This is a genomic window from Stenotrophomonas sp. CFBP 13724 (assembly GCF_014841975.1).
Taxonomy (GTDB): Bacteria; Pseudomonadota; Gammaproteobacteria; order Xanthomonadales; family Xanthomonadaceae; genus Stenotrophomonas; species Stenotrophomonas lacuserhaii.
On record NZ_JACYUW010000001.1, the window covers coordinates 973,676 to 1,030,764 of the forward strand.

The following is a 57,089-nucleotide window of genomic DNA, read 5'->3' on the forward strand; positions in this document are numbered from 1 at the left end:
CCAGCCGCCACACCAGCAGCGCGCCGGCCAGCAGGAACAGCAACGGTCCGCCCCACAACAGCCACGTACCGGGTTGCAGCGTGGGCTGGTACAGCACGAACTCGCCATAGCGCTGCACCAGGAAGCGCTTCACCTCGGCATCGTCATGGCCCTGCTGGATCAACTGCAGCACTTCGCGGCGCAGGTCCTGGGCGATCTGTGCATTGGAATCGGCCAGTGACTGGTTCTGGCATTGAACGCAGCGCAGCTGCGCGGCCAGCGCGTGGAAGCGGGCTTCTTCGGCATCGTCGGTGAACTGCAGCGGCCGCGCATCATGCACGGGCTGCTGCGCGCGGGCGACGCTGCAGAACAGCGATGCCAGCAGCAGCACGGCCATCAGCAGGCCGCCCGCCAGCTGGCTGGCCCGGTGGCGATCAGGGCGTGGCGTGCAGTGCATTGCCGGCATCGGCCTGGGACTTCTCGACCTGTTCCAGCGCCGGGATCAACTTCTGCTCGATCACCGCCTGGGTCATCGCGCCGCTGTACTTCCAGCGCACCACGCCGCTGCCATCCACCAGGAAGGTTTCCGGTGCGGCGGTGATGCCCCAGTCGATCGCGGTGCGGCCTTCGATATCACTCAACACCACCATGAAGGGATTGCCGAGCTGTTCCAGCCAGCGCAGGGCATCGGCCGGTTCATCCTTCCAGTTGTAGCCGATCACCCGCACGCGCTTGGTTTCGGCGAAGCGGGTCAGCACCGGATGTTCCTCGCGGCAGGCCGCGCACCAGCTGCCCCAGACATTGAGCAGGTACGGCGCGCCGCGCAGCTCTTCGCTGCGGACCTGGATGTGCGGATCGTGCAGCACCGGCAGTTCGAAGGCCGGCGCCTGCTTGCCGATCAGCGGCGAGGGCAGGACATCGCGCTGCGGATCGCCGCTCTTCATCACCCCATACACCATCAGCCCGAGCAGGCCGAAGAAGAACAGCACGCCGATCACGATGGCCACCGGCGGCAGCGGACGGGAAGGGCGGGGGGCGGGGGATTCGGACATGGAAAACAGAACTCCTACGGACGGCGGAAACGACGATCAACGGCAGCGACCAGGCCACCGAGCGCCATCAGCAGCGCCCCGAGCCAGATCCAACGCACGAATGGCTTGATATGCACGCGTACGGCCCATGCATTGTTGCCCAGTGGCTCGCCCATTGCCACGTAGACATCGCCGGAAAGGCGCGCGTCGATGCCGGCTTCGGTCATCACCTGGCCACCGCTGGCATACAGGCGTTTTTCCGGATGCAGCAGGGCGCGTTCGCGGCCATCGCGGAACACCCGCAGGTGGCCGCGGTCGGCGCTGAAGTTCGGGCCCTCGCGATGGTCGACGCCTTCGAAGCGGATCTCATGGCGGCCCACCACCACGGTCTGCCCGGGAGACAGGGCGACTTCGCGCTGCACGTTCAGCGCTTCCACCAGCAGCGCGCCGGCCAGGAACACCGCCATGCCCACATGGCCCAGCAGCATGCCGGTCATTTCTGCGGTGAAGCGCCCATTGCCACGCAGCCGCTGCCAGATGAAGCGTGCCGTGCCCAGTCCGATCCAGGCAGCCGCGCCGACGCCAAGGCCGACCTTCCAGCCGTTCTGCGGTGCGCGCCACCAGGCCAACGCGGCCAGCAGCACCGCCAGCAGCAGCCACGGCAGCAGCAGCGCCACTGCGCGAGAGGGCTGGTCGCGTTGCCAGTTGACCAGCGGGCCGAACGGCAGCAGCAGCACCAGCGGCGCCATCAGCAGCAGGAACAGGCTGCCGAAGTAGGGCGGCCCGACGGAGATCTTGCCCATCCCCATCGCATCAGCCAGCAACGGATACAGGGTGCCCAGCAGCACCATCGCACAGGCACTGGCGAGCAGCAGGTTGTTGGCCAGCAGCAGGGTCTCGCGCGAGGTGGCGGTGAAGCCGCGGCGCGGGTCGCTGCTGTCCACGCCCAGGCTGCCGGCGCGCAGCGCGAACAGCAGCAGTGCGCCGCCGACCAGGATCGCCAGGAACAGCAGGATGAACATGCCCCGCGAAGGATCGGCAGCGAAGGAATGCACGCTGGTCAGTACGCCCGAACGCACCAGGAAGGTGCCAAGCAGGGACAGCGCGAAGGCGGCGATCGCCAGCAGCAGGGTCCAGCTGGCGAAGGTGCCGCGCTTTTCGGTGACTGCCTGCGAGTGGATCAGCGCGGCGCCGGCCAGCCATGGCATGAAGCTCGCATTTTCCACCGGATCCCAGAACCACCAGCCGCCCCAGCCCAGTTCGTAGTAGGCCCACCAGCTGCCCAGCGCGATGCCCAGGGTGAGGAAAGCCCAGGCCACGTTGGTCCACGGCCGTGTCCAGCGCACCCAGCGCGTGTCGACCCGGCCATCCAGCAGCGCGGCGACCGCGAACGCGAATGGCACCGAGAAGCCGACGTAGCCCAGGTACAACATCGGCGGGTGGATGATCAGTCCCGGGTCCTGCAGCAGGGGATTGAGATCACGGCCTTCCAATGGCGCGGGGATCAGGCGCGCGAACGGATTGGAGGTGAAGATCAGGAACGCCAGGAAGCCGATGCTGACCAGGCCCATCACCGCCAGCACGCGCGCCTGCACGGTAGCGGGCAATTGCCGCGACCCCATCGCCACCGCGCCGGTCCAACCGGCCAAAACCAGCGCCCACAGCAGCAGCGAGCCTTCGTGCGCGCCCCACACCGCTGACCAGCGATACACCATCGGCAGCAGCGTATTGGAGTTTTCGGCAACGTAACGTACCGAGAAATCCTGCTGTACGAACGCAGCAGTGAGCACCGCGAAGGCGGCCGCCACCAGCAGCAGCTGCGCCAGCGCCGCCGGTCGTGCGACCTGCATCCAGCTGGCGATGCCGCGCTGCGCCCCGATCAGCGGCAGGCTGGCCTGCAGCAGCGCGGCCAACAACGCCAGCAGCAGCAGGATCTGTCCCAGTTCGGGCAGCACTCAGCGCACCTCCGGCGCAGGCACGGGCACATCGTGCTTGACGTGCGCCTTGCCCATCTTGTCGGCCAGTTCCTTCGGCATGTAGGTTTCATCGTGCTTGGCCAGCACTTCTTCGGCGATGAAGCGATCACCCTGCGGGCGTCCGGTCACCACTACCGCCTGGCCTTCGCGGAACAGGTCGGGCAGGATCTGGTCGCTGCGCACGGTCATGTCCGCATCGCCATCGGTGACGGTGAACAGCGCCACCAGCGAGCCGGGCTCACGCTTCAGCGAGCCCTTGGCGACCATGCCGCCCAAGCGGAAGCGTTCGGCGCTGCCGGCATCACCACGCAGCACTTCGGCCGGGGTGTACAGGTAGGCCACGTTGCGCTGCAGGGCCATCGCCACCAGCGCGGTGGCCAGCCCGGAAGCGGCCACCAGCAGCAGTACCCACAGCAGTCGACGCCGGCGCTGCGGGTTCATCGCTCCAGCTCCAGCGGCACGCCGTTGCCGGGGCTGGCCGAGCGCCGCGCCTGTTGCCGCTGCTGGCGCTGGCGGGCGTCCTGCCGTGCGCGGCGCAGGCGCAGGCGCGAGCCGATCGCATCGATGGCCAGCACCCCGACGAACACTGCGTAGGCGGCGACCACGTAGCCCAGGTAATTCATGCTTCCCCCTGCAGCTGGCGCTGCACCCAGTCCTTGCCGGCTTCACGCTGCAGGTTGTCCGCACGCGCCTTGGCCAACAGTGAGCCGACGAACCACAGCTTGGTACCGATCACCATCAGCCACAGCGGCAGCTGCATGCTGGAATCCAGCGTGGTCGGCCCGAACAGGCGGATGGTCTGGCCCTGGTGCAGGCTGCCCCACCAGTCCACCGAATAACGGATGACCGGCAGCAGCGCGACCCCGACGATGGCCAGCAGGCCCGCCGCGCGCGCGGCATTGCGCCGGTCTTCGATGGCCATGTACAGCCCGATCACCCCGAAGTACAGGAACAGCAGGATCAGTTCGGTGGTCAGGCGCGGGTCCCAGTCCCACCAGGTGCCCCACATCGGCCGGCCCCAGATGCTGCCGGTGAGCAGGGTGATGAGGGTGAAGCCTGCACCGATGGGTGCGCACGCCATCGCCAGCACCTCGCAGACCTTGATCTTCCACACCATTGCGATGGCTGCATAAAGCGCCATCAGCGCGAACACGAACAGGCTCATCCACGCGCTGGGCACGTGCACGAACAGGATGCGGAAACTGTCGCCCTGCTGGTAGTCGGCCGGCACCACGAACAACGCCTGCCACAGCCCGAAGGCCAGCACCGGCAGCGCAGCGAGGTGGAAGACACGGGACCAGCGACGGGCGAAACGGTCGAAGGTGGGCGGTGAGCCGAGTTGGTGGAACCAGCGGACGATCGGTTGCATGCGGTAGCGGCTATCCCGGGTGGTCGGTGTGGCTCAGCTCAAGGAAATGCGGATGGCGGCAGCGGTGGCCAGTGGCGCCAGCACCAGTGCCACCACCAGCCCGGCGGCGAGCATCAACAGCGCGCCATACGGATCCTGGTCGCGTGCAGCAGCGGCGACACTGCCTGCGCCGAACACCAGCACCGGTACGTACAGCGGCAAGGACAGCAACGCCACGAGGATACCAGAGCGCCGGATGCCCACCGTCAGTGCCGCCACCATGCCGCCGATCAGGCTCAACAGCGGCGTGCCCAGCAGCAACGATGCCAGCAACATCGGCAGTTGGTCATGTGGCAGATGCAGCATTTCCGCCAGCAGCGGGCTGAGCACGATCAACGGCAGGGCCGTCGTCAGCCAGTGCATCAGCACGCGCACCAGCACCAGCCAGGCCAGCGGCACCGGCGCCAGCAGCCATTGTTCCAGGGAGCCGTCTTCGGCATCGGAGCGGAACAGCGAATCCAGCGCCAGCTGTCCGGCCAGCAGCACCGCCAGCCACAGTACGGCGACGGCGTTGCGGGTCAGTTGCTGCGGATCGCGGCCTGATGCCAACGCGAACAGCACCACCACCAGCAACGCGAACAGCACCGGTTGCAGCGCATCGCCGCGGCGGCGCCAGACCAGCCGCAGGTCGCGCACGGCCAGTGCACGCGCGGTCTGCCACAGGCCGGGCTCGGTACCGGGCGCGATCATGCGGCCACCTGCGGCAGCGCCAACTGCAACTGCCGCGTGCGCACCGGCGGGGCGGCATACGCGCCGTGGGTGGTGACCAGCGCGGCGCCACCGCCGCGCAGGTGCGCGGAGATCATCCGGTTGACCAGGTTGATGCCCTCCAGGTCGAGGTTGGCATAGGGTTCGTCCAGCAGCCACAGCGGTGCCGGCGACAACCACATCCGCGCCAGCGCCAGACGGCGTTTCTGTCCGGCGGACAGATGCCGCACCAGGGTGTCTTCATGGCCGGCCAGCCCGACCACGGCCAGTGCGCTGCCGGGCATCTGGCGCGCGCGGCGGCCATGCAGCCCGCACAGGAAATGCAGGTTCTGCAGCGTATCCAGGTCCGGCTTCATGGCGGGCAGGTGACCCAGGTAGGCGACGAAGCGCGCGCGTTCGGCGGTGCTGGCGGCGCGGCCATCGATCTCCACCCGGCCGGCGGACGGCCGCAGCAGGCCTGCCAGCACGCGCAGCAGGGTGGTCTTGCCGGCGCCGTTGTCACCCTGCACCAGCAGCGCTTCGCCGGTATCGACATGGAACTCGAGCGGCCCGAACACGCGTTCGTCATCTCGTGAGAAGCAAAGGCCATGTGCGGCCAGCAGCGCAGGGGTATTCAAGGGACACGATCTCTGCACGGCGGACGGGCCATGATTCTAGCCGCCCGCGCCGGCTTGCGGAGCGCGCGGGCAGCTGCAGGTGGGCGGCGACCCCAGCACCCGGCGGCGGCGACTCCAGCACCCGGTGGGTGACGACCGTTGGTCGTCACGCTTCACCCCCCGCAGTACACTTCACGCCTGTCTTCCGCTCCCCGCACAGGCCGATGCAACCGCAGACCAAGCTGCCCAAGGTGGGCACCACCATCTTCACCGTGATGTCCCAGCTGGCCGCCGAACACGGCGCGGTCAACCTCGGCCAGGGCTTCCCCGATTTCAGCGCGCCGCAGCGCCTGATCGATGCCACCACCCGCGCGATGGCCGAAGGACTCAACCAGTATCCGCCGATGACCGGGGTGGCGCCGCTGCGCCAGGCCATCGCGCAGAAGTCGCTGGACCTGTATGGCGCGCAGGTGGACCCGGATACCGAGATCACCGTCACCAGCGGCGCCACCGAAGCGATCTTCAACGCCATCCACGCCGTCGTGCGTGCCGGCGAGGAAGTGATCGTGCTCGACCCCGCGTACGACTGCTATGAACCGGCGATCGACCTGGCAGGCGCACGTGCGGTGCACGTGCCACTGGACCCGCAGACCTTCGCGGTGGACTGGGACCGCGTGCGCGCGGCGATCACCCCGCGCACCCGCCTGCTGATGGTCAACACCCCGCACAACCCGTCCGGTGCGATGCTGGACGAGGCCGACCTTCAGGCGCTGGCCGACCTGCTGCGTGGGACGGACATCTACCTGATCTCCGATGAGGTGTACGAACACATCATCTACGACGGCCGTCGCCACGAGTCGGCGCTGCGACACCCGGAACTGCGCGCGCGCGCGTTTGTGATTTCCAGCTTCGGCAAGACCTACCACTGCACCGGCTGGAAGATCGGCTATGCGGTCGCGCCGCCAGCGCTGAGCGCGGAATTCCGCAAAGTGCACCAGTACAACACCTTCACCAGTTTCGGCCCCGCGCAGCATGGTTTCGCCGCGATGATCCGTGACGAACCGGAGCACCACCTTGAACTGGGGGCGTTCTACCAGGCCAAGCGCGACCGCTTCCGCGAGCAGCTGGCGCAGACCCGGCTGGTACCGCTGGCGGTGCCGGGCGGTTACTTCCAGCTGGTTGATTACTCGGCCATCAGCGACCTGCCGGACGATGAATTCGTGAAGTGGCTGACCATCGAAAAGGGCGTGGCGGCGATCCCGCTGTCGCCTTTCTACGAGACGCCGCCGGCCGGGCAGCGCATCGTGCGGCTGTGCTTTGCCAAGAACGAGGCCACGCTGGATGCGGCCATTGAACGGTTGCAGCGGCTGTGAGCGCCGCCGCGCAGGACCTGCGCATCAGCCTGGTGCAGGGCGATACGCGCTGGCACGATCCGGAGGGCAACCGCGCGCATTACGCCGCGCTGCTGGCGCCGCTGGTCGGCACGACCGACCTGGTGGTGCTGCCGGAAACCTTCACCAGCGGTTTCTCCAACGCGGCGATCAGCCAGGCCGAAGACATGCACGGCCCCACCATTGCGTGGATCGTCGAGCAGGCGGTGAAACTGGGCGCGGCGGTCACCGGCAGCGTGCAGCTGCGCGAAGGCGATGCGGTCTACAACCGGCTGCTGTTTGCCACTCCGGATGGCGTTCTGCAGCAGTACGACAAGCGCCACCTGTTCCGTTACGGGGGCGAGCACGAACGCTATGCCGCCGGGCGCGAGCGCCTGAGCGTGGAGTGGAAGGGCTGGCGGATCAATCCGCAGGTCTGCTACGACCTGCGTTTCCCGGTGTTCTGCCGCAACCGTTTCGACGTGGAGCGGGCAGGGCAGCTGGATTTCGACCTGCAGATCTTCGTCGCCAACTGGCCTTCGGCGCGGGCGTACGCTTGGAAGACGCTGCTGCGTGCACGGGCGATCGAAAACCTGTGTTTCGTGGCGGCGGTGAACCGGGTAGGCGTGGATGGCAACGACCTGCACTACGCCGGTGACAGCGCGGTCATTGATTACCTGGGCCAGCCGCAGGTTGAGGTGCGCGAGGTAGAGCAGGTGGTGACCACCACGTTGTCGGCACAGGCGTTGGCCGCCCATCGCGCGCGCTTCCCGGCGATGCTGGACGCAGACCGTTTCGAACTGGACCCGCCGCCGCGCGCAGGCTGAACCGCGCAGCGGACTGGCGCGGCCGGCCCTGTCCTGACGGGGCGGCGCGCTGCTAGATTCGGCGCATCACGCATCCGGAGTATCCCCACGATGAAGAACACTGTTTCCCTGATGGCTGTGCTGTTGGCGTCGGCGTTTGCCGCTCCCGCAGCGCAGGCGGCCGGCAACATCGAATGCAGCCTGCGCTATGACCTGTCGGGCTGGTCGGTGTTCTACAAGACCGCCTCCGGCAACGGCACGATCACATGCGACAACGGCATGCGCATGCCGGTCACGCTGAAGGTCAGGGGCGGTGGCCTTACCGTGGGCAAGTCGAAGATCGTCGATGGCACGGGCCGTTTCAGCGGGGCGTATTCCCCCGATGACCTGTTCGGCACCTATGCGGCGGTCAGCGCGCATGCCGGGGCGGTCCGCTCCAGTGGCGCGGTGGCGATGACCAAGGGCGATATCTCGCTGGCGTTGGCCGGCACCGGCAAGGGCTGGGACCTGGGGATCGACGGAACGGCGTTCACCATCGAACGGCGCTGAGCAAAGGCGTTGTAGGTGACGACCAAGGTCCTCACCCACCCGCCCGGCATGAGGGCCAGCGGCCGTCACTACCAAAAAACCCGGCCGAGGCCGGGTTTTTCTGTTGCATCACGCGAGGGGATCAGCCGCCGCGCGGACCACCGCGACCGCGGTTGCCGCCGGGACCACCCGGGCCACGGTTGCCACCCGGACCACCCGGGCCGCGATTGCCGCCGGGACCACCCGGTCCGCGGTTGCCGCCCGGGCCGCCGGCCGAGCGGTTGCCGCCCGGTCCGCGATTGCCGCTGGCCGGACGCGGGGTGCTGCCGTACGGGCTGAAGCCCGGGTTGGCGTGGTCGGACGGGAACGACGGCGCGTTACCCGGATGACCATACGGATGCTTGTTGCCCTGGCCGCCCTGACCCTGGCCACCGCGGTTGCCACCGGCACCCGGCGACTTCGGCTTGGCATAACCGCCACGACCGCCTTCACCCTGGCCTTGGCCGTAACCACCGCCCTGGCCGGGACCGCGTGCGCCGGGGCCGCGAGCGCCCGGACCACCCGGACCGCGTGCACCGGGGCCACCGGGGCCACGTGCGCCTGGGCCGCGCGCCGCGCCCGGACCGGCGTTGCGGTGGCCACTCGGGCCGGTGCTGACGCCGTCCGGCACGTACCAGCTGCGGAACGCGGCCGGATTGCCTTCCGGCAGGCCACGATCATTCTTCTGCGGGCGTGCCTTGAACGGGCGCTGCGACTGCTTGGCCGCGGCTTCGCCGCTGACCGTCAGGCCACCCTTGAAACCGCCGCCGCCCTTGCCACCGCGACCACGACCGCGCTCTTCGCGGACGTTGTCGAAGCGACGCAGCTCGCGGCCTTCATCGGCGGTGTTGTGGCCGTTGACATAGGCCGTGCCCCGGCCGCCATCGCGGCCCATGCGCACGGTGGTCTTGGCCGCCCGACGCTGGCCGATCACCGGCTGCAGGGTCAGCGCGGACGGTGCGCCTTCTTCCAGGTTCAACTTGGCGCGCAGCGCTTCGACCTGGGCAGTCGGCAGTTCCACCGAATGGCCACGGGTCAGTTCGCGCGGCAGGCTGACGGTGCCATAGCGGGTACGCTTCAGGCGGCTGACCTGGCAGCCCTGTGATTCCCACAGGCGACGGACTTCGCGGTTGCGGCCTTCCTTCACCACCACGCGGAACCAGTCATGCGAATCGGTGCCGCCAATGCGCTCGACTTCATCGAACTTGGCCGGGCCGTCTTCCAGCGCGACGCCACGCTGCAGACGCAGGATGGTGTTGTCGTCGACCTTTTCCTGGCCTTCCGGGGCGCGCACGCGCACCACGTATTCGCGCTCGACCTCGAAGGACGGGTGCATCATCGCGTTGGCGAGTTCACCGTCGGTGGTGGCCAGCAGCAGGCCGGTGGTGTTGATGTCCAGGCGGCCCACGGCGATCCAGCGCGCACCCTTCAGCGCCGGCAGCGACTCGAACACGGTCGGGCGGCCTTCGGGATCTTCTCGCGTGGTCACTTCGCCTTCCGGCTTGTTGTAGATCAGCACACGCGACGGTTCGGCCAGGGCGGTGGCGACGAAGCCACGGCCATCCAGCTCGATGCGGTCGCCGCTGCGGACCGACATGCCGGTCTGCGCGACTTCGCCGTTGACCTTGACCAGGCCTTCGGCGATGCGCTGTTCCAGCGCGCGGCGCGAACCGAGGCCGGCCTGTGCCAGCACCTTGTGCAGGCGTTCTTCCAGCTTGAACTGTTCGGAGGTGGCTTCGCGCTTCAGCGACAGCTTGTTCAACGACAGCTTGCGGGGGGTATCACTCATTAACTTTGGCTCCGGCCGGCGTTTGGTCGTCGGCCTCTGGTTCGGAATCGGCTAGGTCAACAGCCACGGTCGTCTTCGCGACGGCGTTGTCTTCGCTCTCGTTCACTGGCGCCGCGCGCGTGCCCGGCGCGGTGTCGGGGTGCCCGTTGTCGCTGGGCGAAGGTGCTTGCTCATCAGGGTCTGCCGCGACGGGCGCGGCAGGGGATACGGGTCCGGCATCGGCGCCTGCGGCGGCCGGGATGCCTTCTTCATCGGTGCCACCGGCGGCCGGGGCATCGTCATCATTGGCTGCTGCACCCGGGCTGGCGGCCGTGGCGGGCTGCGGCGCATCGGGCTGGCCATCCGGCCCCAGCGGCAGCTGCGGTTCCAGTTCGGCCAGGTCTTTGAGCTCGGACAGCGGCGGTAGTTCGTCCAGCCGCTTGAGGCCGAAATAATCCAGGAAGCCCTTGGTGGTGCCGAACAGCGCCGGCCTGCCAGGCACGTCGCGGTGGCCGATCACCCGGATCCACTCACGTTCTTCCAGGGCCTGGATGATGTTGCTGCTCACCGCCACGCCACGTACCTGCTCGATCTCGCCACGGGTGATCGGCTGCCGGTAGGCGATCAGCGCCAGGGTTTCCAGCGTGGCGCGGGTATAGCGCGTCTTGCGCTCGGTCCACAACCGGCTGATATGCCCATGCACTTCGGCGGTGACCTGGTAACGGAAGCCGGAGGCCACCTCCACCAGTTCCACGCCACGCTCGCCGCAGGCCTCGCGCAGGGTTTCCAATGCGCGTTCCACGCTGCCTGCCGGCGCCGGCTCGTCTTCCGGGAACAGCTCCTTGAGCTGCACCAGGGTCAGCGGCTGCGGCGATGCCAGCAGTGCGCCTTCGACGATTCGGTTGATCAGCGGTTGATCCATCGGCAATTCGCGCTCACTCGGTCGGGTTGGCTGCGTCGTTGTCATCGAATTCGCTGCTGAAAGACAGCGGCTCATTGGTGTTTCCCGCCGCCAGCGACTTGACGTAGATCGCCGCCAGCGGGGCTTCCTGCACGATATCCAGCAGCTGTTCCTTGGCCAGTTCCAGCATTGCCAGGAAGGTGACCAACACGCCGAGCTTTCCTTCTTCGGCGGTGAACAGCGATTCGAAACGGTAGAACACGCCTTCTTCCATGCGGCCCAGCAGGTCGCCCATGCGCTGGCGGACACTCAGGGCCTCGCGCTTGATCGCGTGCCCGGTGAACAGCTCGGCGCGCTTGAGCACGTCGTGCAGGGCCACCAGCATTTCCTTCAGTTCCACCGGCGGCGGCAGGCGGATCGCCGCGCGGTCGGGGACGAAGGCATGCACCACGGTGGTGTCGCGGTCCTGCCGGGGCAGGCTGTCGATATCCTCGGCGGCCTGTTTGAAACGTTCGTACTCCTGCAGCCGGCGGACCAGTTCGGCGCGCGGATCGGCTTCATCACCGTCCTCGCTGACCGGCCGCGGCAGCAACATCCGCGACTTCACTTCGGCCAGGATCGCGGCCATCACCAGGTATTCGGCGGCGAGCTCGAAACGCAGTTCGCGCATCACCGTGATGTATTCCACGTACTGCCGGGTGATCTCGGCGACGGGAATGTCCAGGACATCCAGGTTCTGGCGGCGGATCAGGTACAGCAACAGGTCCAGCGGTCCCTCGAAGGCGTCGAGGATGACTTCCAGTGCATCCGGTGGGATGTACAGGTCCTGCGGGATCTGCAGGACCGGTTGTCCATGCACCACGGCCAGCGGCATTTCCTGCTGCTGTGGGGTGGGCGGCCGGATTGACGGGGTCGCGTCTAGCGCGGTTTCAGAGGTCATCAAAGGACATCAGGATTGCAACGGACCGGTCGCGGCACCGGCCATTCCCTTCAGGCAACTGCCTGACAGGCCATGGCGGAAACCAGGACACGCCGGAATCGGCGCGATTCCACACATCAATAAAGCAGGACGCACCGCACTGGCGGCAGCGACGAAACTACGGGGAGGTCGTCTACGCGGTCTGGTCGGGGGCAGCGGTTCGATCATCGGTGGCCTGCGGGGCCATGGGACCGACGGGACGCTGCGTCCAGTCACGTGCAATGCAAACAGGTTACGGCTTTGCAATGCCGGTGTCCAGTCAGGCGCGGCGCAGGGCCGGGCAGCCGCTAGAATCAGCGCCAGTTCCCGCAGGACAACAGGAGACAATCGATGTGGTACGTAATTGAAGGCTACGACGGCCAGGACGTGCTCGCGGCCCGGATCGCGGCCCGCCCGACCCACCTGGCACGGCTGCAGGCCCTGCAGGAGCAGGGCAGGTTGCTGCTGGCCGGACCGTGTCCGGCGATAGACAGCGAAGATCCGGGTCCGGCGGGTTTCAGCGGCAGCGTGGTGATCGCCGGGTTCGACTCGCTGGCCGCCGCCCGCGAGTGGGCCGATGCCGACCCGTACGTGGCGGCCGGTGTCTACGTGCGCACCGAGGTACGTCCGTTCCGCAAGGTGCTGCCGTGAGCAATGCCGAGCGGATCGAGCGAATTCGTGATGCATTGCAGCATTCGCTTGCCCCCGTGCAGTTGCAGATCGAAGACGACAGCCACCGTCATGCCGGGCATGCGGGAGCGCGTGACGGGCGCGGCCATTTCAACGTCAGGGTGGTCAGCGAAGCGTTCGCCGGTCTGGGTCAGTTGGCCCGACATCGCGCCATTTACGCCGCACTTGGCGACATGATGCAGACCGATATCCATGCGTTGTCGATCCAGGCGCATACCCCGGCCGAGGCTGGCTGACCCGGTGTCCCCTCCTGTCCTGTGACGTCCCGGGGACGTCCCGCCGTGGACAGCGGGCGGACGCCCCACGACCTATAGGACTAACGAAGTGTTTACATCGGACATTGGAAACGCTTACATTCCGCGCCAAGCCGTAAGGCTGGAGTCGTGGAGGGCGACTTTGTGAACAAGGCAGCGATCACCATCAAGGATGTTGCGCGGGAAGCCAAGGTCTCCGTGGCCACGGTTTCGCGCGCGCTCAATGGACACGAAAATGTCGCCGAGCCGGTTCGCCAACTGGTGCTGGAGGTGGCTGCGCGCCTGCGCTACACCCCGCACGCCGCCGCCCGCAGCCTGAGCAGCCGGCGCACCAATACCGTCGGGGTGGTGCTGCCTGATCTGTATGGCGAGTTCTTCTCCGAACTGATGCGCGGCATCGACCAGATCGCCCGTATCCGTCGCCAGCACCTGCTGGTGTCCAGTTACCACGGTGACCAGGAGCAGCAGGGCGCTGCCCTGCGGGCCATGCGCGGCCGCGTCGACGGCCTGCTGGTGCTGTCCCCGTATGCGGAAAGCCCGGGTTTCCTGACCGACAACCTGCCGCAGTCGCTGCCTACGGTACTGATCAATACCTACCTGCCCGACCAGGACCATCCTGTGTTGAGCATCGATGACCACGCCGGCGCGGTGGCGATGACCCGCCACCTGCTCGACGTCGGCCACCGCCGCATTGCCTTCATTTCAGGCCCGGACTCCAACTACGATGCGCGCGAACGCCTGCGGGGCTTCCGCGATGCGCTGGCTGCCTTTGGCAGCGATGCGCAGGGCATCGAGCTGCCCGGCGATTTCGACGAAGCTTCCGGCCATCGCGCCGGTCAGGAGTTGCTGGCAGCCGGCACGCTGCCCGATGCGGTATTCGCGGCCAACGACATGATGGCGCTGGGCTGTCTGTACGCGTTTGCCCAGGCCGGACTGAAGGTTCCCGATGACGTGGCCCTGGCCGGTTTCGATGACATTCCGCTGGCCCGTTTCGTTCACCCGTCGTTGACGACGATGCAGGTGAGTATCGCCGAACTCGGTGACATGGCGATGACGCGCCTGATGCAGTTGATGGATTCAAAAAGCACGGAAGGCGCGGGTGACAAGCAGACGCTTGTGCCGAAGCTGATCGTGCGTGATTCAAGCAAGAGTGTTGCCCGCAGGACCCAAACCCACACGCCATCCGGCCGTTGAAGCCAGAGGCGATTCCATTTTTTGTTTGACATGAAAGGGGCGGCCATCGCGGTCGCCACCACCCCCGGAGATTTTCATGACGCAGTTCAATCACCATCGTCGGATGCCGGCTCGCCGTCTTTTGACGTGCGCCCTGGTCAGCTGCCTGGCCATCGCTGCAGCACCGGACGTGATGGCCCAGTCGGCCAACGCGAGCCTGCGCGGCAACGTCGCTTCGGCCCAGGCCGGCAGCGAAGTGGTCGCCACCAATGTCGCCACCGGTTCGGTGCGACGTTCCACCGTGCGCGCCGATGGCAGCTATTCGCTGCAGGGCCTCGACCCGGGCACCTACAACGTGGTGGCCAACGGCCAGACGCAGAAGGTCACCGTGACCGTGGCTTCGGCCGCCACGCTGAACTTCTCCGGTGAAGCTGCCGCGCCCGCCGCTGCCGGCGATGCCAAGAACCTCGACACCATCACTGTCGTCGCCCCGACCCTGCTGCAGGAAGTGCGTACCTCCGAAGTCGGCAAGACCGTCAGCCTGCAGCAGATCCAGACCACGCCGCAGGTGTCGCGCAACTTCCTGGAGTTCGCCGATGCCGTGCCGGGTCTGATCTTCACCCGCGACGCCAAGGGCAATACCTCCCTGCGCGGCGGTGCGACCAACGCCGATGGCACCAACGTCTACATCGACGGCGTGGGCCAGAAGAGCTACGTCAAGGGCGGCGGCGTGGCCGGCCAGTCCGGCAGCGCCGGCAACCCGTTCCCGCAGCTGGCGATCGGCGAATACAAGGTCATCAGCGGCAACTACAAGGCCGAGTACGGCCAGGTCTCCAGCGCCGCGGTGACTGCGGCGACCAAGTCCGGTACCAACGAGTTCAAGGGTGAAACCTTCTACCGTTATACCAACGAAGACATGCGTGCCAAGACCCCGGCGGAGCGCCAGGCCGGCCAGGACAAGATGGCCTCGGCCGAGAAGGAATACGGCTTCGCGCTCGGCGGTCCGATCGTCCAGGACAAGGCACACTTCTTCGTGACCTACGAAGCCAAGCGCTTCGACCTGCCGGTCACCATCGCGCCGGACGGCGCGGTCGGCGGTGCAGCCAGCCTGCTGCCGGCCGATGCCGCCGCCGGCCTCGGCCCGGCCAGCCAGCCGTTCGAGCAGGACCTGATCTTCGCCAAGATCGACTTCGAGCCGACCGACAACGATCGCATCGAGCTGACCTTCCAGGATCGCGACGAGACCCAGCAGCAGTTCAGCGGCCAGACCGCACCGGAAGCGGGTCGTGAAGTGGTCAACACCGACCGTCGTTACGCCCTGCGCTGGAACCACAGCGGCGAGCGTTACTACAACGAAGTGCTGCTCACCCACGAAGATTCGTTCAACAACCCGACCCCGCTGACGCTGGCCAACGGCATCACCTACACCGCACCGGACGGCACCGAAGACCGCACCGTGGTGAAGGTCGGTGGCGCCTCGGCGCTCGATTCGCAGGTGAAGGGCCAGAAAGGCTGGTCGATCGAAGACAACCTGACGCTGGACGGCCTGCAGTGGGCCGGCGACCACACCGTCAAGATGGGCGTGAAGTACAAGGAAATCGACCTGTACGCATCCGATGCGGCGCAGATCAACCCGACCTTCACCTACAGCCTGGGCGATGCGGACTTCCCCGATTCCATTCCGTACAAGGCGCAGTTCGTCAAGCCGGTGACCGGCGTGTCGGGCGTGTCCGGCGAAGTGCGCTCCAAGTCCAAGCAGATCGGCCTATTCATCCAGGACGACTGGCAGGTCAACGACCACCTGCAGCTGAACCTCGGCCTGCGTTGGGACTACGAAAAGACCCCGTCCTACCTGGACTTCGTGACGCCGCGGGAAGTGGTCGACGCCATCTATTCGCAGGATCCGCGCGCTGCCGCCGGCCAGACCTACGCCGATTCGCTGGCGCTGGGCGGGTTGGACATCAGCGATTACATCAGCACCGGCAAGAACCGCAAGGCGTTCAAGGATGCCTGGCAGCCGCGCCTGGGCTTCTCGTATGACATCAACGCCGACGAGCAGCACGTGATCCACGGTGGTGCGGGTCGTTCCTACGATCGCGACCTGTTCGACAACCTGCAGCTGGAAACCACCAAGCTGGCCCTGCCGCAGCCGACCATCTACTTCCGCAACCCGGCCACCGGCAGCTGCATCAACGGCCAGGCCGCCTGCTATGACTGGAACCCGAACCTGCTCAATGGCATCGGCAACCTGCAGACGCTGGTCGGTTCGACCAGCAATGCCGGTCTGGAAGTGGACCTGCTGAACAACAACCTCAAGGCGCCGTACTCCGATCAGTTCAGCCTGGGCATGAGCAACCAGGTCGGCGAATGGCTGACCGATGCCACCATCGCCCGCACCCTGAGCTATGACGGCTTCGCCTTCACCCTGGGCAACCGCTACCCGACCGGCCAGTTCTTCGATGACCCGCGCCTGTGCGGTGGCACCGACCCGGGCCTGAGCCAGGCCTGGAGCTGCAACGTGCCGGGCTTCGGCAGCCTGATCATCGGCCAGCAGGGCATCAAGACCCGTGCGACCCAGGTCCTGCTGTCGGCGCAGAAGCCGTTCACCAAGGAAAGCGGCTGGGGCACCTCGGTCGCCTACACCTGGACCACCGCGCGCCACAACCGCGACATCAACGAGAAGTACGCCTTCGACCGCGGCCTGATCGAGGATTACCCGACCATCCGCTCCAACGGCGCACCGCGCCACCGCCTGGTGGTCACCGGTTCGTATGCGGGCTTCTGGGGCATCACCTTCGGCGGCAAGGTCACCCTGGCCACGCCGACCGCGGTGAACGACTGGTACAACGTGCTGCAGGCCAGCGGTTACAACCTGCCGACGCCGGGAGCCGCAGTGCCCAACGGCAACGGCAAGTTCCTGCTGGGTGGCAAGATCTTCGGCTACCGTTCGGTCGACCTGCAGGCGACGAAGACGTTCAAGATGGCGCACGACACCGAGCTGTACGCTCGTATCGACATCATCAACGTGTTCAACTTCGACAACTTCTCCACCTACAACTACACCAAGCCCGATGGCAAGCTGCTGGCCAGCTACAACGAGACCGGCGAGATCATCGGTACGCCGCGCCAGGTGAAGGCGGAGGTCGGCTTCCGGTTCTGATCCGGAACGCCTGATGCACGACGCGGTACCGCCTCCGGGCGGTACCGTGGGAAGCAATGGCGGGTCTTCGGACCCGTCCATTGCCCAGCCCACTGCCCTGGAGGGGGCAGTGGGCTGGGCAATGACCGACGGCGTCGAACCACTACGGTGGTTTTTTTTCGAGACGCGTTTGTAAACGATTTCAGGTCATTGGACGTTATGCTCTCCATTCTTGAACAGCACAAAAGGAAGGGGCCGATGCGGGCTAGCCACCTGTTGACCATCGCCGCGATCACCTTGGCCGCCGCCGGCTGCAAGCCGCAGGCCGCGCCCGAGCCTGCCAAGCCGGCGCCGCAGGTGATCCTGGTCGAAGCCGACCTGCCACCGCGTCCGATGAAGCCGGATCTGCCGCCGCTGTTCGATGACATCGAACGCCGCACCTTCCAGTTTTTCTGGGACACCAGCAATGAGATCAACGGGCTGACCCCGGACCGCTATCCCTCGCGGCCGTTCGCCAGCATCGCCTCGGTCGGCTTCGCGCTGACCGCTTATCCGATCGGCATCGAGAACGGGTGGGTCAGCCGCAACCAGGCGGTGGATCGCACGCTGACCACGCTGCGCTTCCTGCGCGATGTGCCGATGGGCCCGCAGCGCACCGGCAAGGGCGGCTACAAGGGTTTCTATTACCACTTCCTGGACATGCAGGACGGCCACCGCTACGACAGCTGGGTGGAACTGTCTTCGGTGGATACCGCGCTGCTGATGATGGGCGTGCTGTTCGCGCAGTCGTACTACGACGGCGGCGATTCGCGCGAGAAGGAAATCCGCGACATCGCCGAGACGCTGTACAAGCGCGTGGACTGGCCGTGGCTGCAGGAGCGTTCGCCGCTGATCTCGATGGGCTGGTTCCCGGAAAGCGGCACCATCGAACACGACTGGATGGGCTACAACGAGGCGATGATCGTCTACATCCTGGCGCTGGGTTCGCCGACCCATCCGGTCAGCCCGGATGCCTGGACGGTGTGGACGCGCACCTACGACAACGACTGGGGTGTCTACCAGGGCCAGGAATACCTGTCCTTCGGTCCGCTGTTCGGCCATCAGTACAGCCATGTCTGGATCGACTTCCGCGATATCCAGGACGCGTACATGCGCGAACGCGGCAGCACGTATTTCCTCAACAGCCGTTCGGCTGCGCTGGCCCAGCGTGAGTATGCGATCAGCAACCCGATGAACTGGAAGGAATACGGCCAGAACGTCTGGGGCCTGACCGCCAGCGACGGCCCGCAGAACACCACCCAGGAATACCGTGGCGAGCAGCGCCAGTTCCGTCATTACTCTTCGCGCGGCGCCGGCCTTCGCGAGAATTTCGACGACGGTACCATCGCCCCGACCGCGGCCATTTCCTCCATCGTGTTCGCCCCGGAAGAAGTGATCCCGGCGACCCAGGAAATGCACAAGCGCTTCGGTGATTACATCTATTCCAGTTACGGTTTCCTGGATTCGTTCAATCCGAGTTTCAACTACGACATCCCGATCAAGACCGGGCGCATGGTGCCTGATCGCGGCTGGGTGGCGAGTGACTACATCGGCATCGACCAGGGCCCGATCCTGACGATGATCGCCAACTACCGCAATGATTTCGTGTGGGAGGTGATGAAGAAGAACCCACACATCCGCAAGGGGCTGGAGCGCGCTGGTTTCAGTGGCGGCTGGCTGACCCCGGAAGGCGAGCAGCAGCCGCTGCAGCTGGAAAAAGACGAGAAGGCCGCCGACGCACGCGCGGTCGGCATTGCAGAATCACGCGCCGCCGCGGCACAGGAACAGAAGAATGCATCGCGCAACAACAACCCGGGCAAGTAAGCCTGCGCTGGCAACGAAGAAGAAGTCCCCGGGCCGTCGCCTGCGCTGGGTCGCCGCGCTGGTGGCCGGCCTGGTGCTGGCGGGCTGCGCGCGCAAGGAAGAAGGCACCACGGTGCGCTTCTGGGCGATGGGGCGCGAGGCCGAAGTGGTGGCCGAGCTGATCCACGAGTTCGAAGCGGAAAACCCCGGTATCCGGGTGGACGTGCAGAACATCCCGTGGACCGCCGCGCATGAAAAACTGCTGACCGCGTTCGCCGCCGATGGGCTGCCCGATGTCTGCCAGCTCGGCAATACCTGGATCCCGGAGTTCGCCGAGCTCAATACACTGGAGCCGCTGCAGCCCTACATCGACCGCTCCAAGGTGGTCGAGCCGGCTGATTATTTCCCGGGCATCTGGGACACCAACGTGATCCACGGCGAGGTGGTCGGCGTGCCGTGGTACGTCGATACCCGCCTGCTGTATTACCGCAAGGACCTGCTCGCGCAGGCCGGCCACGATGCGCCGCCGCGCACCTGGGCCGAGTTCGAACAGCAGATGGCCGACATCAAGAAGATGCAGGGCCCGAACCGCTACGCGGTGCTGATGCCGATCAACGAATTCGAGCAGCAGTTGTCCTTTGCCCTGCAGCAGCCGGACCCGCTGCTGCGTGATGACGATACCCGCGGGAATTTCCGCAGCCCCGGTTTCCGCCGGACGCTGGGTTTCTACGCCAACATGTTCGAGAAGGGCTGGGCGCCGAAGATGTCCGAGACCCAGATCTCCAACGTCTGGGATGAGTTCTTCCGGGGCTTCAACGTGTTCTACATTTCCGGCCCCTGGAACATCCGCGAGTTCAAGAAGCTGGAGCCGAAGGAGTTGGCCGGCAAGTGGGGCACCGCCGCACTGCCCGGGCCAGACGGCCCCGGTGCCGGCATCGCCGGTGGCACCAGCCTGGTGATCTTCCGCAAGGCGCAGCAGAAGGAAGCGTCGTGGAAGCTGATCGAGTTCCTGTCGCGGCCGGAGATCCAGCAACGCTTCCATTCCATCATCGGCGACCTGCCGCCGCGTCGCAGCACCTGGCAGGCCCCGTCGCTGGCCGGCGATCCGCTGGCGGCTGCGTTCCGTGACCAGCTCGAGCGCGTCAAGCCGACCCCGAAGGTGCTGGAATGGGAGCGCATCGTGCAGGAAATGCGCATCGTCACCGAAAAGGTGGTGCGTGGTGGGCAGGCGCAGGATGCGGCCGTGACCGAGCTGGACGACCGCGTGGACAAGGTGCTGGCCAAGCGTCGCTGGATGCATGAGCAGGCCACCGGACAACCGGACGATGCTGCGCCCGTGGCCACGGGAGGCCAGCCATGAACCGTTCTTCGCTTGCCGGCTGGATCTTCGCTGCCCCGGCGGTGATCGTGCTGGGCGTGTTCTTCGGCCTGCCGGTGGCCTCGGCGCTGGCGCTCAGCGTGACCGACTTCGACCTGTACTCGCTGGCCGACGGCGCCAACCTGCGCTTCGTCGGATTGGGCAACTACATCGACCTGCTGCAGACCCCGATGTTCTGGAAGTCGCTGTGGAACACCACCTACTTCGTGGTGATCGGCGTGCCGCTGTCCATCGCGGTATCGCTGGGTGCGGCGATCCTGCTCAATGCGCCGGCGGCCCGCTTCAAGGCCCTGTTCCGTACCGCGCTGTTCGCCCCGGTGGTGACCACGCTGGTGGCGGTGGCGGTGATCTGGCGCTACCTGTTCCACACCAGCTATGGCCTGGTCAACTACGGGCTGGGGCACCTCGGCATCAGCCCGATCGACTGGCTGGGCGATCCGGACTGGGCCATGCCGACGATCATGCTGTTCGCGGTGTGGAAGAACTTCGGCTACAACATGGTGATCTTCCTGGCCGGCCTGCAGGCGATCCCGCATGACCTGTACGAGGCCGCGCGCATCGATGGCGCATCGCGCTGGAAGCAGTTCCTGCACATCACCCTGCCGATGCTCGGCCCGGTGTTGCTGGTGGTCGGGGTGATCACTGTGTCCGGCTACTTCCAGCTGTTCGCCGAACCCTACGTGATGACCCGCGGCGACCCGCTGCAGAGCACCGTGAGCGTGCTGTACTTCATGTTCGAAGAAGGCTTCAAGTGGTGGAACCTCGGCCGTGCATCGGCGGTGGCGTTCCTGTTGTTCCTGATCATCCTGGCGGTGACCTCGGTGATGCTGCGCTTCGGGCGCAAAAGGCAGATGGTATGAGTCGCGAAATCGGCCAGTCACGCTGGCACGGATGGTGGATCAACGGTGGGTTGCTGGTGCTGGCCCTGGTCAGCCTGGCGCCGCTGTTGTGGATGGTGTCGGTGTCGGTGATGCCGGCCGGCGAGGCGACCACGTTCCCGCCGCCGCTGACGCCCTCGCACGTCACCTTCGCCAACTACCACGAGCTCTTCGCGCGGACCGGCATGGGCGTCAACTTCGCCAACAGCCTGCTGGTGTCGGTGGCGATCACCCTGGGTTCGCTGCTGCTCAACACGATGGCCGGCTATGCCTTCGCCAAGCTGCGCTTCGTCGGGCGTGACCGCCTGTTCCAGGTGCTGATGGCCGCGCTGGTGATCCCGGCGCAGGTGGCGATGCTGCCGCTGTTCCTGCTGATGAAGCAGCTGGGCCTGGTCAACAGCTTCGGCGGGGTGATCGTGCCGGCGCTGGCCACCGTGTTCGGTATCTTCCTGGTGCGCCAGTACGCGCGCTCCATCCCGGACGAACTGCTGGAAGCGGCGCGGATGGACGGGGCAGGGGAGATGCGGATCTTCTTCCAGATCGTGCTGCCGATGCTCAAGCCGGTGCTGGTCACCCTGTCCATCTTCACCTTCATGGGCGCGTGGAACGATTTCATGTGGCCGCTGATCGTGCTGACCGACCAGGAGCACTACACCCTGCCGGTAGCGCTTGCCACGCTGTCACGCGAACACATCATGGACGTTGAGATGATGATGGCCGGCGCGGTGGTCACGGTGATCCCGGTGCTGGCGCTGTTCCTGCTGCTGCAGCGCTATTACATTCAAGGTCTCATGTTGGGGAGTGTCAAAGGGTGAACCGGAAAATCATCGCTGGCCTGGCGTTGTTGTGGTCCTGCGTGGCAGTTGGTGCCCCGCCTCCTGCCGCACCTGCACCGAAGGTCATCGATGATTTCGACGACATGGGCCAGTGGACACTGGTGCTGTCCGACCAGGTCAGCGGCTCGCTGCGCAACGTCGCCGGTGCCGGCGGCGGTCGCGCGATGTGCCTGGATTACGACTTCCACGAGGTATCCGGCTATGTCGGCGTGCGTCGCGCGCTGAGCATCGACTACCCGGCCAACTACCGCTTTGGGTTCCAGCTGCGCGGTGACTCGCCGTCCAACGATCTGCAGTTCAAGTTGATCGATGCCAGCGGCGACAACGTGTGGTGGGTCAACCGCCCCGGCTACGCCTTCCCCAAGGCCTGGACGCCGGTGGAGTTCCGCAAGCGCCACATCGACAAGGCCTGGGGCCCGTCGCCGGAGAAGGAACTCAAGCGCAGCGCGTCGATGGAGTTCACCGTATACAGCAAGGTTGGCGGGCGCGGCACGGTCTGCTTCGACAAGCTGACCCTGCAGGGCCTGCCCGCGCAGGATGATTCGCCGCTGCACCCGGACGTGCTGGCCGACACGGCCACCGCGCTGCAGGACCGCATGATCGACGGCAAGGCCGATACATTCTGGGTCAGCGGCGGGGTCAAGCAACAGACCATCAGCCTGGACCTGGGCAAGCCGCGCGAAGTGGGCGGGGCGGTGATCGACTGGCTGCCCGGCCTGGAGGCCACGCGTTACACCGTGCGCGCCTCGCAGGACGGGCGCGACTGGCGCACCGTGCGCGAGGTCACTGCCGGCAGTGGCGGCCGTGACTGGCTGGCGTTGCCGGAAACCGATGCGCGCTACCTGCGCTTCGACCTGCAGGGTGGCCCCAACTGGCGCTATGGCATCCGCGATATCGCGCTGAAGCCGCTTGCGTTCGCCGCCACCCCGAATGCGTTTCTTTCTTCGGTGGCCGCCGACCTGCCGCGCGGTTCGCTGCCGCGTGCGTACGTAGGCGAGCAGCCGACGTGGACCCTGCTGGGCCTGGATGGTGGCCGCGAACAGGCGCTGATCAGCGAAGACGGCGCGCTGGAAATGGCGCGTGGCAGCTTCAGCGTGGAGCCGTTCCTGAAGCTGGACGGCAAGCTGGTCAGCTGGGCCGATGTCAGCCCGATCCAGTCGCTGCAGGACGGTTACCTGCCGATCGCCAGCGTGGACTGGCAGCACGACAAGGCATCGCTGTCGGTGACCGGATTCGTGCAGGGCAGCCCGGAAAAATCCGAGTTGGTGGCCCGTTATTCGCTGAAGAACCCGGACAAGGTGGCCCACGAATACACCCTGGCGCTGGCAATCCGCCCGTGGCAGGTCAATCCGCCGACCCAGTTCCTCAATACCGTCGGGGGCTTCAGCCGCATCGACAGCCTGGACATTGAAGAAGGCCTGGTGAAGGTCAACGGCGAGCCGCGGCTGTATCCGGTGCAGGCGCCGGACGCGCGCTTTGCCACCCCGTTCGACGGCAAGCTGGAGGTGATGCACCTGGCCGGCGGCGCGTTGCCGACCACCACCTCGGTGAAGGATCCCACCGGCATGGCCTCCGGTGCGCTGCTGTATACGTTCAAGCTGGAACCGGGCCAGAGCCGCGAGGTGGCGCTGGTGCTGCCGCAGGTCGGCAGCTTCAACCCGCGCGGTTTCGATGCCGGCAAGGCGCAGGCGCAGGTCGCGGCGATGTGGCGGCAGAAGCTGGACGGCCTGCAGCTGCAGCTGCCGCGCGAAGGCCAGCCGCTGGCCGACACGTTGCGCACGGCGCTCGCGCACATGCTGATTTCCCGCGTGGGCCCACGCCTGCAGCCTGGCACGCGCTCCTACGGGCGCAGCTGGATCCGCGATGGCGCGATGATTTCAGAGGGACTGCTGCGCATGGGCCGCAGCGATGCAGTGCGCGACTACGTGCAGTGGTATGCCCCGTTCCAGTTCGACAACGGCAAGGTGCCCTGCTGCGTGGACGACCGCGGCAGTGACCCGGTGCCGGAGAACGACAGCCACGGCGAGCTGATCTACAACATCGCCGAGTACTGGCGCTACACCGGCGACGACGCCTTCCTGGAGGCGATGTGGCCGCACGTGGTCGGCGCCTTCCACTACATGGAGCGCCTGCGCGCCAGCGAACGCACCGAAGAGAACCGCGCGCGCAACCCGGCCTTCTACGGGATGATGCCGGCCTCGATCAGCCACGAAGGCTACTCGGCCAAGCCGATGCATTCGTACTGGGACAATTTCTGGGCGCTGCGTGGTTACAAGGACGCCGGGATCATCGCCGAGCGCCTGCAGAAGATGGAAGTGCTGGCGATCACCGGCGCGCGCGATGAATTCCGCGCCGACCTGCAGGCATCGCTGTATGCGGCGATGGAGCAGCACCGCATCGACTTCCTGCCCGGCTCGGCGGAGCTGGGGGACTTCGATGCAACCTCCACCACCATCGCACTGGCGCCCGGCGGCGAGCAGGGTCGCCTGCCGCAGCCGCAGCTGGACAACACCTTCCAGCGCTACTGGACCGAGTTCGTGGCACGCCGCGACGGCAAGCGCGAGTGGAAGGATTACACCCCCTACGAATGGCGCAACGTCGCTGCGTTCGTGCGCCTGGGCTGGCGTGACCGCGCCTGGCAGGCGACCGAGTTCTTCTTCAAGGACCGCTCGCCGCAGGCCTGGAACCAGTGGGCCGAAGTGGTGTCGCGCACGCCGCGCAAGCCGTTCTTCGTCGGCGACCTGCCGCATGCCTGGGTGGCGTCGGATTTCGTCCGCTCGGCGCTGGACATGTTTGCCTACAACCGTGACGTGGACCAGTCGCTGGTGCTGGCCGCCGGCGTGCCGGTGCGTTGGTTCGAAGGGCAGGGCATCGCGGTGAAGGGCCTGCGCACGCCGCAGGGCCAGCTGGATTACCGGCTGCAGCGCAGCGACAAGCAACTGGTGCTGGAGGTCGCAGCCGGCGTGCTGCCCCCGGCCGGCGGCCTGGTGCTGCCTTGGCCGTATCCGGGCGAGCCCGGCGCGGCCACGATCAATGGCGAGCCGGTGGAATGGATCGGCGGTGAGCTGCATGTGCACCAGGTGCCGGCGAAGATCGAGATCGAGGTCCCGGCCGCCGTGCGCCGGGCCGAACGCAAGGGGTGAGCCGCATGCGGGTGAGGGGCGGGAAGTGCGCGCGCGGTGTCGTGCCGATGGTGCTTGGGTGTGCCGTGGGCGCGGCGTTGCTGTTGCCCGGTGGGGGCATGGCGGCGGATCTGAGGTCGGATGCAGCGGTCGCGGCAACGAACGGCGCTTCGACGGGGATGACGCGCGAAGCGGGCATGAGCATGGTGACCTTCAACCTGCACCATGATCGCGAGGACTGGCCGGAGCGGCGCAAGACGATCCTGGCCGAGCTGCAGCGGCTGCAGCCGGATGCGATCGCGCTGCAGGAAGTGATCCAGAAGCGTGATGTGCGCAACCAGGCCGAGTGGTTGGCGGCCCGGCTGGGCTATTCGTACCTGTTCGTTTCGACCGATCCGGCCGGGGCAACCAAACGCTATGGCAATGCGCTGCTGACCCGTCGGCCGGTCGTCGCTCGCGGCCAGCACCTGCTGCAGCCGCTGGGCGACTACCGCACGGTGGGCCACCTGCGCATCGAAGTGGATGGGAGGCCGATCAATGTCTACGCCACCCACCTCAACGAGCGTTCCGATGCGCAGGGCATCCAGATCCGGCGGGCGCAGGTGGAAGACCTGCTGCGCTTCATCAGCAGCACCTCGGCCGGAGCGCCGGTGGTGATTGCAGGCGACTTCAACGCCCTGGTCGATGCGGGGGATCTGAGCGGGCTGCGCAGCCATTACGGCGACAGCTACGGCAGCGTGCACGTCAACAATGACCTGGCGAAGGTCAGCACGCTGAACCGCCACTATTTCGAAGCGCCATCGCGCATCGACCATATCTTCTTCCAGCAGGACCAGTTGCTGGCGCGCGAGGCGAAGATCCTGTTCGACCAGCCCGACGCGAGCGGCCGCTGGGCGTCGGACCATTACGGTGTATGGACGCGCCTGCAGTTCGCGCCGGACACGGCGGCGGAGAAGCGCTAGGGCGACGCCGCCGGGCACTGACGGTCGCCGGGTAGTGACGGCCGCTGGCCGTCAGCTTCTGCTCTGGTGGGTGACGACCGTTGGTCGTCACGCCCTTGCCGATGCACTCGCCGAGCACGGCTCGGCGCTACCGGCCAGCCACCAGGCACAAAAAAAACAGCGGCCCGAAGGCCGCTGTTTTCATTTTCACCACGGCAGCGGATCAGCCCTGCGGCAGGTTGCCCGGCTTGGCCTTGTCTTCCTCGGCATCCGTCTCGCTGGTCACCGTTTCGGTGACCTTCGATGCGGCGGCCGGTTCCGGCTGGGCCACGACCGCAGCCTGGGCGGCGGCGTCGGTGCCACCGGCCAGGATCGCCGGCTCGGCGGCTTCGACCGCTTCGACCACTGCCGGTGCGGCAACCGCGGCCGGCAACGGAGCGGCAACCGGAGCCACGACCGGCTCAGCCGCCGCGGGTGCGGTGACGGCCGGAGCCTGCGGCGCAGCCGGTTCGATGGCATCCAGCATGCTGGTCTGCACCGGTGCCGGCTGTGCTGCCACGGCGGCAGGCTTCGGCGCCTCGGCTTCGGCCTGGGCGGCCTCCACCTTGGGCGCTGCCTGCGGCACGGGCTGCCAGGACGGAGCCTGCTCGACAGCTGCGACCGGGGCTGCAGCGGCCGGCGCTTCGGCCTTCGGCACTTCTGCCTGCACCTGGGTGGCGGCGTCGCGCTGCGGGCGTGCAACGTCGGCGCTGACGGCCGGCTTCACCGTTTCCACATCGACGACGGCTTCGGCGGGGGTGTCGGTCCGGGTCGGTGCCACGAATGCGGGCGCTGCTTCGATCTTCGGCGCCTCGACCTTCGGTGCTTCCACCTTGGGTGCTTCAACCTTCGGCGCTTCAACCACGGGAGCCCGCGCGGCAGTCACTGCGCTGGCCGCGGCCGGTACGATGGCGGCGGTCGCCAGCACTGCGGCTGCACGCTTTTCGCGCTCGACCGGCGCCGGGGCATCGCCTTCGTCGTCGAAGTCGAACTCCGGCTGCGGACGGCTCGAGGCCGGCTGGCGCTTTTCGGTGTCACTCACTTCAGACGGAGCCGAAGCTGCGGTCGCATCCTGCTCTTCGGCGTCGTTGTCGTCTTCGTCGGAATCGTCATGACCCAGCGAATCCGATGCGGTGCCTTCTGCATTGCCACGACGACGACGACGGCCACCACGACGACCACGACGACGACGCGAGCCGCCTTCACTGTTGCCGTCATCCGTGGCCGGCGTTTCGGTGCCTTCGGCGCCTTCAACGCTGACCGCGCTTGTTTCTTCGACGTCGGTGTCGGCGACCGGCACGCGTGCCGCGGCCGGTGCTGCCCCGGTTGCCTGCGGTGTTGCCGGGGATGCCGCGGTTGTGGTGTGGCTGTCGACCTCTTCGCCACGCAACTGCTGGTTGGCCAGGCGCGATGCGGCTTCGGCAGCGTCCAGGCCCATCGGCGTGATCGCCGCGACGGTTGCGGCGGCGGCAATGTCACTGCCGTCGCGCTGCGGCTTCTCGCCATCCTGCACGCGCGGCTGGCGCGGCTGCTTCACCTTCGGCTGCTGCTGGCCCTGTGCCGGCGCTTGGCCCTGGGCCTGCTCGGTGCGCTCGCCGCGCTCATTGCGCTGCTTGCCACCCTGCTGGCCCTGCTCCTGACGCTGCTTCGGCTGCTGGCCATTGCCGTTGCCGGCCTGTGCGTTGGCGGTGGCAGCGACCTGTGCGTTGCCGCCCGGTGCATTGCCCTGGCGGCGCTCACCACGCTCACCACGTTCCTTGCGGCCTTGGCCCTGCGCCTGCGCGGCGCCGTTGCCGGCGCTGCGGCTGTCGTCACGGCGGTCCTTGCGGTCCTTGCCGTTGCGATCCTTGCCGTTGCGGTCCTTGCGGCCATTCTCACCGCCGTTGGCACGCGCGGCCGGTGCCGGTGCCGGTGCGGCCGCCGGTTCACCCCCGAAGATGCGCTTGAACCAACCGACCACGCCGCCGGTGGCAGCCGGAGCGGCCACCGGAGCGGCCACCGCAACCGGAGCCGGCTGCGGCGCGGCTTCTTCGCGGATCGGCGCTGGCGAGTTGTGCTGGACCTGGGTCACGGCCGGCGGCGGAATGTTCAGCTGGCCCTTGGTAAGGGCATGCACCGGCAGCTTGCGCGGGGTGCCGCGCTGGTAGCTCGGCTTGCCACTTTCCTCGCCCAGCTCGTTTTCGCGCAGGCGGGTCACGGTGTAATGCGGGGTGTGCAGCTGCTCGTCGGCCACGATCACGATCGGGGCTTCGTGGCGCGCTTCGATCTCGCGCAGCGCGCTGCGCTTTTCGTTGAGCAGATAGTTGGCGATCTCGACCGGGGCCTGGACCAGCACCTGCCCGGTGTTTTCCTTCATCGCATGCTCTTCGGCGACGCGGATGATCGAGAGCGACAGCGATTCCACGCTGCGCATGCGGCCGTGGCCGTCGCAGTGCGGGCAGACCAGCTGGCTGGATTCGCCCAGGCTCGGACGCAGGCGCTGGCGGCTCATTTCCAGCAGGCCGAAGCGCGAGATTCGGCCGACCTGCACGCGGGCGCGGTCGTACTTCAGCGCCTGGGCGAGACGGTTCTCGACCTCACGCTGGTGCTTGTTGGAGGACATGTCGATGAAATCGATCACCACCAGGCCGCCGAGGTCGCGCAGGCGCAGCTGGCGGGCCGCTTCTTCTGCCGCTTCCAGGTTGGTCTGGAACGCGGTGTCCTCGATGTCGCTGCCCTTGGTGGCGCGCGAGGAGTTCACGTCGATGGCGGTCAGCGCTTCGGTCTGGTCGACCACGATCGAGCCGCCCGACGGCAGGCGCACGTTGCGCTCGTAGGCGCCTTCGATCTGCGACTCGATCTGGAAGCGGTTGAACAGCGGGATGTCATCGGTGTAGTGCTTGAGCTTGCGCAGGGTCTGCGGCATCACCTGCTGCATGAACTCGCGGGCGTGCTGGTACATCTCTTCGGTGTCGACCAGGATCTCGCCGATGTCCGCGCGCAGGTAGTCGCGCAGGGCACGCACGATCAGCCGCGATTCCTGGTAGATCAGGAACGGGGCGGGCTTGCTCAGCGCCGCTTCGGCGATGGCGCGCCACACGTTCAGCAGGTAGTCCAGGTCCCACTGCAGCTCTTCGGCATCGCGGCCGACGCCGGCGGTGCGGATGATCACGCCCATTTCGTCGGGAATGTTCAGCTTGTCCAGCGCGTCCTTCAGGGCGGCGCGGTCTTCGCCTTCGATCCGGCGCGAGACGCCGCCGGCGCTCGGCGAATTCGGCATCAGCACCATGTAGCGACCGGCCAGCGAGATGAACGTGGTCAGGGCAGCGCCCTTGTTGCCGCGCTCATCCTTGTCGATCTGCACCACGATTTCCTGGCCTTCGCGCAGGAGCTCCTTGATGCCGGCCTTGTTGTGGTCCACGCCGGCCTGGAAGTAATCGCGGGAGATTTCCTTCAGCGGCAGGAAGCCGTGGCGGCCACCGCCGTACTCGACGAAGGCCGCTTCGAGCGAGGGCTCGATGCGGAAGATCCGGCCCTTGTAGATGTTGGACTTCTTCTGTTCCTTGGCCGGCTGCTCGATGTCGATGTCATACAACGACTGGCCATCCACGATGGCTACACGCAGTTCTTCGGCCTGCGTGGCGTTGATCAGCATTCGCTTCATTGTTGCGTTCCTCGCAAGCGGCTACCGCGCGGAACGCCATGGAGTTTCGCCTCTGGATACGGCTGGCCGCCCATTCGCGCAGGCGCGGGGAGGGTGGCCCGGGTTTCCAGCGCTACGACACCACGGCAGGCCGCGGGAGCGCTCTTGTTATCTGGTTTTGGGTGTTACGGGACCGGCGGCAGCTGTCAGCCAAAACTGGAGCGCCACACGGGACATGTTCAGCGCGACTGCGTGTCAGGCAATCGGCGATGGCCGGGAGCGCCGGTGAGCCGCTAACATGGCCGCCCCGGGGGCGGTGGTCGCGCACTGTGCCGGATTCGTTGGAAGACAGGCTTCTGGCCCGGAGTAACTTCCAACGAAATCAATCCCTTATCTCGCCGCCCGAGTGTAACAGAATAAACAGGCTGATGACTGCTCAAGACCCCGCAAACCCCAACTCCGACAAGCCTTCCGTGCGCATGATCACCGTTCCCGACGACCGGGCGGGACAGCGGCTGGACAATTTCCTGCTCGGACAACTGAAAGGGGCGCCGCGCAGCCTGGTCTACAAGCTGGTCCGCAGCGGCCAGGTGCGGGTGAACGGCGGCCGCGCCAAGGCCGAGCGCAAGCTGGAAGGCGGTGAAGTGATCCGGATTCCGCCGGTCCATCTCAGCGAGGAAGGCGACAAGACCGGTCCGCCGGAGTCGTTCATGCGCCGGCTGGAACAGGCCATCGTGTATGAAGATGAGCGCCTGCTGGCCCTGAACAAGCCGTCCGGCGTGGCCAGCCACGGCGGCAGCGGGATCAGCTTCGGCGCCATCGAAACCCTGCGGGCGCTGCGTCCGGGCAAGACCCTGGAGCTGGTCCACCGGTTGGACCGGGACACCTCCGGCCTGCTGATCGTGGCCAAGAAGCGCTCTACGCTGAGCGAGCTGCAGGCGCTGTTGCGCGAGGACCACGGCGCCGGCATCCGCAAGAAATACCTGACCCTGCTGGCCGGGCGCATGCCCGACGGCACCATGACGGTGGACGCGCCGCTGCACGTCGGCCTGCGCCAGGGCGGCGAGCGCCACGTGCAGGTGAACGCGATCGGCAAGCCCTCGATCAGCCACTTCAAGGTGCTGGAGCGCCGCGGTGGCCATTCGTACTGCGAGGTACGGATTGAAACCGGGCGCACCCACCAGATCCGCGTGCACGCCCAGCACTTGGGTAATCCGGTGGCGGGTGATGACAAGTACGGCGATCCTGTCGTCAACAAGCGCTTTCGTGAGCAGATCGGCCTGAAGCGGCTGTTCCTGCATGCCGCCTCGCTGGAGTTCGCGCTGGACGCGGGCAAGACCCCTTACGTGTTGAACGCGCCGCTGGCCGAAGAACTGGTCGAGGCGCTGGATCGGCTGAAGTAGGTAGCAGCGAACGGCAGAGCCCCTCGCGGTGGGTGGATTTCTAGCCGCATCCCGGCCCCTGACAGATTCCGATGGCCATCCGCCGCGTAAGAAAAAAAGGGTAGCGCGGACCCATGGTCGGCGGAATGTTCCCGCCAACGGCCCGCTGCGCCCGCCGACCATGGGTCGGCGCTACCGCTTCTTTCTTTTTTTTTCACGCGGCTGGCGCCCACGGAACCTGTCCGGGGGCCGGGCGGCGGGGTTGGGCGGGGGCGTAGAGCGCCATGGATGGCGCGAATCGAGGCCCGCATGGACGCAGTTTTTGCCGTCCCCCGACCAGCCCCGCCGCCCGGCCCAGCCTCGGATGCACCCCAGCAGGCCGCCAGCCGCGAGGGGGTCTTACCTGTTCGCCAACCTACTCACCACTTGAACAGCACCAGGCTCAAGGCCAGGGTCATCATGCCCGCCACCAGCCCGTACACCGTTTCGTGACCTTGGGCATAGCGCTTGGCCGCCGGCAGCAGCTCGTCCAGCGCCAGGAACACCATCACACCGGCAATCAGCCCGAATACCCAGCCGAAAGTGGCGTGGTTCAGCGAGCCGGACAGCAGGAAATAGCCGATCGCCGCGCCGATCGGCTCGGCCAGGCCGGACAGCAGGCTCGCCGCGAAGGCGTAGAACTTGTTCTGCGTGGCGAAGTACACCGGCACCGCGATGGCGATGCCTTCGGGAATGTTGTGGATGGCGATGGCGAAGGCCAGCGGCATGCCCACCGATGGGCTTTCCAGCGTGGCGAAGAAGGTCGCCAGGCCTTCGGGGAAGTTGTGCGCGGTGATCGCCACGGCGGTCAGCAGGCCGACCCGCTTGATGTAGGCCTTGTTATCGGCGCGGAAGTTCGGATCCTTCGCGTCCAGGCTCTCGTGCGGGTTGGGGATCAGGTGGTCGATGCCCATGATCACCAGGATGCCCAGCAGGAAGGCGAGGGTGCCATAGGTGAAGCCGAGGCGCGGATCGTAGGCCTGGGTGAACGAGTCGATCGACTTGTTGAGGATCTCCGACAGTGACACGTAGACCATCGCGCCGCCAGCAAACGCCAGGCCGAAGGCCAGCAGGCGAGGGTTGGGACGTTTTGCGAACAGCACCATCAGGCTGCCGAGCGCGGTGGCCAGACCCGCAGCCAGGGTGACCGCCAAGGCGATCCAGACGTTCTCAGTGGAAATCTGCAGCATCTGCCGGTGCAATCCTTCGGGGAGCGGTCGCCCCGCACAGACGGGACGATGGGGACGGGTGGGCGCCGGCGGGCCGTGGCGGAAAGCGGGGCATCAGCCGCCGCGGCGCAGCCGCTCTTCCACCGCGAAGCATTCATCCGGGCGCGGCTGCGGCGGGTTGAAACTCACCGGTACCTGGATCGTGGCGGGCATCTTCTGGCCGTTGCGGCTGGCGGCGTTGAACTGCCAGCCCTGCACGGCGGTGCGCGCCTGTTCGTCCAGCTGCGGGTTGCCGCTGCTGGTCAGCTGGGTCACTTCGGTGGGCTTGCCTTCCACTCCCACCACGACCTTCAGGGTGGTGGTACCGCCCACGCCGCTGCAGGCCAGTTCGATCGGGTACTGCGGCGGCGGGGTCTTCACCGCGGCGACTTCGGTCGGCGGCGTGGCCGGCGCGGCCGGGGTCGCCGGCTGGCCGGAGCCACCGCAGGCGGCAAGGCCGGTGGCGAGCAGGGGCAGGATCAACAGGCGCAGGGTCATGGCAGTCACTCCGTCAGGGCCGATGCTTTGGCAGCGCAGATGAAATCGTTCTCGCTCAGCCCGCCCACGTCGTGCGTGGAATAACGCACCACGGCGCGGTCGTAATGCAGCCCCAGATCGGGGTGGTGGTCCTCGCGATGGGCGATGAAGGCCAGCGCATTGACGAAGGCGAGCGTGTGGTAGTAGTCCTTGAAGCGGAAGGTACGCTGCAGGGCCTGGCCGTTCTCGACCAGTTCCCAGCCGGGCACCTGGGGCAGCAGTTCCGCCAGCCGGGCCTGCCCCAGGCGGTGCTCGTTGCCCCGGCGGGGGATGCAATGGGCCTGTTCCAGCGGGACCAGATCGTTCATGGAATGCTCTACCTCTGAAATCGTTGACTGAACATTGCGCGGTCCAGTGTATAAACCGAATGATCGCGTAACAGGTACTTCGTTAGAATAGCCCGATGATCCAGATCTCCGACACCGCCCAGACCCATTTCCGCAAGTTGATCGAACGCGAAGGCGTGCCCGGCATGGGCGTGCGTGTGTCCGCGGTCGACCCCGGCACCCCCCGCGCAGATGCCCGGCTTGAGTTCGCCGAACCGGCCGACCTGCTCGGCGACGAGTGGGCGGTGGACTGCGACGGCTTCACCTTGTACGTGGCCTCCGACAGCGTGGGCTGGCTGGACGGCGCCGAGATCGACATCGTCACCGGCAACGCCGGCGGCCAGCAGCTGACCATCAAGGCGCCGCGCATCAAGGGCGAAGCGCCCGGTGATGCGGCCTCGCTGGTGGAGCGCGTGCACTGGGTGGTGGAGAACGAGGTCAATCCGCAGCTCGCCTCGCACGGCGGCAAGGTCGCGGTGCAGGAAGTGTCTGCCGACGGCGTGGTACTGCTGCGCTTCGGTGGCGGCTGCCAGGGTTGCGGCATGGCCGATGTCACGTTGAAGCAGGGAATCGAGAAGACGCTGATGGGCCGGGTTCCGGGCATCACGGCGGTACGTGATGCCACCGACCACGATAGTGGGCAGGCGCCGTACATGCCGCGCGGCAACGTCGCCTGACGCCCGCTGCGTGCCGTCATCCCGGGCTGCACAGTGGATCGACGCCCTGCTGGCGCGCCAGCAGGAGCCGCCCATTCTGGAAAAGAAGACCGGCCTGCCGTATGGGTGGGCCATCTGGCTGCGCGCGCGTCCGCCGCTGCCGCGTCCCCAGCATGCGCGTGAGCTGGTTGCGGTGCTGCTGCCGCGGCCCCTGCCACCCAGCAATGGGCGCCTGCCGGGACTGACGATGTGGCAGGCGCTGCGTCGCCTGGGATGGCAGCAATGGGATCCGGCCCCGCGCGACCAGCGCTGGATGCGCTGGACTTCCGCAGGGGTGAGCCTGCTGTTGCACCTGCTGTTTGCCTTCCTGCTGTTGTGGGTGGCACTGGTGCGCTCTTCGCAGCCGGATACCCAGGGTGGGGAGGGCGAGCGGGTGCAGGTGGAGTTCATCGGACAGGGCGCGCAGGAAGGTGGCGGCGAGCAGCCCGGCAGCGAGGCCGCAGCAGCTGCCGAGGCCGGTGCGGCGGCGGACAGCCCGGCGGCATCCCCGTCCGAAGCACGGGACAGCGCGTCGGCAGCGTCCACTACGGCGGCTCAGCCTGCCCCGGCCGAGGCCGCAGCTGCGCCGGCGACGGTGTCCGAACCCACGCCTGTCGAGCCGACGCCGCCCGCACCGGCGCCTCCACTGCCGACGCCGCCGGTACAGGCGACGGACGTGGCCGAGGCAACAACCGATTTCGTGGTGCCGCCGGTCAGCGTGCCGCGCACCGAAGTCACCGTGGTCCCGCGCCAGGCGGCGCCGTCGGTTCGCGAACGCGAGGTGCAGGTCGTGCAGGCTCCGGCCGTGGTCACACCGCGTCCGCTGACGCCCGTGCGCACCCGTGCGCCGTCTGAAACCACGGTGCAGGTGCGTGAGCGCGAGGTCCCGCTTGCGGTGCAGGCGCCGACGCCGCTGCGGCTGCCGCAGGCCGAGGTGGCGGTGCAGGTTGCCCCGCGTGAGCCCACCGTCGTGCGCGAACGCGAAGTGGCTGCCGTGACCGCGCCTGCGATCAGCGTGCCGACGATACCGGGGCGCGAGCCGGCGCTGCGCACGCGGCCCAGTACCGAGCCGACCGTGCGCGAACGTGCCGTTGCCAATGCCGCTGCCAGTGCGGCGGCCAGCGCCAGCCCGCGCCCGTCAGCGACCCCGGCTGCCCAGGCCTCACCGTCTTCTTCGGCGGCTGCAGCGGCTTCAGCATCGACCGCCGCATCGCGCGCGCCGGGCCAGGCGGGTGCGCAGGCGCGTCCGACGCCGGGCAACTGGGCGACGCCGGCGCGCGGTGATGATTGGGGTGCGTCCACCCGTGATCGTCCTGGCAGCAGCGCGGGCGCGCAGGCCAATCGTGATGCCGGGCAGGGCAGCGGCGTCTTCAACGCGGACGGCAGCGTGCGCGTTCCCGGCCAGGATGGCGCCGGCAACAGCGACCGCGGTGCGCCTGGCGGTGACAACGATGGCTGGAGCCGCGACCGCATCGCGCAGTCCGGCACCTGGCTCAAGCGACCGCCGTATGACTACACCCCGACCTCGTTCGACAAATATTGGGTACCCAATGAATCGTTGCTGGCCGAGTGGGTGAGGCGTGGCGTGCAGTCGGTGGAGATTCCGCTGCCGGGTACCAGCACGAAAATTTCCTGCGTGATTTCGGTGCTGCAGTTCGGCGGTGGGTGCGGCCTCAACGATCCGAACATGCAGGACCAGCCGGCCATCGCGCGTCCTCCACCGGACATCCCGTTCAAGAAGGAGCTCCAGGAAGACAACGGCAGCGTCCGCTGACCGCTCAGTATCCGCTGGACAGGAACGCCCACAGTGGCACGTCCTGCGCGGCCCAGTACTGGCTGGCTTCGTCGAGGATGTCCAGCAGGGTGTCGAAGCTGGCGGTGTCCTGCGCGCGCAGGGCGTCGATGCGATCCAGGAACAGCGCGTGCCCGCCTGCAGCGCCCAACCATGACAGGTCGCGCAGGTTGTCCGACAGCGCGTCCCAGTTGCCACCGGACCCAGCGGGGAAATCCAGCTGCGCGGCAAGTCGTGCAAGCAGCGTCCGTTTGTCTGCGACCCCTTCCAGATCGACCCGGCGCACCAGCAGGCCGGCATCGCGCATGGCGGCGGCGAGCGCGGCCTCGTCGCCATCCCCTATCGAATACACGCCAGCGTTGTTGAGGTCGTGCAGGCCCAGGCCGAAGGCATCGTGGGTCATGGCACGGTCCCCTTTGCGGGCACAGTGAAGCTGCGGAAGTTCTCGTAATGATCGCTGGTGTAATACCAGGCGTCCGGTGGCTTGCCGCCGGTGATGATGCGGCGTGCGCCGCGGTTGCCGGCGCCCGGCGTTTCCACGGTGTACTCGCGGTAATAACCGCGCGCGCGTTGCGGCAGCCGCTGCTCGCGATTGCCGAATACGCTGCCGTCCTGGCGGTGCGGGAACGGGCCGCCGCGCTGGATCAGCGCGATCGTCCGGCGCGCTTCGGCGGGCAAAAAGCCAGGCAGCGCGGCATGGGGCGCCGGGTTGGCCGAGGCGGCTGGCGGCGACGGCGCCGGCGCGCCGGACAGGCTGGGCGCGAACTGCGGCTTGGCCGGGCGCTGCAGGAAATGGTTGCCCACCAGCCCGAGCAGCAGCAGGGCGATGGCAGTGATCAGCAGGCGGGGATTGCGCATGGCGATGGCAGGCGTGGAAACAGTGGCCACTGTAACGCCGCCGGACTGCATCGCGCATGAGGGCCGCCCTGTCGCACCACGGTCACCTGCAGGACGAAGTTTCCTTTACATCCCTCTTGGTAATCTTCACGCCTGTCCCCATCATTTACCGTGCACCACCTGGCCTCTGCCAGGTCCCCAAGCTACGAGGAGATGCACCATGGCCTATACCCTGCCCAAGCTGTCCTACGCCTATGACGCCCTGGAACCGCATATCGATGCGGCCACCATGGAGATCCACCACACCAAGCATCACCAGACCTACATCAACAACGTCAACGCAGCGCTGGAAGGCACCGAGTACGCCGACCTGCCGGTTGAAGAGCTGGTCAAGAAGCTGAAGTCGCTGCCGGAGAACCTGCAGGGCCCGGTGCGCAACAACGGGGGCGGCCATGCCAACCATTCGCTGTTCTGGACCGTGATGGCGCCCAATGCCGGCGGCAACCCGGTCGGTGAGGTCGCCAAGAAGATCGACAGCGATCTCGGTGGCTTCGACAAGTTCAAGGACGCCTTCACCAAGGCCGCGCTGACGCGCTTCGGCAGCGGCTGGGCGTGGCTGAGCGTTACCCCGGACAAGAAGGTCGTGGTGGAAAGCACCGGTAACCAGGACAGCCCGCTGATGGAAGGCAACACGCCGATCCTCGGCCTGGACGTCTGGGAACATGCGTATTACCTGAAGTACCAGAACCGTCGCCCGGAATACATCGGCGCGTTCTTCAACGTGATCGACTGGAATGAAGTCGAGCGTCGTTACCAGGAAGCGGTTGCCTGATCGCAACAGCGTTCCGGTAGAAACCAGAAGGGCCGCGCATTCCAGCGCGGCCCTTTTTTTATCGCGCCGGTGCGCAGCGTCGCGTCAGCCGGCCGGAGCCTGCAGTCGCAGCACTGCCAGCACGCCAAGGGGCAGCAGCGGCATTTCACCATCGGCCGGCAGTTCGATGCGCTGCTGGCGCTTTCCGCTGAAGGATTTGACCTGGAACAGCACGTCCAGCCCGTGGCTGTCGACGCTGCCGTTCGCCACGCCAGGCTTTTCCGCACGCGCCGAGGGGTTGCGCCGCGCCGGCTGGAACCCGGGCATGCCGCGCACCACCTCGCTGCTGCTGGCGGAAAAATCACCGGCGACCAGGCTCGGGTGGCCATCGGACGTAGCGGCGATCCAGGCCATCAGGTCGTTGGTCTGGTGCTGGCGGCTGGCCGCGGTATCCGGCTCGGGCCGCAACCGTGCCACATAGATGTTGACCTGCCCCTCGCCGACGGCGACGCGCATCATCCCCGCAGCGCTGAAGCGTCCCGGGGGATGCAGCAGGGTGACGCCGTCTTCTTCCACGCGCAGCCGGCTGAGCATCGCGCTGCCGTGCCGCTGGGCCTGGCTGGGCGGATCGGAGGTGATGAAGTCGCAGCTGTAGCGCAGCCGGCTGGCCAGCCAGCAGGCCGGATTGCGACGACCCTCCTGCAGTACCGACTGCACCGTGATCACGTCCGGTCGCAGGGTGGCCAGCAGCTGGGCGATCGCTTCGCGGCGATGTTCCCAGCTCGGATCCTCCTGTCCGGGCAGCTGCAGGCTGGCCACGCTGAGTTCGGCAAGCGGGCTGGCCGCCGCCGGCTGGGCACGGACCACCAGGGGAGCCAACAACAGGCCAACGCACAGCAACAGGGGGAAAGGAGGGGTGCGCATAACGATAAGTTTACGCTTGCGCCGTGCAGGCGTCGTGACCCCGCAGCGTCTCTGCCACGCTTTTCGAGCGCTGTCATGCAGCCCTGCAGCGTGCGCTGGGTGCCTGCATTCCGGTAACCTTGGCGCTTTAGTGTCCGCAGGAAAGCCTTACAGGATGAGCCATAACGTAGTCGCCCCCGCCGGCAAGGGATCCATGCCGCGCCAGATCCCGTACATCATCGGCAATGAGGCCTGCGAGCGCTTCAGTTTCTACGGCATGCGCAACATCCTGGTGCAGTTCCTGATCACCTCGCTGCTGTTGCAGGAGATCACCGCCGAAGGACGTGCCGGTGAAGCCAAGGACATCATGCACAGCTTCATGATCGGCGTGTATTTCTTCCCGCTGCTCGGTGGCTGGCTGGCCGACAAATTCTTCGGCAAGTACCACACCATCCTGTGGTTCAGCCTGATCTACTGCGTCGGCCACCTGTGCCTGGCGCTGTTTGAAGGCAGTCGCGGCGGCTTCTTCTTCGGCCTGGGGCTGATCGCGCTGGGGGCCGGTGGGATCAAGCCGCTGGTCGCCTCGTTCATGGGCGACCAGTTCGACCAGGGCAACAAGCACCTGGCGAAACTGGTCTTCGATGCCTTCTACTGGATCATCAACTTCGGCTCGCTGTTCGCCTCGCTGCTGATCCCGCTGGTGCTGAAGAACTGGGGTCCGCAGTGGGCCTTCGGCATCCCCGGCATCCTGATGTTCATCGCGACCTTCGTGTTCTGGCTGGGGCGCAAGCGCTACGTGCTGACCCCGCTGCCACCGAAGGATCCGCATTCGTTCGCCAACGTGGTACGCACTGCACTGACCGCGCGCGTCGAAGGCCGCGGCCGTCCTGGGCTGGTGCTGGCCGTGGCCGGCGTGGTGTTGGCGATCGCCTCGTTCGGGCTGGTCGGTACGCTGGGAATCGTGATCTGCCTGTGCCTGGCGCTGGTCTCGGTGCTGGCAGGCATCGGTGGCGGCACCTGGATGCAGCTGGACCGGGCCCGTGCGGTGCATCCGGCCGAGGCCGTCGAAGGCGTGCGCTCGGTGCTGCGCGTGCTGGTGATCTTCGCGCTGACCACGCCGTTCTTCTCGCTGTTCGACCAGAAGGCCTCCACCTGGGTGCTGCAGGGCCAGCAGATGCAGATGCCCAGCTGGTTCACCGCCTCGCAGATGCAGGCCTTGAATCCGCTGCTGGTGATGATCCTGATTCCGTTCAACAACCTGGTGCTGTACCCGGCGCTGCGCCGTTTCGGCTTCGAACCCACGGCGCTGCGCCGGATGACCGCCGGCATCGCCTTCAGCGGCCTGGCGTGGATCGTGGTCGGCGGCATCCAGGTGGTGATGGACGGCGGCAACGCGATGTCGATCTTCTGGCAGATGCTGCCGTACGCGCTGCTGACTTTCGGTGAAGTGCTGGTGTCGGCGACCGGTCTGGAGTTCGCCTACAGCCAGGCGCCGCAGGCGATGAAGGGGGTGGTGATGAGCTTCTGGAACCTGACCACCACCATCGGCAACCTGTGGGTGCTGCTGTCCAACGCCGCGGTGCGCAACGATACGGTGACCCACCAGATCGCCAGTACCGGCCTGAGCGAAGCGGCGTTCCTGATGTTCTTCTTCGCTGGCTTCGCGTTCGTCGCCGCACTGGCCTTTGGCTGGTATGCGCGCCGTTACCGCATGGTCGACAACTACCGCGCCGCCTGAGCCTGACATGACGCCCGTAAACCTCCTGCTGATCGCCATCACCGCCATCGTGTCCTACCTGGCGTTCAACAACCGCAAGCTGGCCGACCGGCTGATCCTGTGGCCACCGGCGGTGGATCGCCACCGGCAGTACGACCGGCTGGTGACCTACGGTTTCATCCACGCCGACTGGCCGCACCTGATCTTCAACATGATCACGCTGTTCTTCTTCGGCGGCCAGATCGAAACGGTGATGGTGCAGCTGTCCGGCAGCTATCTCACCTATCCGGCGTTCTATCTCGGCGCGCTGGTGGTGTCCATCCTGCCCAGCTATATCAAAAACCAGAAGAACCCCAACTACCTCAGCCTGGGCGCGTCGGGGGCGGTGTCGGCGGTGCTGTTCGCCTTCATCCTGCTCAGCCCGTGGACGATCATCCTGGTGTTCTTCATCCCGGCGCCGGCCATCCTGTACGCGGTGTTCTACGTGGGCTACAGCATCTGGATGGACAAGAAAGGCGGTGACCGCATCAACCACAGCGCCCATCTGGCCGGTGCGGCGTTCGGCGTGCTGTTCCTGCTGGCGATGAACCCGGGCATCTTCAACCACTTCCTGCGCGAGCTGTCCAACCCGCGCTTCGGCCTGGGTGGCTGACGCCCGCCAGGTTCCCGCGGACGCTCAGCGCGTCCGCGGCGTCCCGCTGTCCACGCCATAGGTATCCAGGAGGCGGGTGAACACTTCTTCGCCGATCTGCTGGAACTGCGTTTCGTCGGTATGGCCTTCCACGGCAAGCTGCAGCAGGCCTTCCAGCAGCGCGTCGTCGGTGGCGGCGCCCTCGGCGGGCGGGGCAAGGTAGTGACGCATGGGAATCTCCTTGGGATGGACGGGCCGGCCCGGCGAGGCCTCCAATGCGCCCCGTCGACAGGGGTATCGGCCGTTGCCGCTCGGGCTTTAACGGTGCGCAGCGGTGGTCCCGATTTCGCTTGCCCCTGTTCAGGCTTCACACGATCATGGCGGCAGGCTGCGCACCATCGGTGATGCTGCCCCAGGAGATCGGTCCCATGGCTTCGGTCACGCCCCCCGGATTGGCTTACGAGGTCACCCATGATGTGTCTGCGCACCGCTTCACCGCACGGGTGCAAGGCCATCTGGCGTTGCTGGATTACCAGCTCAAGCGCCGCCGCATGGTGATCACCCATACCGAGGTGCCCGATGCCATCGGCGGGCGCGGCATCGCCGGGGAACTGACCCGCGTGGCGCTGCGATGGGCACGCGACAACAGATACAAAGTGGTTCCCGCGTGCGCTTACGCGGAGGCGTTCTTTGAACGTCACGAAGAATTCCATGACCTGTTGGCCTGATCGGCCCACGGGGTTCGTTCCAGAAAGGAAACCGATACATGACGCTGCAAGTCCAGGGGAAATCGATGAAGTCGTTGCGCCGTAAAGTGCCTGCCGCTGGCGTGCTGGGCGTGGCCATCGCGGCCATGCTGCTGGCCGGTTGTGGGCGCGAGGATGGCAACAGCGCTGGCCCCCCGCCTGCCGCCGCCGATACCGCCGGGCAGCTGCCGGCGCCGGTGGCCGAAGCACCCACCGATGCACCGGTAGCGCTTGCCGATGTGATCGAGACCAGCCCGCAGGCGGTGGTCGGCATCAGTTATGCAGCCGGGCTGGACAAATACCCGGGGCTGGCCAAGGCGCTGCAGGACTACGCTGCCGCCGCGCGTGGCGAGCTGCAGCAGGCCCTCGATGGGCTGGGCAACGACAAGCCGACGATGCCGTACGAGTTGTCGCTGGCGTTTGAAAAGCAGCTGGAAACCCCGGAGCTGGTGGGGGTGCGCGCCGAGGGCAGCCGCTACACCGGCGGTGCCCACGGCGAGCCGCTGGTCGCCCGCTTCGTCTGGCTACCCGGCCCGCAGCAGATGCTGACCGCCGATCACCTGGTTCCGGACGCCAAGGGGTGGAAGGTGATCAGTGACTTCGTGGCCGACCAGCTGCGCGAGCGCGTAGCGACGCGCCTGAGCAGCGAGGACATGGAGCCGGGCGAACTGCAGGAATCGCTGCGCAGCGCCTCGCGGATGATCACCGAAGGCACCGGCGCCCGGCCGGACAACTTCCGCCAGTTCGAACCGATGACCGACGCCGGCGGCAAGGTGACCGGGCTGCGGTTCGTGTTCCCCCCCTACCAGGTCGGTCCCTACTCCGAAGGCACGCAGACCGCCGAGGTACCAGCGTCCGTGCTGGTGCCGCATGTGGCGCCGGAGTATGCAGGACTGTTCGCCCACGGCTGAGCAGGGAGGTGACGGTGGACGCCGCGCTGCAGGTTCGGCTCACCGCGCTGATGCATGAAGCCGGCGTCACCCTCGGCGGCACCCGGCCCCAGGATATCCACGTGCATGACCCGCGCTTCCACGCGCGGGTGCTGGCGGGCGGGTCGCTGGCGCTTGGCGAGAGTTACATGGATGGATGGTGGGATGCCAACCAGCTGGATTGCTTCCTGCTGCACCTGCTGCAGGCCCACCTGGACGAGCGCGTGCACAGTTGGCGTGAGCTGGCCGATGCGGTCCGCGCACGCCTGGTCAACGTGCAGGCCGGGCAGCGAAGTTTCGAAGTCGGGCGCCGCCACTACGATCTCGGCAACGACCTGTACGCGGCGATGCTGGGGCAGCGGCTGGTGTACAGCTGCGGGTACTGGAGGCAGGCCCAGGACCTGGATGCCGCACAGGAAGCCAAGCTGGATCTGGTCTGCCGCAAGCTGGCACTGCGCCCCGGCCAGCGCGTGCTCGACATCGGCTGCGGCTGGGGGGAAGCGCTGAAGTTCGCCTGCGAACGCTACGGCGTCAGTGGCGTGGGGGTGACCATCTCCGAGGAGCAGGCCGCGTATGCGCGTGAGCGCTGCGCAGGATTGCCGGTGGAGATCCGGTTGCAGGATTACCGCGCGCTGGATGAGCGCTTCGATGCGGTGTTCTCCATCGGGATGTTCGAACACGTGGGCGAACGCAACTATCGCGCGTTCTTCGACGTGGCCCGGCGTTGCCTGGCGCCGCACGGCTTGCTGTTGCTGCATACCATCGGTCGCAATGTCAGCGGCCACCGTACCGATCCATGGATCGCCCGTTACATTTTCCCCAACTCGATGCTGCCTTCGGCGGCGCAGATCACGCGCGCGTTCGAGGGCCGCTTCGTGCTTGAAGACTGGCATGGCTTCGGCACCGACTACGACCTGACGCTGCAGGCATGGCGGCGCAATGTGGAAGCGGCCTGGCCGCGGCTGGATCGGCAGCGTTACGACGAACGCTTCAAGCGCATGTGGCGCTTCTACCTGGCCGGTTCGATGGCCGCGTTCCGCTGCCGGCATGCCCAGTTGTGGCAGCTGGTGCTGTCGCCCGAAGGCGTGCCCGGCGGATACGTCGCGCCGCGTTGAGGCCGCCGGCAAAAAAAAACGCCCGGTTGCCCGGGCGTCTTTTCATTCAGCGTGCGTCAGGCGCTGGTCAATTGCCGGCGCCGGTCAGGCCACGCTTCTCCAGCAGCGGCTCGATCTGCGGCTCATGGCCGGCGAAGTCGCGGAACAGCTGCATCGCATCCACGCTGCCGCCGCGCGACAGCAGGGTCTTGCGGAAGTGGTCGCCGTTCTTGCGGCTCAGGCCGCCGTTCTCGTTGAACCACTTCTGGGTGTTGGCGTCGAGCACTTCGGACCAGATGTAGGCGTAGTAGCCGGCCGAGTAGCCGCCCATGATGTGGCTGAAGTACGGGGTCTTGTAACGCGGCGGCACCGGCGCGTAGAAGATGCCGTCCTTGGCCAATGCGGCGGCTTCGAACTTCATCACCTCGGCGGCGGCCGGGACCTGGTCCGCGCTGATCTGGTGCCAGCGCTGGTCCAGCATCGCCGCACCCAGGTATTCGGTGGTGGCGAAGCCCTGGTTGAACTTGGCGGCGGCGACCACCTTGTCCAGCAGCGCCTGCGGCATCGCCGAACCATTCTGGTAGTGCTTGGCGTAGTTCTTCAGGATGACCGGATTGTCAGCCCACATCTCGTTGACCTGCGAGGGGAACTCGACGAAGTCGCGCGGCACCGAGGTGCCGGAGAAATACGGGTACTTCACGTTGGAGAACATGCCGTGCAGCGCGTGGCCGAACTCGTGGAAGGTGGTGGTCACTTCATCCCAGGTCAGCAGGGTCGGCTTGCCGGCCGGCGGCTTGGGGATGTTGAGGTGGTTGGCCACCACCGGCTTGAAGCCGGACAGTTCGGACTGCGAAACGTAGGAGTTCATCCACGCACCGCCACGCTTGGACGCGCGTGCATACGGGTCGAAGATGAAGATCGCCAGCTGGCTGCCGTCGGCATCGAACACGTCGTACACGGTGACGTCTTCGTGGTAGACCGGCAGGTCGGTGCGCTGCTTGAAGGTCAGGCCGAATTCGAGTTCAGCGGCATGGAACACGCCGTCTTCCAGCACGGTCTTCATTTCGAAGTACGGCTTGAGCTGGGATTCGTCGAAGTTGTACTTCGCCTGGCGCACCTTCTCGCTGTAGAACGCCCAGTCCCAGGCTTCCAGCTTGAAGGTCGGCTTGCCGGCGGCCTTCTGTTCCTGGTCGATCATCGCCTGCAGGTCGGCGGCTTCGCGCTTGGCGTTGGCCACCGCGGCCGGGGCCAGCTGGCCCAGCATCGCGTTGACCGCTTCGGGGGTCTTGGCGGTCTGGTTGGTCAGGTTGTAGGCGGCGAAGTTGGGGAAGCCCATCAGCTTGGCCTTGTCGGCGCGCAGCTGCATGATGCGCGCCACCAGCGCGGTATTGTCGAACTCACCGCCGCGGCTGCCGCGGGTGGTGGACGCTTCGTAGATCTTCTGGCGCAGCGCACGGTTGGCCAGGTTGGTCAGCGGCGGCTGGCCGGTGGTGTTGAGCAGGGTGATCACGTACTTGCCGTCCAGGCCGCGCGCCTTGGCGGCTTCGGCGGCAGCGGAGATCTGCTCCTGCGACAGGCCGTCCAGTTCCTTGACGTCGTCCACGGTGATGGCCGAGGCGTTCACTTCGGACTGCACGTTCTGACTGAATTTGGTGCCCAGGTTGGCCAGCTCGGCGTTCATTTCCTTGAGCTTGGTCTTGTCCGTCTCGGACAGCTTGGCGCCGGCGCGGACGTAGTTCTCGTAGTATTTCTCGACCAGGCGCACGCCCTCAGCGTCCAGGCCCAGCTTGGCGCGGTCGTCATACAGCGCCTGGATGCGGGCGAACAGCTTGCCGTTCAGCGCGATCGCATCGCCGTGGGCGGCAAAGCGCGCTGAATAGTCGGCCTGCAGCTTCTTGCGGGTGTCATTGGTATCGGCACCGACCAGCGCGAAGAACACGGTGGTGGCGCGGTCCAGCGTCTCGCCGCTCTTCTCCAGCGCGATCAGGGTGTTTTCGAAGGTCGGCTTGGCCTTGTTGTTGGCGATGGCCTCCACTTCCTTCAGCTGCTGCGCCATGCCGGCGTCGAAGGCCGGGGCGAAGTCGCTGTCGGTGATCTTGTCGAACTGCGGGTAGTGCAGCGGCAGCGGGCTGTCGGCGAAGAACGGATTGGCCTGCTGCGCGGCGGTGCTGGCAGCCGGGGTGGCGGCGCCGGCGGAATAGGCGGGCAGGGCAAGGCCGAGGGTCATGGCCACGGCAAGGGCAAGGCGGGTGGTCAAGGCAAGGTACTCCACGAAGACAAGTCCCCGAGGGTAACCCGGCCCCGGACGGGTGGGCTTGTGTCGAAAGGCATGGGCGTTCAGGCTGCTGGCTTGTTCCCTGCAGCGGCCGGCCGATGACCAGCGCCTTTGATTTCGACATGACCACCCTGGAAGGCGAGCACGTTCCGCTGTCGTGCCATCGCGGAAAGCGGCTGCTGCTGGTCAACGTGGCCAGCCGCTGCGGCTTCACCCCGCAATACACCGGCCTGGAAGCGCTGTGGCAGGACTACCGTGAACAGGGTCTGGTGGTGATCGGCTTTCCCTGCAACCAGTTCGGCGCGCAGGAGCCCGGCGATGCCGCCCGGATCCGCGCGTTCTGTTCGCTGGATTATCCGGTGAGCTTCCCGTTGTCGGCCAGGATCGAGGTCAACGGGCCGGCGGCCGATCCGCTGTGGCAGTGGTTGTCCACACAGAAACGCGGCCTGTTGGGCAGCGCGCGCATCAAGTGGAATTTCACCAAGTTCCTGCTCGACCGCGATGGCCAGGTGCAGTCCCGCTTCGCGCCCACCACCACTCCCGACCAGCTCCGCCGCCACCTCGAAAAATGACGCGGGGATCGGTAGCGCCGAGCCATGCTCGGCGGGCTTCACCGTTCACGGCCCGCTGCGCTCGCCGAGCGTGGCTCGGCGCTACCGGTTACTTTTCGACGAAGGCGCGTTCGAAGACGTAATGCCCGGGACTGCCGATGCGCGGGGAGACCTGGAAGCCCCTGGCGTCCAGCACCGTGCGCAGATCGGCCAGCATCTGCGGGCTGCCACAGATCATCGCGCGGTCGTTGGCCGGGTCCAGTTCCGGCAGGCCCAGGGTGCGCTGCATCTGCCCGCTTTCCAGCAGCGAGGTCAGCCGGCCCTGATTGGTGAAGGGTTCGCGGGTGACCGCCGGGTAATACAGCAGCTTGTCGCCGATCATCTCGCCCAGGAACTCGTGCTCGCGCAGTCCGCGTTCGAAGTAATCGCGGTAAGCCAGATCCTTTTCGTAACGCACGCCGTGGGTAAGGATCACCTTGTCGAAGCGCTCGTAGGTTTCCGGATCCTTGATCACCGAAAGCCACGGCGCCATGCCGGTGCCGGTGCCCAGCAGGTACAGGTTCCTGCCCGGGTGCAGGTCGCTGATCAGCAGGGTGCCGGTCGGCTTCTTGCCGACCAGTACCTTGTCGCCCGGCTTGATGTGCTGCAGGCGCGAAGTCAGCGGGCCGTCCTGCACCTTGATGCTGAAGAACTCCAGGTTTTCTTCCCAGTTCGCGCTGGCGATGGAATACGCGCGCAGCAGTGGCCGCGCCTCGGTTTCCAGGCCGATCATCACGAACTGGCCGTTCTCGAAGCGGAACCCGCTGTCACGGGTCAGGGTGAAACTGAAGTAGGCATCGGTCCAGTGGCGGACCTCAAGCACCGTCTCGGCGCCGAAAGCAGCAGACATGGGGGTAGCGTATCCAGGAAATCGTCCCGGACATTCTACCTCAAATGAGACAGGTTCTCATTGGCCGGAATGAGAGGCGTTCGTGACCACCGTTCAGCGATAACCGGCAGCCTGCAGCTCGAACAGCTCGGCATAGCGGCCGCCTTCGGCCATCAGCTGTGCATGGCTGCCACTGGCCTCGATCCGGCCATCGGCCAGCACCAGGATGCGATCGGCCATGCGCACGGAGGAAAACCGATGCGAGATCAATACCGCGGTGCGCTGTTCGGACAGCTCGCGGAAGCGCTGGAACACTTCGTACTCGGCGCGTGCATCGAGCGCGGCGGTCGGCTCGTCCAGGATCATCACCTGGGCCTGGCGCATGTACGCGCGGGCGATGGCGATCTTCTGCCACTGGCCGCCGGACAGGTCCACGCCCTGCTTGAAGCGGCGGCCGATCACCTGCTGGTAGCCGCCGGGAAGCGCCTGGATGACCTCTTCGGCCATGCCGCGGCGGGCGGCATCGCGGATGCGCTGCGTGTCGTCCAGCGCATCGACCTGGCCGACACCGATGTTCTCGCCGGCGGTGAGGTTGTAGCGCACGAAGTCCTGGAAGATCACCCCCATGTTGGCGCGCAGGTCGTCCAGGTCGTAGTCGCGCAGGTCGCGACCATCAAGCAGGATCCGGCCCTCGTCCGGGTCGTACAATCGCGCCAGCAGCTTGACCAGGGTGGTCTTGCCGGCGCCGTTCTCGCCGACCAGCGCGAGCACTTCGCCGGCATGCAGCTGGAAGTCGAGATGGCGCACGGCCCAGCTCTCCGCATCCGGATAGCGGAAGCCAACGTTCTCGAACACGAAGCCCTCGCGGATCGGTCGCGGTACCGGCACCGCATCGGGGCGGGTGTGGATTTCCGGCGTGATCTGGAAGAACGAGAACAGATCATCCAGATACAGCGCCTGGCTGGCCACCTGCGAAAAACCGATCAGCAGGCCTTCAAGCAACTGGCGCAAACGCAGGAAACTGCCGGCCAGGAAGGTCAGGTCACCAATGCTGAAATCACCGCGCACGGTGCGCCAGGCGATGTACGCATAGGCGGTGTAGTAGCCCAGCGTACCCAATGCGGCCAGCAGCGTGCCCCAGAACGCACGCTTGCGCGCCAGCGCGCGGTTGGCGTGGAAGAAACGATCGGCGAGGAGTTTGTAGCGGTCGATCAGGAACCGGTGGAGGTTGAATATCTTGACCTCCTTGGCGGTTTCCACGCTGGCGCCGACCTGGCGCAGGTAATCCAGCTGCCTGCGTTCGGGGGTCCATTGAAAATTGAGGCTGTAGCCAGCCGCATTGAAATGCGATTCGCCGATGAAGGCCGGCACCAGCGCCAGTGCCAGCAGCACGATCAGCCACGGCGCGTAGACCAGCAGGCCCACCGCGAGGCTGGCCACGGTAATCGCATCCTGGACCTGGCCGAACAACTGGCTCATCAGGTTCATCCGCCCCATGGTCTGGCGCCGCGCGCGGTCCAGCTTGTCCTGCAGTTCGGGGTCCTCGAAGTCCTCCAGGTCCAGCGAGGCGGCGTGCTCCATCAGGCGCACGCTGGTGACGTTGGTGAACAGTTCCGACAGCAGTGAGTCGGCGTAGCTGACGATGCGTCCCAGCAGGTCCGATGCGATGGCCAGGCCGAACTCCAGCGCCAGCAGGGACAGCAGCGGAGTGAGCAATCCGCTGGCCAGCGCCTCGCCGAATGGCGGGAAACCGGCCTCATGCTGGCTGAGCAGCACGGCCGAATCGATGATCAGCTTGCCGACATACAACATCGCCACCGGCAGCAGGGCGCGGATGATGCGCAGCCCCAGGCTGGCGCTGGCCAGCCACGGGTTGGTCTGCCAGACCTGGCGCAGGAAGGGCGGCAGGTTGCGCATCGCCGAGAAGCGCTGGCGCAGGCTGGGATGCTTCTGGCCGGGCGCACCGGCAGCGGAGGAGGCAGGCATGGGCGCTATTGTGCGCGCCGCCGCCGTGGTTGCGGCATGAACCCTCCGCGCGTCGGCTCAGCCCGCCGGTTCCGCGCTGACAGGCGACTGCAGTGCGCCGGGCTGCAGCAGTTGCATCTGATCGAGGACCGCTGCGCTGGCTTCACTGGGCGGGCGTGCATTCTCGACCGGGCGATAGTCGGCGTCGCGCACTTCGACGCCGTACGGGCGGATCAACAGCGTTTCCGCACCGATGCGTACCGCACGGGCCGTCCATGATTCGACCAGCAGCGGGCGTTCCGCCGGCAGCGGCCCGAACAGGTCCAGCCCGGCGGCGAAATCCGAAGGGGGGTTGCTGCAGGCCAACAGGTGGCGCATCAGGGTCGGGACGATGTCCATGTGGCTGGTGACGGCCGATTCCAGGGCCGGTGCGCGGCCAGGCCAGCGTATCAACATCGGCACGCGTGTCTGTACGTCGCTGAAGTTGCTGTTGTGCCCCCAGTCGTTCTGGCCGAGGTCGTTGAATGATTCGCCATGGTCACTGGTGATGATCACAACCGTGCTGTCGGCTTGTCCGGTGTCCTCCAGTGTCTGCAACAGCTGGCCGATCAGCGTATCGGCCTTGAGCACGGCGTTGCGGTAGCGGTTGAACAGGGGCGCCGGATCGGTGGAGCGCCCGGCCCTGAGGTGGGCTCCTGGTGCGGCCTGCGGCAGGAACCGCTGCTCGGCCTCTGTCGGCACGGCGTAGGGCGTGTGCGCCCCGTCCAGAAGGATGAAGCCGAAGAAGGGCTGGCCAGCGGTCTGTGCATGCAATGCGTTGGTCATCCGGGTGACCACATCACGGTCGCGTCGGTCCTGCGCGGCATCATCCGGCGCCGTGTGCAGCGGTGCATCCGTCTCGACGAACACCGCACGGTCCATGCGGGCACCGCGCAGCGAGGCGCCACCGTACAGATGGAAGGCATAGTCTTGCTGCTGCAGCTGGCGCAGCAGCTCCGGCCCACGTCGATGCTGGATCATGGTGTTGGTGTGCAACGCCGGCAGGCCGTAGAACAGCCCGAACAGGCCGTGCATGGTGTTGTTGCCGGTGCTGTATTGCTGTCCTGCCTGCCATGCCGTCGCGGCGAAGCCGGATGCATGCGGCATCTGTTCGGTCGTGAGCATGTCATAGCGGAGCGAGTCGACCACGATCATCAGCACATTGAGGGGCTGCTGCGCATGGCACTGCAGCGGCGCGCGGGGATAGAGCAGGGCGGTGCCGTGGGCCGGCTGCTCGGCAAGCGAGCGCTGCGAGCGGTCGTCGCGCGCCCAGCCCAGTTCCACCATCTGCCGCCGTGCGGTGGAAGTGTGCAGCCACGGAATCGCACGCAGGCCCGCCATCGCATCCGCACGGCCCTTGCCGTCATACCAGATGCCCATGGCCTGGGTGACCACCACCAGCGGCAGCAGCAGGCCCAGCCAGCGCCCGTCCAGGCGCGCGCCACGCCCGTCGCGCAGCCGGCGGGCGAACAGCAGCTGCGCCGCCGCCAGAGCGGTGACCCCGGCGGTTGCGGCCACCCAGGTCCCGGGCGTCAGCCCAAGCTGGCCCAGCAGGCCACCATTGAGCATCAGCGCGACCACCAGGCCGTTGATATGGAAGCCGAACTGGTGGAAGACGCGTGCATCGATCAGGATCGCCATCCACCACAGGGTGGTCAGCACCACGACGGTAGGCAGCGCCCAGGCGCGCAGTGGTCTGAACATTCCAAGCAGCCAAGCGGGTGTACCGCACAGGGCCATGCCAAGACCCAACTGCGCAGCGAGCGCCACCCCTGCGAACAGCTGCGCATCCATCGCGGTAGGCCATTCGATGTTGAGCAGCACCGGCACGGCGGACAGCACCGCATTGATCAGCAGATACGTGGGCAGCCACGCGCTGTGACGCGTAGCGAAAGGGATGCAGCCTGAGTCAGCCATGCGTAACGTCCCGCCTTGAAGAAGGCGGGACCATACGGGGGAAGCGGTCGCCCAGGCCGCGATATAGGCACAAAAAATGGTGCGTGCCTAACGAATAGACAGTCAGGGCGACTTGCTGGCGCGAATGACTGGTTTCAGCGTAGGAATCATCGCGATCAGCATGCCGAACGCAGAGCGCCGACATGCAGCTGCGATTCAGTTACTTACGGCAGCGGCGGGAGCAGTCCGGCGCCCAGCCGGTTCCAGGCATTGATCACCGCCACTGCCATGCTCAGGTCACTGATGCCCTTGTCATCGAAATGCGGCCGCAGCGCATCGAAGGCGGCATCGGACGGCGCACCGTCCGGCAGCCGCGTCAACGCTTCGGCCCAGCCCAGCGCGGCCCGCTCGCGGGCATCGAAGAAGCGGCTCTCGCGCCAGGCCGCCACGGTATCCAGCTTGCGCGGCTCGATGCCGGCCTTACGCAGTGCGGTCGAATGCATGTCCAGGCAGTAGGCGCAGCCGTTGATCTGCGAAACGCGCAGATAGACCAGCTCCTGCAGTTCGTGATCCAGCGAGCTGGCATGCACGGTCGTGCTCACCGCCAACAGTCCCTTGAAGGCATCAGCGGCGAGTCGGGTGTAGGCAACGCGGGGGGCAGCGGTATTCATTTGCAGGCTCCAATGGCGGCCCGGATGGGCGGCCTTTCACTGCAAGGACGCGCCAGCGCGCAGGCCTGTGACAGCCGCCCCGAGCTTTTCCGGATTGAGCACGCTGTACAGCGCGATGATGCGGCCCTGTTCAACCACGATCGTGGTGACCGACTGCAGTCGCGGGCCATCGAAACGCAGGATCGCCGGCTCCCCGTTGACCGTGCCGAGGCGAGCGGCCAACGAGCCGCCGCGACGGGCGATCGCCCAGTAAAGGCGGCCGATCCGCTCGGCGCCGAGCAGCGGACGGATGCCGGCGGTGACCACCCCACCGCCATCGGAAACGTGGCGGGCGTTGGCGTGCAGAAGGGCCTGGATCGCCTCGCTGTCACCCCGCTGGGAGGCGTCCATGAAACGCGCAAGCAGTTGACGATGCTGTCCTGCGTCGGCTGCGAAGCGTGGACGGCCCTCGCGCAGGCGTTTGCGCGCCCGGTGCACCATCTGCCTGCAGTTGGCTTCGCTGTGGCCCAACAGGGCGGCCACCTGCGTGTAGTCGTGGTCGAAGACCTCCTTCAGCAGGAAGGCGGCGCGCTCGTCCGGTGCCAGCTGTTCCAGCAGCGCAAGGAAGGCCAGCGACACATCCTCGGCCAGCGCATGTAGCTGCGCCGGGTCCGGCGCTGCAGGCAGCTCCAGAGTGATGTCCAGGGGCTCAGGCAGCCAGGGGCCGATGTAGTCGGTGCGCTGGCGTTTGAGCGCACGCAGGCGATCCAGTCCCAGCCGGGTGGTGGCGGTCACCAGCCATGCCAGTGGATCGGCGATCTCCGCATGCGCGGCGCCGGCCCAGCGCAGCCAGGCCTCCTGCACGATGTCTTCGGCATCGGCACGGCTGCCGAGCAGCCGGTAGGCCAGTGCCAGCAGGCGCGGGCGATGTGAATGGAAAGCCGATTCTGCGTTCATGTACCCAGGACGCCCCACCGAGGGACGCTGTGACAGGTGCCGCCAGTGGAACACGGTTTCGTCGGCGGCGTCAGCGTCCCGGCGCTACAGCGGCGGGCGCGCGGGGTAAAATGGGCGGATTACCCCCGCCAGCCCCGAGCAAGCGAGCAAGCCGTGACATCGATCAAGCAGGAAGACCTCATCCAGTCCATCGCCGACGCGCTGCAGTACATCTCGTACTACCACCCGGTGGATTACATCAAGAGCCTGGCCGCGGCCTACGAGCGCGAGGAATCCCCGGCGGCCAAGGAAGCGATGGCCCAGATCCTGATCAATTCGCGGATGTGCGCCGAAGGCCATCGGCCGATCTGCCAGGATACCGGCATCGTCACCGTGTTCCTGGAAATCGGCATGAACGTGCGCTGGGACGACGCCACCATGGGCGTGGAGGACATGGCCAACGAAGGCGTGCGCCGCGCCTACAACCATCCGGACAACAAGCTGCGCGCCTCGGTACTGGCCGATCCGGCCGGCAAGCGCATCAACACCAAGGACAACACCCCCGGCGTGGTCAACGTCAAGGTGGTGCCGGGCAATACGGTGGATGTGATCGTCGCCGCCAAGGGCGGTGGTTCGGAAGCCAAGAGCAAGTTCGCCATGCTCAATCCTTCCGATTCGATCGTCGACTGGGTGCTGAAGACGGTGCCGACGATGGGCGCCGGCTGGTGCCCGCCGGGGATGCTCGGCATCGGCATCGGCGGCACCGCCGAAAAGGCGATGCTGCTGGCCAAAGAATCGCTGATGGAGCCGATCGACATCAACGAACTGAGGGCCCGCGGTGCGTCCAACCGCGCCGAAGCGCTGCGCCTGGAGCTGTTCGACAAGGTCAACGCGCTGGGTATCGGGGCGCAGGGCTTGGGCGGCCTGACCACCGTGCTGGACATCAAGGTCAAGGACTTCCCCACCCACGCAGCGAACCTGCCGGTGGCGATGATCCCGAACTGCGCGGCCACCCGCCATGCGCACTTCACGTTGGACGGCAGCGGTCCGGTGATGCTGGATCCGCCGTCGCTTGAAGACTGGCCGCAGATCACCTACGACGCATCCAAGGGCACCCGCGTGGACCTGGATACGATCACCCCGGCCGACGTGGCCAACTGGAAGCCGGGCCAGACCCTGCTGCTCAACGGCAAGCTGCTGACCGGCCGCGATGCCGCGCACAAGCGCATCGTGGAGATGCTGGACAAGGGCGAACCGCTGCCGGTCGACTTGAAGGGGCGCTTCATCTACTACGTGGGCCCGGTCGATCCGGTGCGCGATGAAGTGGTGGGCCCGGCCGGCCCGACCACCGCCACGCGCATGGACAAGTTCACCCGCCAGGTGCTGGAGCAGACCGGTCTGCTGGGCATGGTCGGCAAGGCCGAGCGCGGTCCGGCGGCGATCGAGGCGATCCGTGACAACAAATCGGCCTACCTGATGGCGGTCGGCGGCTCGGCTTACCTGGTGTCCAAGGCGATCAAGGCGGCCAAGGTGGTCGGCTTCGCCGACCTGGGCATGGAAGCCATCTACGAGTTCACCGTGCAGGACATGCCGGTGACGGTGGCGGTCGATTCGACCGGCGAGTCGGTGCATCAGACCGGTCCGCGCGAATGGCAGGCACGGATCGGCAAGATTCCGGTCGTGGTGGCCTGAAGCGCGCGGGTGGGTGATGATCGTGGATCGTCACCCACCGCGTGTTACAGGATGTCCAGCGCCCGTTCGGGCGGGCGGCGCAGGCGCGTGCCCCTTTTCGGTGATCACGATCGGCCGGTGATCAGCCGCGGGTGCGCGGCCATGGCGTGACGGACATCAGAACCACTCCAGCAATGACACGCCCACGCCGATGTAGGTGGCCTTGTGGTTGTAGTCGATCATGCTTTCGCCGTAGCCATCGAACACCTGGACGTGGCCGCGCAGCAGGTTGCTGATCGGGAAGCCATAGTCCAGCTGCAGCGCGCCGTGCGAACGGTCGCCGCTGCGCAGCGAATGCCGCCCCATCAAGGCGATTTCATGGCCATTGCGGTTCCACACCAGGGTGGCATCGCCGCGGCCCATGTAGTCCTCGATGTCCGGGTTGTTGTCATCACTGCGCGACTCCGGCAGCCGGTACCACGGGCGCAGCGTCAGTGCCCAGTTTTCGCGGTCCAGGCCGACGCTGACGATGACCCGGTTCCAGCTGCGCGAGAACGGATCGGCGCGGCCATTGGACTGGTGGTTGATGCCGATGGCGCTCATGCGGCCACGCCAGCCACCGATGGAGTAGCCATTGCGGAACACCGCCATGACCTCCGGTTCGTAGTTGGTTTCACGGAACGGGCGCGAATTGTCCGCGTTGTAGGCCTGCCAGCGCGAGCTCTGCGTGTAGCCGGCCCAGATGTCACCGTTATCGCCGAACAGGTTCTCCACGATCTTGGTCTTGAAGCTCAGCTGGAACTTCAATTCGTTGCTGTCCAGCAGCTGCGGGGTGGTGACCGTGTTGGCCGGGTTCGGCGATTGCGGGGTGAGGTTCTTGTTGCTGGTCCAGAACGCGGGCAGCAGGTACACCGGCTTGTAGGCGCGCAGCTGGAACGGCCCCAGCTTGGAGTCTTCGGCCAGCTCCCAGCGGCTGTCCAGCAGCGATCCGCGGCCGGCATTGGCCAGCGCTGCATCGTGCGGGGCCGGGCGGAACAGGTCGCCCACGCGCGAGCGCAGCTTCTCCTCGCCTTCGCTGACGCGGACTTCGCGCCGTTCTTCCTTGCGTGCCTCAGCGGCGGCTTCGGCTGCGGCGTCGGCCTGCGCCGTGGTGGCCTGGGTGGGACCGAACAGCTGGTCATAGCAGGCAAGCCGCGCCGCGTCGGTGGTGATGGCGGCACACGCGCTGGGCGATGTAGCAGGCGAAGCGGTGAATTCCTGCGCGGCCAGCGGGGCACTGGACAGGGCCAGCACGAACGGAGCCAGGCGGGGAAGCGGGGAAGTGAGGGTCATTGCTGCGGGCCCTTGAACGAGGCTGAATTGGAGTAAGTGAACGCAGTGTGGCGTGCGCTGGCGTGACCCGCCAGTGCGCGGTTATGACAGTCATGCGCGTGAGGCAGCGTGAAAGTGGAGTGAGCTCAGAGCAGCCAGGCGAACGCGAACAGCCCCAGCATCGCCACCAGCAGTGCGACCTTCAAGGCCATGCCCAGCAGGATGCCCAGCCAGGTCGCCAAGCCGACCTTGGTGGAGCGGCCGAGTTCGCGGCTGTGCCAGTACTCGCCGGCCAGCGCGCCCAGCAGCGGGCCCAGGAACAGCCCGACCGGCATGAAGAACAGCCCGGCGATGCTGCCGATGAAGGTGCCCCACAGGGCCTTGCGGCTGGCCCCCACGCGTTGCGCCCCCACCACGGTCGCCAGGATGTCCACCACGAAGGACAGCACGGTCAACACCGCCAGTACGGTGAGCACCGGCCAGCCGACGTGGACGAAGCCGTCAGCCCATGCCGCCAGCAGCAGGCCGAGGAAGACCAGCGGAATGCCGGGTAGCGCGGGGAGCACGATGCCGGCGATGCCCAGCGCGATGCACACTGCAGCGATCAGATACAAGATGAATGAGAGGTCCATGCTAAGCCGTATGGAGTACGAAAAGGGGTTGACACATCGATCAATCTACCCGTTGCAATTTGATTTATGTCGGGTTAACGTGACCGCGCTGAGCTTGGCAAGGTCACCGTGGATCGTGGCCTGATGATGGTAGATCCCCGCGATCCGCTGCATCGTTGTACCTCGCTTCCTCCTTGCTCGTCAGCCGCCTGTCAGGGCGTAACCAATTACAAGACAGTAAGGGAGTAGCAAAGATGGCTGAGAAGGGCACCGTCAAGTGGTTCAACGATGCGAAAGGCTTTGGTTTCATCAGCCGTGAGAGTGGCGAGGATGTGTTCGTGCACTTTCGCGCCATTGAATCGCAGGGCTTCAAGTCGCTGAAGGAAGGGCAGGCCGTCGAGTTCGAGGTGGTCACCGGCCAGAAGGGTCTGCAGGCGGACAAGGTCAAGCCGCTCTGATTGAACGCGCCGCGTTTGTTTTAGCAGAAGGGCCCGCGTGAGCGGGCCCTTCTGGTTTGCATCGTGGTAACCGCCGGTCGATCAGCGCAGTACCACGCGACCGTTCACCACGCGCACATAGGTGTTCTCGCGGATGCCGCCCAGGTCGCGCTGGTTCACCACGATGGTGCGGCCATCGTCCATGCGCACCGAGATGTCGTAGGTATCGCTGGTGACGTTCTTCTGGATC

At 66.5% G+C, this 57,089-nt stretch carries 53 protein-coding genes (2 of these 53 running past the window's edge); 25 read left to right on the top strand and 28 right to left on the bottom strand.

The features are described from left to right. The 8 genes in view from IFT63_RS04240 to ccmA are tightly spaced (at most 37 nt apart) and all read right to left on the bottom strand, a layout consistent with a single transcriptional unit that may run on beyond the window. Positions 1-376 carry the 5' portion of a cytochrome c-type biogenesis protein gene (locus IFT63_RS04240; RefSeq protein WP_249404391.1) on the bottom strand. The gene continues 56 nt to the left of window position 1, outside the view, so only the first 376 of its 432 coding nucleotides appear in the window; it begins with the start codon at positions 374-376; the stop codon falls past the left edge of the window. A 37-nt stretch (positions 377-413) separates the two neighbouring features. Then, positions 414-1,031, bottom strand: coding sequence for a DsbE family thiol:disulfide interchange protein (locus tag IFT63_RS04245; protein WP_042615204.1), 618 nt, complete (start codon positions 1,029-1,031; stop codon positions 414-416). Positions 1,032-1,045: 14 nt separating this feature from the next. Continuing rightward, a complete protein-coding gene (locus IFT63_RS04250; protein ID WP_192083334.1) occupies positions 1,046-2,965 on the bottom strand; it encodes a heme lyase CcmF/NrfE family subunit in 1,920 nt (639 codons plus the stop codon). Continuing rightward, positions 2,966-3,427, bottom strand: a complete 462-nt coding sequence (gene ccmE, locus IFT63_RS04255; RefSeq protein WP_192083335.1) for a cytochrome c maturation protein CcmE — start codon at positions 3,425-3,427, stop codon at positions 2,966-2,968. Further along, positions 3,424-3,609: a heme exporter protein CcmD gene (gene ccmD, locus IFT63_RS04260; RefSeq protein WP_042615201.1), complete on the bottom strand. Its 186-nt coding sequence runs from the start codon at positions 3,607-3,609 to the stop codon at positions 3,424-3,426. Before ccmD ends, ccmE begins: the two co-directional genes overlap by 4 nt. Further along, positions 3,606-4,355 (bottom strand): heme ABC transporter permease, encoded by a 750-nt coding sequence (locus IFT63_RS04265; protein ID WP_192083336.1) that lies wholly within the window; start codon positions 4,353-4,355, stop codon positions 3,606-3,608. Before IFT63_RS04265 ends, ccmD begins: the two co-directional genes overlap by 4 nt. 33 nt (positions 4,356-4,388) lie before the next feature. Further along, positions 4,389-5,084, bottom strand: coding sequence for a heme exporter protein CcmB (gene ccmB, locus IFT63_RS04270; protein WP_192083337.1), 696 nt, complete (start codon positions 5,082-5,084; stop codon positions 4,389-4,391). Beyond that, the gene (gene ccmA / locus IFT63_RS04275; RefSeq protein ID WP_101098508.1) at positions 5,081-5,719 is read right to left on the bottom strand and encodes a heme ABC exporter ATP-binding protein CcmA; all 639 of its coding nucleotides are present in this window, start codon (positions 5,717-5,719) and stop codon (positions 5,081-5,083) included. The genes ccmB and ccmA overlap by 4 nt, the downstream gene beginning before the upstream one ends. Before the next feature lie 203 nt (positions 5,720-5,922). Here ccmA and IFT63_RS04280 point away from each other — a divergent pair, with 203 nt between their 5' ends. From IFT63_RS04280 to IFT63_RS04290, 3 genes are all read left to right on the top strand, one after another. Continuing rightward, positions 5,923-7,071, top strand: a complete 1,149-nt coding sequence (locus IFT63_RS04280) for a pyridoxal phosphate-dependent aminotransferase (protein ID WP_192083338.1) — start codon at positions 5,923-5,925, stop codon at positions 7,069-7,071. Continuing rightward, positions 7,068-7,895, top strand: a complete 828-nt coding sequence (locus IFT63_RS04285) for an amidohydrolase (RefSeq protein WP_042615196.1) — start codon at positions 7,068-7,070, stop codon at positions 7,893-7,895. The genes IFT63_RS04280 and IFT63_RS04285 overlap by 4 nt, the downstream gene beginning before the upstream one ends. Positions 7,896-7,985: 90 nt before the next feature. Continuing rightward, on the top strand, positions 7,986-8,423 hold the full coding sequence (locus tag IFT63_RS04290; protein WP_042615195.1) for a hypothetical protein: 438 nt from the start codon (positions 7,986-7,988) through the stop codon (positions 8,421-8,423). A gap of 121 nt (positions 8,424-8,544) precedes the next feature. On the opposite strand, the gene IFT63_RS04295 is transcribed toward IFT63_RS04290, so the two are convergent. Genes IFT63_RS04295 through IFT63_RS04305 form a run of 3 tightly spaced genes read right to left on the bottom strand, consistent with a single transcriptional unit; the run spans position 8,545 to position 12,050 of the window. After that, positions 8,545-10,230 carry a pseudouridine synthase gene (locus IFT63_RS04295; RefSeq protein ID WP_042615194.1) on the bottom strand — a complete coding sequence of 562 codons (1,686 nt, stop codon included), beginning with the start codon at positions 10,228-10,230 and terminating at the stop codon, positions 8,545-8,547. Then, a complete protein-coding gene (gene scpB / locus IFT63_RS04300; protein WP_042615193.1) occupies positions 10,223-11,131 on the bottom strand; it encodes an SMC-Scp complex subunit ScpB in 909 nt (302 codons plus the stop codon). Before scpB ends, IFT63_RS04295 begins: the two co-directional genes overlap by 8 nt. 13 nt (positions 11,132-11,144) lie before the next feature. Then, positions 11,145-12,050 carry a ScpA family protein gene (locus tag IFT63_RS04305; RefSeq protein WP_042615192.1) on the bottom strand — a complete coding sequence of 302 codons (906 nt, stop codon included), beginning with the start codon at positions 12,048-12,050 and terminating at the stop codon, positions 11,145-11,147. Between the two features lie 369 nt (positions 12,051-12,419). On the opposite strand from IFT63_RS04305, the gene IFT63_RS04310 reads away from it, so the two are divergent. The 10 genes from IFT63_RS04310 to IFT63_RS04355 all read left to right on the top strand — a co-directional run bounded on the left by IFT63_RS04310 (position 12,420) and on the right by IFT63_RS04355 (position 26,342). Beyond that, the gene (locus IFT63_RS04310) at positions 12,420-12,719 is read left to right on the top strand and encodes a YciI family protein (protein ID WP_042615191.1); all 300 of its coding nucleotides are present in this window, start codon (positions 12,420-12,422) and stop codon (positions 12,717-12,719) included. Further along, entirely contained in the window at positions 12,716-12,994 is a 279-nt protein-coding gene (locus IFT63_RS04315) for a BolA family protein (RefSeq protein WP_042615190.1), read from the top strand. Before IFT63_RS04310 ends, IFT63_RS04315 begins: the two co-directional genes overlap by 4 nt. A 147-nt stretch (positions 12,995-13,141) precedes the next feature. Next, positions 13,142-14,206, top strand: coding sequence for a LacI family DNA-binding transcriptional regulator (locus tag IFT63_RS04320; protein ID WP_042615189.1), 1,065 nt, complete (start codon positions 13,142-13,144; stop codon positions 14,204-14,206). A 76-nt stretch (positions 14,207-14,282) separates the two neighbouring features. Continuing rightward, positions 14,283-17,345 carry a TonB-dependent receptor gene (locus tag IFT63_RS04325; protein WP_192083339.1) on the top strand — a complete coding sequence of 1,021 codons (3,063 nt, stop codon included), beginning with the start codon at positions 14,283-14,285 and terminating at the stop codon, positions 17,343-17,345. Between the two features lie 237 nt (positions 17,346-17,582). Beyond that, on the top strand, positions 17,583-19,187 hold the full coding sequence (locus IFT63_RS04330) for a glucoamylase family protein (protein WP_192083340.1): 1,605 nt from the start codon (positions 17,583-17,585) through the stop codon (positions 19,185-19,187). Then, positions 19,156-20,526: a sugar ABC transporter substrate-binding protein gene (locus tag IFT63_RS04335; RefSeq protein WP_192083341.1), complete on the top strand. Its 1,371-nt coding sequence runs from the start codon at positions 19,156-19,158 to the stop codon at positions 20,524-20,526. Before IFT63_RS04330 ends, IFT63_RS04335 begins: the two co-directional genes overlap by 32 nt. Next, positions 20,523-21,404: a sugar ABC transporter permease gene (locus tag IFT63_RS04340; RefSeq protein ID WP_042615045.1), complete on the top strand. Its 882-nt coding sequence runs from the start codon at positions 20,523-20,525 to the stop codon at positions 21,402-21,404. The genes IFT63_RS04335 and IFT63_RS04340 overlap by 4 nt, the downstream gene beginning before the upstream one ends. Then, the gene (locus IFT63_RS04345) at positions 21,401-22,237 is read left to right on the top strand and encodes a carbohydrate ABC transporter permease (protein ID WP_042615044.1); all 837 of its coding nucleotides are present in this window, start codon (positions 21,401-21,403) and stop codon (positions 22,235-22,237) included. The genes IFT63_RS04340 and IFT63_RS04345 overlap by 4 nt, the downstream gene beginning before the upstream one ends. Before the next feature lie 41 nt (positions 22,238-22,278). Beyond that, complete coding sequence (locus tag IFT63_RS04350) at positions 22,279-25,401, top strand: discoidin domain-containing protein (protein ID WP_342450483.1); 3,123 nt, start codon at positions 22,279-22,281, stop codon at positions 25,399-25,401. Positions 25,402-25,406: 5 nt separating this feature from the next. Continuing rightward, entirely contained in the window at positions 25,407-26,342 is a 936-nt protein-coding gene (locus IFT63_RS04355; protein WP_192083343.1) for an endonuclease/exonuclease/phosphatase family protein, read from the top strand. A gap of 202 nt (positions 26,343-26,544) precedes the next feature. On the opposite strand, the gene IFT63_RS04360 is transcribed toward IFT63_RS04355, so the two are convergent. After that, positions 26,545-30,003, bottom strand: coding sequence for an Rne/Rng family ribonuclease (locus IFT63_RS04360; RefSeq protein ID WP_192083344.1), 3,459 nt, complete (start codon positions 30,001-30,003; stop codon positions 26,545-26,547). Positions 30,004-30,410: 407 nt separating this feature from the next. Here IFT63_RS04360 and IFT63_RS04365 point away from each other — a divergent pair, with 407 nt between their 5' ends. After that, entirely contained in the window at positions 30,411-31,385 is a 975-nt protein-coding gene (locus IFT63_RS04365) for an RluA family pseudouridine synthase (RefSeq protein WP_192083345.1), read from the top strand. 398 nt (positions 31,386-31,783) lie between these two features. Here IFT63_RS04365 and zupT read toward each other — a convergent pair whose 3' ends face one another. The 3 genes from zupT to IFT63_RS04380 all read right to left on the bottom strand — a co-directional run bounded on the left by zupT (position 31,784) and on the right by IFT63_RS04380 (position 33,456). After that, positions 31,784-32,593, bottom strand: coding sequence for a zinc transporter ZupT (zupT, locus tag IFT63_RS04370; RefSeq protein ID WP_192083346.1), 810 nt, complete (start codon positions 32,591-32,593; stop codon positions 31,784-31,786). 93 nt (positions 32,594-32,686) lie between these two features. Next, a complete protein-coding gene (locus IFT63_RS04375) occupies positions 32,687-33,109 on the bottom strand; it encodes an energy transducer TonB (protein ID WP_042613276.1) in 423 nt (140 codons plus the stop codon). Positions 33,110-33,114: 5 nt separating this feature from the next. Beyond that, positions 33,115-33,456 carry a 4a-hydroxytetrahydrobiopterin dehydratase gene (locus IFT63_RS04380; protein ID WP_192083347.1) on the bottom strand — a complete coding sequence of 114 codons (342 nt, stop codon included), beginning with the start codon at positions 33,454-33,456 and terminating at the stop codon, positions 33,115-33,117. Between the two features lie 95 nt (positions 33,457-33,551). Between IFT63_RS04380 and IFT63_RS04385 the strand changes: the two genes are divergently transcribed. After that, entirely contained in the window at positions 33,552-34,151 is a 600-nt protein-coding gene (locus IFT63_RS04385; RefSeq protein ID WP_101098566.1) for an NfuA family Fe-S biogenesis protein, read from the top strand. A 10-nt stretch (positions 34,152-34,161) separates the two neighbouring features. Next, on the top strand, positions 34,162-35,943 hold the full coding sequence (locus IFT63_RS04390; RefSeq protein WP_192083348.1) for a hypothetical protein: 1,782 nt from the start codon (positions 34,162-34,164) through the stop codon (positions 35,941-35,943). A gap of 4 nt (positions 35,944-35,947) precedes the next feature. Here IFT63_RS04390 and IFT63_RS04395 read toward each other — a convergent pair whose 3' ends face one another. Then, the gene (locus IFT63_RS04395) at positions 35,948-36,364 is read right to left on the bottom strand and encodes a barstar family protein (protein ID WP_192083349.1); all 417 of its coding nucleotides are present in this window, start codon (positions 36,362-36,364) and stop codon (positions 35,948-35,950) included. Further along, entirely contained in the window at positions 36,361-36,819 is a 459-nt protein-coding gene (locus IFT63_RS04400) for a ribonuclease domain-containing protein (protein ID WP_192084130.1), read from the bottom strand. Before IFT63_RS04400 ends, IFT63_RS04395 begins: the two co-directional genes overlap by 4 nt. A gap of 199 nt (positions 36,820-37,018) precedes the next feature. Here IFT63_RS04400 and IFT63_RS04405 point away from each other — a divergent pair, with 199 nt between their 5' ends. Then, on the top strand, positions 37,019-37,630 hold the full coding sequence (locus IFT63_RS04405) for a superoxide dismutase (RefSeq protein WP_192083350.1): 612 nt from the start codon (positions 37,019-37,021) through the stop codon (positions 37,628-37,630). An 84-nt stretch (positions 37,631-37,714) separates the two neighbouring features. Here the strand turns inward: IFT63_RS04405 and IFT63_RS04410 are convergent, their stop codons facing one another. Next, a complete protein-coding gene (locus IFT63_RS04410; RefSeq protein ID WP_192083351.1) occupies positions 37,715-38,533 on the bottom strand; it encodes an endonuclease/exonuclease/phosphatase family protein in 819 nt (272 codons plus the stop codon). A gap of 154 nt (positions 38,534-38,687) precedes the next feature. Here IFT63_RS04410 and IFT63_RS04415 point away from each other — a divergent pair, with 154 nt between their 5' ends. Beyond that, positions 38,688-40,250, top strand: a complete 1,563-nt coding sequence (locus IFT63_RS04415) for an oligopeptide:H+ symporter (RefSeq protein WP_042613284.1) — start codon at positions 38,688-38,690, stop codon at positions 40,248-40,250. Positions 40,251-40,257: 7 nt separating this feature from the next. Beyond that, positions 40,258-40,881, top strand: a complete 624-nt coding sequence (locus tag IFT63_RS04420) for a rhomboid family intramembrane serine protease (RefSeq protein WP_042613285.1) — start codon at positions 40,258-40,260, stop codon at positions 40,879-40,881. Positions 40,882-40,905: 24 nt separating this feature from the next. On the opposite strand, the gene IFT63_RS04425 is transcribed toward IFT63_RS04420, so the two are convergent. Continuing rightward, positions 40,906-41,091, bottom strand: coding sequence for a hypothetical protein (locus IFT63_RS04425; RefSeq protein ID WP_192083352.1), 186 nt, complete (start codon positions 41,089-41,091; stop codon positions 40,906-40,908). Positions 41,092-41,288: 197 nt separating this feature from the next. On the opposite strand from IFT63_RS04425, the gene IFT63_RS04430 reads away from it, so the two are divergent. The 3 genes from IFT63_RS04430 to cfa are packed head-to-tail and all read left to right on the top strand — an operon-like array spanning position 41,289 to position 43,650. Next, positions 41,289-41,588, top strand: coding sequence for a GNAT family N-acetyltransferase (locus IFT63_RS04430; RefSeq protein WP_192083353.1), 300 nt, complete (start codon positions 41,289-41,291; stop codon positions 41,586-41,588). Between the two features lie 38 nt (positions 41,589-41,626). Further along, positions 41,627-42,517: a DUF3298 and DUF4163 domain-containing protein gene (locus IFT63_RS04435; RefSeq protein WP_249404330.1), complete on the top strand. Its 891-nt coding sequence runs from the start codon at positions 41,627-41,629 to the stop codon at positions 42,515-42,517. Between the two features lie 14 nt (positions 42,518-42,531). Continuing rightward, positions 42,532-43,650, top strand: coding sequence for a cyclopropane fatty acyl phospholipid synthase (gene cfa, locus IFT63_RS04440; protein WP_080335111.1), 1,119 nt, complete (start codon positions 42,532-42,534; stop codon positions 43,648-43,650). Between the two features lie 67 nt (positions 43,651-43,717). Here the strand turns inward: cfa and IFT63_RS04445 are convergent, their stop codons facing one another. Further along, a complete protein-coding gene (locus IFT63_RS04445) occupies positions 43,718-45,886 on the bottom strand; it encodes a M3 family metallopeptidase (RefSeq protein WP_042613287.1) in 2,169 nt (722 codons plus the stop codon). Between the two features lie 116 nt (positions 45,887-46,002). Between IFT63_RS04445 and IFT63_RS04450 the strand changes: the two genes are divergently transcribed. Next, positions 46,003-46,476 (top strand): glutathione peroxidase, encoded by a 474-nt coding sequence (locus IFT63_RS04450; RefSeq protein WP_192083354.1) that lies wholly within the window; start codon positions 46,003-46,005, stop codon positions 46,474-46,476. Between the two features lie 88 nt (positions 46,477-46,564). Here IFT63_RS04450 and IFT63_RS04455 read toward each other — a convergent pair whose 3' ends face one another. The 5 genes from IFT63_RS04455 to sigJ all read right to left on the bottom strand — a co-directional run bounded on the left by IFT63_RS04455 (position 46,565) and on the right by sigJ (position 52,830). Then, positions 46,565-47,344, bottom strand: coding sequence for a ferredoxin--NADP reductase (locus IFT63_RS04455; RefSeq protein WP_192083355.1), 780 nt, complete (start codon positions 47,342-47,344; stop codon positions 46,565-46,567). A gap of 93 nt (positions 47,345-47,437) precedes the next feature. Continuing rightward, complete coding sequence (locus IFT63_RS04460) at positions 47,438-49,309, bottom strand: ABC transporter ATP-binding protein (RefSeq protein ID WP_192083356.1); 1,872 nt, start codon at positions 49,307-49,309, stop codon at positions 47,438-47,440. A gap of 57 nt (positions 49,310-49,366) precedes the next feature. After that, a complete protein-coding gene (locus IFT63_RS04465; RefSeq protein ID WP_192083357.1) occupies positions 49,367-51,244 on the bottom strand; it encodes a sulfatase-like hydrolase/transferase in 1,878 nt (625 codons plus the stop codon). Positions 51,245-51,447: 203 nt separating this feature from the next. After that, the gene (locus tag IFT63_RS04470; protein WP_191771512.1) at positions 51,448-51,894 is read right to left on the bottom strand and encodes a carboxymuconolactone decarboxylase family protein; all 447 of its coding nucleotides are present in this window, start codon (positions 51,892-51,894) and stop codon (positions 51,448-51,450) included. Between the two features lie 36 nt (positions 51,895-51,930). After that, positions 51,931-52,830, bottom strand: coding sequence for an RNA polymerase sigma factor SigJ (gene sigJ, locus IFT63_RS04475; RefSeq protein ID WP_192083358.1), 900 nt, complete (start codon positions 52,828-52,830; stop codon positions 51,931-51,933). Positions 52,831-52,983: 153 nt separating this feature from the next. Between sigJ and IFT63_RS04480 the strand changes: the two genes are divergently transcribed. Continuing rightward, positions 52,984-54,501 (top strand): FumA C-terminus/TtdB family hydratase beta subunit, encoded by a 1,518-nt coding sequence (locus IFT63_RS04480; protein ID WP_192083359.1) that lies wholly within the window; start codon positions 52,984-52,986, stop codon positions 54,499-54,501. 156 nt (positions 54,502-54,657) lie between these two features. Here IFT63_RS04480 and IFT63_RS04485 read toward each other — a convergent pair whose 3' ends face one another. Further along, positions 54,658-55,812 (bottom strand): phospholipase A, encoded by a 1,155-nt coding sequence (locus tag IFT63_RS04485; protein WP_192083360.1) that lies wholly within the window; start codon positions 55,810-55,812, stop codon positions 54,658-54,660. A 125-nt stretch (positions 55,813-55,937) separates the two neighbouring features. Continuing rightward, positions 55,938-56,423: a DUF456 domain-containing protein gene (locus IFT63_RS04490; protein ID WP_042615392.1), complete on the bottom strand. Its 486-nt coding sequence runs from the start codon at positions 56,421-56,423 to the stop codon at positions 55,938-55,940. 233 nt (positions 56,424-56,656) lie between these two features. On the opposite strand from IFT63_RS04490, the gene IFT63_RS04495 reads away from it, so the two are divergent. Further along, a complete protein-coding gene (locus IFT63_RS04495; protein ID WP_019185917.1) occupies positions 56,657-56,860 on the top strand; it encodes a cold-shock protein in 204 nt (67 codons plus the stop codon). Between the two features lie 81 nt (positions 56,861-56,941). Here IFT63_RS04495 and IFT63_RS04500 read toward each other — a convergent pair whose 3' ends face one another. Next, positions 56,942-57,089, bottom strand: partial view of a glycine zipper 2TM domain-containing protein gene (locus tag IFT63_RS04500; protein WP_042615391.1) — the end only. 344 nt of this gene lie beyond the right edge of the window; 148 of the gene's 492 nt are visible here — the last part of the coding sequence; the start codon falls outside the window, past its right edge; the stop codon is at positions 56,942-56,944.

Coding starts and splice junctions, on each gene's coding strand:
- IFT63_RS04325 (WP_192083339.1), top strand. CDS start 14,283: ATGACGCAGTTCAATCACCATCGTCGGATGCCGGCTCGCCGTCTTTTG.
- IFT63_RS04280 (WP_192083338.1), top strand. CDS start 5,923: ATGCAACCGCAGACCAAGCTGCCCAAGGTGGGCACCACCATCTTCACC.
- IFT63_RS04470 (WP_191771512.1), bottom strand. CDS start 51,894: ATGAATACCGCTGCCCCCCGCGTTGCCTACACCCGACTCGCCGCTGAT.
- IFT63_RS04375 (WP_042613276.1), bottom strand. CDS start 33,109: ATGACCCTGCGCCTGTTGATCCTGCCCCTGCTCGCCACCGGCCTTGCC.
- IFT63_RS04450 (WP_192083354.1), top strand. CDS start 46,003: ATGACCAGCGCCTTTGATTTCGACATGACCACCCTGGAAGGCGAGCAC.
- IFT63_RS04335 (WP_192083341.1), top strand. CDS start 19,156: ATGCATCGCGCAACAACAACCCGGGCAAGTAAGCCTGCGCTGGCAACG.
- IFT63_RS04410 (WP_192083351.1), bottom strand. CDS start 38,533: ATGCGCACCCCTCCTTTCCCCCTGTTGCTGTGCGTTGGCCTGTTGTTG.
- IFT63_RS04355 (WP_192083343.1), top strand. CDS start 25,407: ATGCGGGTGAGGGGCGGGAAGTGCGCGCGCGGTGTCGTGCCGATGGTG.
- IFT63_RS04455 (WP_192083355.1), bottom strand. CDS start 47,344: ATGTCTGCTGCTTTCGGCGCCGAGACGGTGCTTGAGGTCCGCCACTGG.
- zupT (WP_192083346.1), bottom strand. CDS start 32,593: ATGCTGCAGATTTCCACTGAGAACGTCTGGATCGCCTTGGCGGTCACC.
- IFT63_RS04245 (WP_042615204.1), bottom strand. CDS start 1,031: ATGTCCGAATCCCCCGCCCCCCGCCCTTCCCGTCCGCTGCCGCCGGTG.
- ccmD (WP_042615201.1), bottom strand. CDS start 3,609: ATGAATTACCTGGGCTACGTGGTCGCCGCCTACGCAGTGTTCGTCGGG.
- IFT63_RS04265 (WP_192083336.1), bottom strand. CDS start 4,355: ATGCAACCGATCGTCCGCTGGTTCCACCAACTCGGCTCACCGCCCACC.
- IFT63_RS04340 (WP_042615045.1), top strand. CDS start 20,523: ATGAACCGTTCTTCGCTTGCCGGCTGGATCTTCGCTGCCCCGGCGGTG.
- IFT63_RS04465 (WP_192083357.1), bottom strand. CDS start 51,244: ATGGCTGACTCAGGCTGCATCCCTTTCGCTACGCGTCACAGCGCGTGG.
- IFT63_RS04345 (WP_042615044.1), top strand. CDS start 21,401: ATGAGTCGCGAAATCGGCCAGTCACGCTGGCACGGATGGTGGATCAAC.
- IFT63_RS04420 (WP_042613285.1), top strand. CDS start 40,258: ATGACGCCCGTAAACCTCCTGCTGATCGCCATCACCGCCATCGTGTCC.
- IFT63_RS04495 (WP_019185917.1), top strand. CDS start 56,657: ATGGCTGAGAAGGGCACCGTCAAGTGGTTCAACGATGCGAAAGGCTTT.
- IFT63_RS04490 (WP_042615392.1), bottom strand. CDS start 56,423: ATGGACCTCTCATTCATCTTGTATCTGATCGCTGCAGTGTGCATCGCG.
- IFT63_RS04430 (WP_192083353.1), top strand. CDS start 41,289: ATGGCTTCGGTCACGCCCCCCGGATTGGCTTACGAGGTCACCCATGAT.
- IFT63_RS04395 (WP_192083349.1), bottom strand. CDS start 36,364: ATGACCCACGATGCCTTCGGCCTGGGCCTGCACGACCTCAACAACGCT.
- IFT63_RS04305 (WP_042615192.1), bottom strand. CDS start 12,050: ATGACCTCTGAAACCGCGCTAGACGCGACCCCGTCAATCCGGCCGCCC.
- IFT63_RS04290 (WP_042615195.1), top strand. CDS start 7,986: ATGAAGAACACTGTTTCCCTGATGGCTGTGCTGTTGGCGTCGGCGTTT.
- IFT63_RS04310 (WP_042615191.1), top strand. CDS start 12,420: ATGTGGTACGTAATTGAAGGCTACGACGGCCAGGACGTGCTCGCGGCC.
- IFT63_RS04360 (WP_192083344.1), bottom strand. CDS start 30,003: ATGAAGCGAATGCTGATCAACGCCACGCAGGCCGAAGAACTGCGTGTA.
- scpB (WP_042615193.1), bottom strand. CDS start 11,131: ATGGATCAACCGCTGATCAACCGAATCGTCGAAGGCGCACTGCTGGCA.
- IFT63_RS04365 (WP_192083345.1), top strand. CDS start 30,411: ATGACTGCTCAAGACCCCGCAAACCCCAACTCCGACAAGCCTTCCGTG.
- IFT63_RS04485 (WP_192083360.1), bottom strand. CDS start 55,812: ATGACCCTCACTTCCCCGCTTCCCCGCCTGGCTCCGTTCGTGCTGGCC.
- IFT63_RS04415 (WP_042613284.1), top strand. CDS start 38,688: ATGAGCCATAACGTAGTCGCCCCCGCCGGCAAGGGATCCATGCCGCGC.
- sigJ (WP_192083358.1), bottom strand. CDS start 52,830: ATGAACGCAGAATCGGCTTTCCATTCACATCGCCCGCGCCTGCTGGCA.
- IFT63_RS04330 (WP_192083340.1), top strand. CDS start 17,583: ATGCGGGCTAGCCACCTGTTGACCATCGCCGCGATCACCTTGGCCGCC.
- IFT63_RS04425 (WP_192083352.1), bottom strand. CDS start 41,091: ATGCGTCACTACCTTGCCCCGCCCGCCGAGGGCGCCGCCACCGACGAC.
- IFT63_RS04400 (WP_192084130.1), bottom strand. CDS start 36,819: ATGCGCAATCCCCGCCTGCTGATCACTGCCATCGCCCTGCTGCTGCTC.
- IFT63_RS04435 (WP_249404330.1), top strand. CDS start 41,627: ATGACGCTGCAAGTCCAGGGGAAATCGATGAAGTCGTTGCGCCGTAAA.
- IFT63_RS04460 (WP_192083356.1), bottom strand. CDS start 49,309: ATGCCTGCCTCCTCCGCTGCCGGTGCGCCCGGCCAGAAGCATCCCAGC.
- ccmE (WP_192083335.1), bottom strand. CDS start 3,427: ATGAACCCGCAGCGCCGGCGTCGACTGCTGTGGGTACTGCTGCTGGTG.
- IFT63_RS04380 (WP_192083347.1), bottom strand. CDS start 33,456: ATGAACGATCTGGTCCCGCTGGAACAGGCCCATTGCATCCCCCGCCGG.
- IFT63_RS04385 (WP_101098566.1), top strand. CDS start 33,552: ATGATCCAGATCTCCGACACCGCCCAGACCCATTTCCGCAAGTTGATC.
- ccmB (WP_192083337.1), bottom strand. CDS start 5,084: ATGATCGCGCCCGGTACCGAGCCCGGCCTGTGGCAGACCGCGCGTGCA.
- IFT63_RS04295 (WP_042615194.1), bottom strand. CDS start 10,230: ATGAGTGATACCCCCCGCAAGCTGTCGTTGAACAAGCTGTCGCTGAAG.
- IFT63_RS04405 (WP_192083350.1), top strand. CDS start 37,019: ATGGCCTATACCCTGCCCAAGCTGTCCTACGCCTATGACGCCCTGGAA.